Consider the following 57,671-nt stretch of genomic DNA (forward strand, 5'->3'; position numbering starts at 1 on the left):
TCGGATTTGTTAACAAAATGGAACTGCCAGTGATAAAAAGTCCCTGTCCAGTGGATGGATATACCAAACGAGCATACATAAAGGAATTGTTAAAAACATTAAATCAAGAAAATCCAGGGGTGAAGGAAAGAATGTTTACCGCTATTTGCAACGGAAATATGGAAGGTTGGTGTAATAATGGAAAACAGTAAAAATTATCATGATGCGCAAAACAATTTAAATACAATGAAGATGCGGGAGGTTGCAAGTACACTCCCCTCTTTTTGTAAAGATTTTTTCAGAGGAATACAGGAATATACATCATCCCGTACCAGACTTGCATATGCCTATGATCTTCGGGTCTTTTTTGAATTTATCCATACGGAAAACAAGTCCTGTTCCCATATGGAGCTCAAAGACTTCCCACTATCTATCTTAGACCAGATTACCCGGGAGGATATTGAAGAATATCTTGATTACATAACCTACTACATCAAAGATGGAAAAGAATATTCTAATAACGAAAGAGGTAAAAAAAGAAAGCTTTCTGCTTTAAAGAGCTTTTATAATTACTTCTTTTGCGCTGAACTTATCAAAACCAATCCCGCTGCTCTTGTTCCGCTTCCAAAACAGCATGAAAAAGAAATTGTACGTTTGGATGTTGATGAGGTTGCTATCTTATTAGATCAGGTTGAGGATGGCGAGAAATTGACCAAAAACCAACTAAAATATCATAATAAAACCAAAATACGTGATGTGGCATTGCTTACACTTTTGCTTGGAACGGGTATACGTGTTTCCGAATGTGTAGGTCTGGATATTGGTGACATAGATTTTAAGAATAATGGTATCAAAATACGAAGAAAGGGCGGCTATGAAACCGTAATATATTTTAGCGAGGAAGTTGCCGAAGCACTAAGCGATTATCTTGAAAAAAGATATCATATGATCCCATTAGAAGGTCATGAGAACGCGCTGTTTCTTTCTATGCAAAACCGCCGAATTACCGTACGCGCTGTTGAAAATCTGGTAAAAAAATATGCTTCCAATGTCACTGGACTTAAAAAGATAACCCCTCACAAACTGCGTAGTACTTATGGCACTGCCCTCTATCGTGAAACAGGTGATATCTACTTAGTTGCTGATGTCCTTGGTCACAAGGATGTAAATACTACCCGAAAGCACTATGCGGCACTTGAGGATAACAGACGCAGAATGGCCGCTAAAGCTGTGCAGCTTCGTGAAAAATAGCGCTAAAATTATAACGGACTATAATAAGGAAGAATCAGGTGAGCGCCTGCGGTAATCTGATCGTTGCGCAGGGAATTAATTCTTTTAACTTCCCGGATATAATCATTACAATCATCATAATAGCGTTCATCTCCATACTGCTTCGCATAGTGCCAGAGCGTATCTCCTGCTTCTATCGTAATGCTTTTATAATATTTGTATGCTTTTTCTTCATCATTTTCCTGAGCCTTTGTTCCAAAACCAAAAAGGAAGGATGAAAAAGCAACAACCAATAGAATGGTAAGAAAACACATGGCAAGACGATTGCGAAGCTGGCGCTTCCTCCTGATTCTATTTCTTATGGCTCTATGGTTCCTAATATCTTCTGTTCTCATTTCTCTCATCTCCCTGTAGTCAGCTTATTACAATGAATACAGAACAAACGTTGCGAACATTTGTTTTTGTGAGCTAATTATACAGAACAAACATTCTCTTGTCAACAATTTCAGGGAAATGTTCGAACAAATATTTGGAATATATGTTTGCTAATCATATATTTTTATGTTATACTTTATAAAATCAGTATTTTGCAACAGATCATTAGATATATGAAATTTCTTTAAAATATTTGTAGTATAATAGGATATTTGAAATAGCTATATATCGGCAAAGGATTATAATCAAGGAGGATTCTCATGGGATATGGTAAAATCAGCAGCAAACAACAGGAAATTTTAGATTATATTAAGGAAGAAATTTTAAAGCGGGGATATCCTCCGGCTGTCAGAGAGATCTGCGAAGCTGTCAATTTAAAATCAACTTCTTCTGTCCACTCACACTTAGAAACACTTGAAAAAAATGGTTATATTCGAAGGGATCCAACAAAGCCAAGGGCAATAGAGATTTGTGATGACAGTTTTCAGATGATGCGCACCGAGATGGTCAGTCTCCCAATCATCGGCCATGTTGCTGCCGGCACTCCTATTCTCGCTGAGGAAAATATTGAGAGTTATTTTCCTGTTCCTGCCGAATTAGTTCCTCATGGAGAGTCCTTTATTTTAAATGTCAAAGGGGATTCTATGATTAATGCGGGCATTTTGAATGGAGATAGAATTTTTGTAAATGTATGCAGTACGGCAAACAATGGAGATATGGTGGTTGCTCTTATTGACGATTCTGCTACGGTTAAGACTTTTTATAAGGAAGAAGGTCACATTCGTCTTCAACCGGAAAATGATACAATGGATCCGATTATTGTAGATGACTGCCAGATTTTAGGTAAAGTTTTTGGCGTATTCCGCGTTTTTCAGTAATTTCTTAAATGTAACAGAGTGCTAAGGACAGATTTTTATGCCGCCCTTGGCGCTTTAGGAACGAACAAGGCTGTTGCCTTACATTTCGTGCAACAGCCTTTGGTTTTGATTCACACAAACAACGAACCAGATGGATATTATTTAAAGCGTACATTAATATAAGAAATAATCTCCTCCACACACCTGTCATATCCCAGCTTAGAGCTATTGAGACATAAATCATAATTACGTGCATCTGTCCATTCCCTGCCCGTGTAATATTCGTAATACTCAGCCCTATGCTTATCTGTTTTTAAAATGAAACGCTCTAATTCCTTTGACGGCATACTGTGCTTTTTAGCTGCCTGTTCCATACAATACTCATGAGGTGCATGGATAAAGACACTAAGAACATTGTCATAATCTTTCAAGATAAAATCTGCACAACGCCCTGCAATCACGCAGGATTCTTCCTTCGCCAGCTGTTTAATGATTTTGGCCTGATAATTAAACAGATTCTGGGTAGAAACAAAATCATCACTTTCTGGCGGAATCAGTTCACCCCGATATATGCTGTGGGCTACTTTAAAAAGCCTGGTACTTTTCAGCTTTTCATCTGCATTGGCAAAAAGGGCCTCATTGATACCGCTGTCCTCAGAAGCTAATTTCAGGAGCTCCTTATCATAAAAATGAATCCCCATTTTTTCAGCAAGCATATTCCCTATGGTACGGCCGCCGCTGCCATATTGCCTGGCAATTGTAATTACAATTTTGTCCTTCATACTATCCCCCCATTCTTACTTGTTAATTCAGCTTTAGAAGTTCTTCTCATACGAGCTTCCTTGATTCACTATGCAGATTCATAAATCCTGATGAAAAATGCTGTTTTCAAGGCATTCTTCTTGACACTATTCTCCAAGATAAGCCTTTTTGATAGAATCATTGTTAAGAAGCTCACTCGCCTTACCTTCCAGCACTATCTTTCCGGTTTCCAGCACATAAGCCCGGTTTGAAATGGAAAGCGCTTTTTTGGCATTTTGTTCTACCAACAGCACGGTAGTTCCACTGGCGCTTACTTCCTTTATAATATCAAAAATTTCATTCACGAAAATTGGAGAAAGCCCCATAGAAGGCTCATCCATCAAAATAATTCTGGGTTGGGACATAAGGGCCCGGCCCATTGCAAGCATCTGCTGTTCACCGCCGCTTAAAGTACCGGCAAGCTGATTTTGTCTTTCCTCCAGCCTTGGAAATCGTCTGTATACAGTTTCAAGATTCCCTGCTATTTCATCCTTATCCTTTCGGGTATAAGCGCCCATTTTCAGATTTTGTAAAACAGAAAGGTTTGCAAACACGCGCCTGCCTTCCGGCACATGGGCCATTCCCATGGACACAATCTTATGGGCAGGGGTTTTGGTAATATCCTTGTCATCAAACACAACAGAGCCCTTTTTCGCTTCTAAAAGCCCGGTAATTGTGTGGAGAATGGTTGTCTTGCCAGCACCGTTTGCCCCGATCAGAGCAATGACCTCTCCCTCATTGACCTCAAAAGATACTCCTTTTATAGCCTGAATCATTCCATAATATACTTCCAGATCCTTTATTTCAAGCATTGCCATAGCTTATCCTCCATCATGCAAAACATCGTTTTTGCTTATTGTAATCATTTTAGACAAAAACTTGCCTACTCGCCTAAATATGCCGTGATAACCTGCGGATCATTGAGCACTGTGCCGGTTGCCCCCTGAGTCAGTATACGGCCGAAATTAAGCACTGTAAGCTCCTCGCAGATGCCTGAAACCAGCTTCATGTCATGCTCAATTAAGAGAATTGTCATATCAAAGCTGTCTCTCACAAAACGTATGGTATCCATAAGCTCCATTGTTTCATTTGGATTCATACCAGCAGCAGGTTCATCTAACAAAAGCAATTTTGGTTCTGTGGCCAGCGCCCTGGCAATTTCAAGTTTACGCTGCTTTCCGTAGGGAAGGTTAGCTGCCAAATAATCGGCCTCTTTCTCCAGTTCAAATACCTTCAAAAGCTCCATCGCCTTTTCTGTCATGGCCTTTTCCATTTTAAAATAGTTGGGCAGCCGCAAAATTCCTTCAATCGTGGCATATTTATAGTGATTGTGCAGTCCTGCCTTTACATTGTCTATTACACTAAGTTCTTTAAATAATCTGATGTTCTGGAAGGTTCTCGCAATTCCTGCCTTATTAATCTCTATGGTTTTTAATCCTGTAATATTCACGCCATCCAGCGTAATAATCCCTTCGCTTGGTTTATATACACCTGTAAGCAGGTTAAAGACTGTGGTTTTTCCGGCTCCATTTGGTCCAATTAAACCGTAGAGCTGTCCCTTTTTGATTGACACCTCAAAGTCATCCACTGCCCTAAGACCCCCAAAGGAAATGCCCAAATTTTTAACTTCCAATAATGCTGCCATACTTACCGCACCTCCCCGGTTTTCTTAAATAACCGCCTCAAGGAATATTTTTTTCTTAAGTTTATCAGCTTGGGGCTCCAGTTAAATAACATCATAACAATTAATACAATAGAGTAAATCAGCATACGGTAATTACTCAGTCCTCTTAAAAGCTCCGGAAGAAGTGTCAGGATTACCGCTGAAATGATGGAACCCCTTATATTTCCAATTCCACCTAAAACCACAAATACAAGTATCATAATAGACATGTTATAGCCAAAGTTTTTGGGTGTGGCCATCAAGCTGCTTAAGTTATGGGAATACAGAACACCAGCCATACCTGCAAGTGCAGCTGATACCGAAAAGGCCATCAGTTTATATTTGGTAATATTAATGCCAATCGATTCAGCCGCAATCAGATTATCCCTGATTGACATAATGGCACGTCCGTCTCTTGAATGAATCAGGTTTAATACGATAATCAGTGTGAGAATAATCAGTACAATACCAATTGTAAAGGTTGCATCTTTCGGTGTTCCGGTGATGCCCTGGGCGCCGTTAATGATCACATCTCCATCTTCTGCAAGCCCTAAGGACATAGAATCCTTCATAGAAAAATGTAAACCGCTGCTATCCTTTCCAATATACAAAACATTGATGATGCTTTTAATAATTTCCCCAAAAGCAAGGGTGACAATCGCAAGATAATCTCCCCGCAGCCTGAGAACCGGCATTCCAATCAAAAAACCTACAATCCCTGCCGAAACAGCGCCAATGATAATGGCTATCAAAAAACGCAGAAGGCTTACTTCAATTACATTCTGCATATATCTTGAAAAGAAGGCCCCTGCAAAGGCTCCAACACACATAAAGCCAGCATGCCCAAGGCTCAGCTCACCAAGAATGCCTACGGTCAAATTAAGGGATACCGCAAGAATCACATAAACACATAAGGGAACCAAAAGTCCTTGTAAAAGGCTTGAGATATGCCCTGTATTTATCATAATCTGCATAATCACATAGGCAAGAATCACAATACCATAAGTGATAAGATTGTCTTTGGCATTTTTACTTAACTTAAGTCTTTTCATGGTGAATCCCCCTTAAACCTTTTCCTTAATCTTCTTACCCAAAATACCTGTGGGTTTCACAAGAAGGACTACAATCAGCACTAAAAATACAATGGCATCTGCCATTTGGGATGAAATATATGCTTTTCCCAATATCTCAATAATTCCAAGCACAATTCCGCCAATCAGCGCTCCTGGTATTGAACCGATTCCGCCGAAAACCGCCGCAACAAACGCTTTAATACCAGGCATGGAGCCGGTATACGGCGTCAGGGAAGGGTAAGCCGAACAAAGAAGCATTCCCGCAATGGCTGCCAGCGCTGAGCCGATGGCAAAGGTAAGGGAAATGGTCCCATTTACATTAATTCCCATAAGCTGGGCAGCCCCCTTATCCTCAGAAACGGCCAGCATAGCCTGCCCTGCTTTAGTCTTGTTAATAAAAAGTGTTAGCCCAATCATAATAACAATACAGGAAATAATCGTCACAATCGTTTCTCCGGAAATCATAATCTGCCCCTCTGCCAGCTTGATTGCCGGGACTGTAACTACGGAAGTAAATGCCTTTGTATTTGCTCCAAATATAAGCAGCGCCATATTCTGGAGAAAATAGCTGACACCAATTGCCGTAATCAGCACAGCAAGGGAGGAAGCTGCCTGTCGAAGGGGTCTGTAGGCGATATACTCAATCGTTATGCCCAACAGGGTACACAGCACCACTGCTAAAAGAATTCCCACTATCGAAGGAAATCCCTGCATGCTGACTGCAAAAAATATAGTAAAACCGCCCACCATAATAACATCACCATGTGCAAAGTTCAACATTTTAGCGATACCATACACCATGGTATATCCCAAAGCTATGATGGCATATACACTTCCCAAACTGATTCCATTGATTAAATAGGATATAAAGCTCATATAAACCCCCATTCCTGTAAATATTTATTATGAATATTCATATAATTTAGCGTATAATCATTTACTAATTTAGTATAGCAGATAGAACGGTCTGCTGACAAGTATTTCCTCCTGGCCCGATTACAGGCTTTGCCAACAAGTGCAAAGCCCTAGGCTGAACCGATTCAATTATATCTTATATTATGAAGAAAGAGGGTTGACAAACCTGCAACCCTCTTTGTGCATTTCATTACAATAAACTGCCTTACGAAGCGTGACAGCGCTTGTGATTGATTGTTTTGGTGTGCTCTCAGCAGCATCCATAGCTTTTTGCAGCTGTCAGTATCTGTTATCTTACTGAATCAAAGAGTAATTTCCGTTTACAATTTCCATAGCTTTAGGTGCCTTGTTAACTGCGCCGCCAGCTTCCCAGGACATTGCCTCACCTGTAAGGCCATCAACGGAAATTTCTGTCATAGCTGCTTTTAGCTTATCGCAGATATCGGAAACACTGTCAGATGGCGCAGCGCCGCTCTGCTCAATTGCAGCCTTGATGATATATACCGCATCATAGGAATCTGCCGCAAACTGATTGGGTGTGTCACCGTAAGCAGCTTCATAAGCGCTTACAAAGGACTTGGTTGCTTCATCCTCAGCATCTGCTGCGAAAGGTGTAAGTAACATAACGCCTTCTGCCAAAGCCGTATCAAAGTTTTTTACATTAAGAATACCGTCAAGGCCATCGCATCCAAAGAATTTAGGCTCATAGTTCATAGCGTTTGCCTGTGTTAAAATTAAAGAAGCTTCTGTGTAATAAATCGGAAGGAAAATAAGCTCTGCGCCTGCATCCTTTGCCTTCTGAAGCTGTACGGAGAAATCAGTCTTATTGTCAGCGGTAAACGCTTCCGTAGATACAATTTCAAAAGGCTGATTTGCCGCTTCACCTGCAAACTTCTCATAAATACCTGAAGAATATACATCAGAGCTGTCATAAATAACAGCAACCTTTTCGGCTACATTGTTTGAGCCAATGTACTGTGCCGCACCAACACCCTGGTTCGGGTCTGTAAAACATACCTGGAATACATTATCATTTGTAATACAGTCTACGGAAGATCCTGAAGGGGTTAACTGGAACAGATTATCATTTGCGGACTCAGCTGCAACTGCAATACTGCATCCACTGGTGGTGGAACCTACCAGCATCTGCATACCCCAATCCTTTAAGGTATTGTATGCGTTAACAGATTTTTCATTATCGCACTCATCATCCTGGAAGTTGTACTCGATCATACATCCATTGATACCGCCTGCTTCATTGATTTCTTTGATGGCAAGGTCGGCGCCATTTTGAACGGCAATACCATAAACTGCTGCTCCGCCTGTTGCCGGACCAATTGCACCTATCTTATAGGTCTCTCCTGATCCTGCTGCAGGGGCTGCTTCCTCACTTCCTGCATCAGCATCTGATTCTGTCTCTGCCGCATCAGCGTTATCAGCTTCTGCTTCTGTGCCTGCGCTCTCAGAACCTGCATCGTTCACATCCTGGCTGCCGGAATTTCCACAGCCTGCAAGCATAACAGTTACCATAGATGCCGCAAGTAAAAGGCTAACTACTTTTTTCTTCATAATTTGCTCCTCCTCTAAAATATTTTCGCATCAGACATAAAATGAATACCATAAACATTGCCTGCTGCGTATAAAAGACGCCGAACGTCTTTTAACTTTACGAGAAATAATAACGCAAATATGAATTATTGTCAACTTTATAAACATTTTTTTAATTTATAAACAGATATTTCCCTATATTACTCTCATTTTTATACATTTTATACATTTATTGTATAACATATATTTTAAAGGAAGGGAAAGAATAAAATTGTAAGCCTGAATTGTAAGACTTCAAATTTGATGAAAAAGAAGAATGGAGGGTTTGAAATGAATAATAAATGCTTAGACTGTATCGCACTTACCATTGCAATTATTGGTGCGGTTAACTGGGGGTTAATCGGATTCTTTTCTTTTGACCTTGTATCCTTTATTTTCGGCAATATGTCCTGGCTGGCCAGAATCATATATGCAGTAGTGGGAATCTGCGGCCTTTATCTGATCACTTTCTATATGTATACTGGCGGTACGCGTAAAACTGCTGAGCAATAAAAAAACAGATGTTTTTTAAAGCACGCTGTTAAATGCTGAGCAAAACACATTTTTAAGGAATCAGGCTGATCATTTTGACTAACCTTTCAATCGGCCTGATTCCTTTACATATTCATTCAAACTATATAAAATGGTCTTTGAAATGTCTCATTCTTATAAATCTTGTGGTGAAATCGTTTTGCCATCACACCAAATCCGCTCTAGATCATAAAAAAGACGGTTTTCTTTGTCAAAGATATGAACAATAATATCCTTGAAGTCAAGAAGCACCCAATTAGCATTGTCATACCCTTCTATCTGCTTCACAGGATATCCCGCTCGTCCAAGCTTTTCCTCCACTGCATCGCAAAGTGTTTGAATCTGATTCCTGTTATTTCCACTGGCAATGATAAAATAATCTGCAAGCACAGAAATGCGGCTAATATCAATTACCCTGATATCCTCTGCCTTTTTATCTTCCAGCGCTTCTATGGCCATCCTTGCCATTCCTTTTATTCTTTCTCCGGATAAATCTGCCATTTTAATTCCTCCATTCCTGTAAGCAGCAACTAATCCTCTTGTCTTTTTTCTATTTGTATATATGCCTTATAATAATCATAGGTTTTTTGGGTCATAGGATCACTTGTGCCGCCGATTTCCTTAAGATACTCGAGTGTATCTTCCAAAATTTTCAAAAGCGCTTCATCCAAATCCCGGAAAGCCAGCTCTCTAACCTGTGGCAGGTTAGGGGCATGCCTTCTTCCCGGCTCAATATAATCTGCAATATAAATAATTTTCTCAAGCTGGGACATTCCAGGTCTTCCGGTGGTGTGGTATAAAATTGCATTTAAAATATCCCTATCCACAATATGGAACTGCTTCCTGGCAATATAACTTCCTACCTTTGCATGAAGCAAATAAAGATTTTTTCTTTCTATCTCAGAAATTTCCAAGTTATGCTTGTCACAGATTTCCAGCTTTTTTTCATTGGACATACATTTTGCGCAATCATGTAACAGCCCTGCAACAATCGCTTTTTCATAGTCCGCTCCGTAACACATGGCCAGGGAGGACGCTGTATAGGCAACTCCCAAGGTATGCTCATAGCGTTTAGGGTCCAGTGTTTTTTCCATCTTTTTCATAATTTTTCTTGTGTCAGCAATTTTCATGTTTATACCCCCTGCATACCACAGCTATGCTTACGATACTGCCGCCAATTATACCCTCTTGTTACAAAATAAATTATTCTGCTCAATATAGGCAAACACGTTTTCAGGAACCATATAACGAATAGAATGACCTTCCTTTCGCTTTTGCCGGATTTCTGAAGATGAAATATCCACATATCTTGTTGGGAGCATACGGATATCTGCGTGATATTGAAAGACTATCCTTTTAACTTTTTCCATCAGCTGCTTTTCAACGCCTGTTCCACGAACCGCTACAACCATAACACAATTTTTTAAAACCAATGCAGGCTCTTTCCAGCTCTCTAAAGTAAGAAGCGTATCGGCGCCTGCAATGAAATAAAATTCATCTTCTGGATATTGGCTTTTCAACTCAGCCAAAGTATCACAAGTATAAGTGGGGCCCTGTCGTTTTAATTCCATTAAAGACAAACAAAAATAGGGATTTCCTTCAATAGCAAGCTCTACCATATATGCTCGTTCTTCCCCCTTTAAGATAGAAGATGCATTCTTCATATAAGAATTTCCACTGGGCATAAAAATGACTTTATCAAGGCCCAAAATCTCTCTGGCAGTTTCTGCCAAAAGTAAATGTCCATTATGGATTGGATTAAAGGTTCCGCCCATAATACCAATTTTTTTACCCATCTATTTGAATCCTTTCCAGGAGTCATTCCTATCAGCAATGCCCACTATGGCAGTTCAATTTTCTTACGATCCTTACTTTCCTTATATAATACAATCTTTCTGCCAATCACCTGCACAACCTGTGACTGTGTTCTGCCCGCGAGAACATCTGCCATCTGTCTTGGATCCTCCATACAATTTTTTAAAACAGAGATTTTTACCAGCTCTCTGGTGTTAAAAAGTTCATCGACTGCTCCGGTCACTTCTGGTGAGAGTCCTCCTTTTCCGATTTGAAACACTGATTCCAGATTCATAGCCAGACCTTTTAAATATGCACGTTGTTTACTTGTCATCGGCGCCTCCTAATTTGTAATGATATATCTTTCGTAATTATTTATAATAATCAAAGGACAGGCCATACATTCTGACCGTATCACCCTCCTGTATTCCCAGCGCTTCTAGCTGATCCAAAATACCATTTTCCTTTAAAAAGTTTTGGAAGAAGGCAAAACCCTTTTCCGATTCAAGGTTCGTATATCCCAGCATTTTTTCAATCCTTGGGCCTTCTATCACATACTCTTGTGCTGCTTCATCATAAATAACTGTGTAGGGATCCTCCGAAACGGAAAGCATGTATTCCGGAAAAAATTCCTGTTCAAATATAATAGGTTTATCATCAAGCCGGTCAAGCATATTCCTGACATGATATAGCAGTTCCCTGATACCTTTTCCGCTGATGGCAGAAATAGGATATACAGAAACACCTTTAGGTTCAAATTCTTTCTTAAGGCGAATAATAGGATCATCTCCCCCATCTACATAGATCATATCCGTCTTATTAGCTGCAATTACTTGGGGACGCAGGGCAATATCCGGATTATAGGCTTCAAGCTCTTTGTTAATCGCATAAATATCTTCTATAGGGTCACGTCCTTCTGTTCCTGCCGCATCCACCATATGAATTATCACCTTAGTTCTTTCAATATGGCGCAAAAATTCAAAGCCAAGGCCAATTCCCTCCGAAGCCCCCTCTATTAAGCCTGGGATATCAGCGATTACAAAGCCTTTGGCATCCTGTAAATCCACCACACCAAGATGTGGATTAAGCGTAGTAAAATGATAATTGGCCACTTTGGGCCTTGCATTGGAAACCTTTGTAAGGAGCGTTGATTTTCCCACATTGGGAAAGCCTACCAACCCTACATCTGCAATGACTTTCAGCTCCATAAGAAGCTCTAATTCCTTGGAGGGCTGACCAGGCTGCGCATACTTAGGCGCCTGCATGGTGCTGGTGGCATAATGCTGATTGCCATTACCACCACGTCCTCCTGAAAGCAGAACAAAATTTCTGTTTTCACCGGACATGTCTGTGATTACTTTTCCACTCTCTGCTTCCCTGATTACGGTGCCTTCCGGTACTTTTAAAATGATATCGGCTCCATTTTTGCCACGGCAATTGCGCTTTTTGCCATTTTCCCCATCCTGCGCATGGTACTTTTGCACATGACGGTAATCTGTGAGGGTATTAAGGCCGTCATCTACCACAAGGATAACACTTCCGCCGTCTCCTCCATCTCCTCCGTCAGGCCCGCCGTTGGGTACATATTTTTCACGCCGGAAGGACACATGGCCGTCACCGCCCTTGCCGCTTCTGACGTAAATTTTTGCTCTGTCTGCAAACATCTTAGCCCTCCATGATGCCTAAAGCCCAAAAATCGGGTCCGGCACAAATTATTTCTACACCGCTTATTTCGTTAGATGTTGAAAAAGGCTTCAAACAAAAAAATATGTTTGAAGCCTGCCAAAATTCGTACTATTGTTCAACGGGGTATACGGAAGCCTGCTTTTTATCTCTTCCTTTTCTTTCAAATCTAAGTATACCATCCACCTTTGCAAACAAAGTGTCATCACCACCACGTCCTACGTTGATACCAGGATGGATTTTAGTCCCACGCTGTCTGTATAAGATATTTCCTGCTTTCACGAACTGGCCGTCAGCCCTTTTCGCACCTAGCCTTTTTGCTTCGGAATCTCTACCGTTTTTGGTAGAACCAACACCCTTTTTGTGAGCGAAAAATTGAAGGTTCAGCTTTAACATGAATTACACCTCCTCGAATTTAAGTTTTAAATACTTTTTACCGTACTGTGATACCACCATTTCTAATCCCAAAACCATGGAATCAAGAAGTAATCTGCCACTTTCACCCGGATTTTCCAAAAGTATGCAGTCTATAAACCCTTCTTCCTCATCCGAATCTACCTGTAATTTAATGCCTGCCAATACGTCCAGAGAATTAATTGTATTGATAACCAGCATAGAAACCGCACTGCACACCACATCACTTCCAGCTTTTGCAAAGCCTGCATGTCCTTTGCATGTTACTCTTTTATATTCTCCATGTAGGGATTTTATAATCCGAATACTTGTCATACTTTAAGCATTGATCTTGTCGATCTTTACCTGTGTGTATGCTTGCCTATGGCCATTTTTCTTATGATAACCGGATTTTCTCTTATACTTGTAGACAATTACCTTACGTAACTTGCCCTGTTCAACGACAGTTGCTGTTACACTGGCATTTGCTACATCACCGGCAACCTTAAGCCCGTTATCGCTGACAGCGACAACATGGTCAAATGTCACAGTTGTTCCGGGCTCAGCGTCCAGTTTTTCAACTTTAAGCGTATCACCCTCGGAAACTTTATACTGTTTTCCACCCGTTGCAATGATTGCGTACATATGGCACCTCCTATTACTAATCAGCCAAAACTGATTTTACTCGCTAACTTCGGCGGCGCCTTAGCGCACTTTAGCCTCGTTATGCGGCATACACATGAACTATACCATTCACCAAACTGTTTGTCAAGAATTATTTTCTTTCTTTAATGGCCATGACGCCCCATAAATTCTACCACAAGTCCGGTAAGGCAGGTATCTTCATATTTTGTTCCCGGATAAACTTCATCTATTACGAATTCAAAGTGAACATCAACTCCCTCAAACGCTTTGATATCATTGATTGGAAGGGTAAAATATTGTGGGCGTATGGTATCTTCCAGCTCCAGATATGCATAGGGCTGTCCCTCCACATACATAAGCATTCTTTTGACGCGCCCGTTTTCCTCCCATGTTTTTTGACTTTTGGCATAACCATTTACAATGCATATTTGCGTATAGCGCATATAACCGTCAAAAACATCTGGCTCTAAATCGCCTTCATAAAAAAACACTTCCCCATCCCATTTGCCAGAATAACTACAGCTGGATGTAACACGAATGCTTTCACCTATGCCATATCCCGGAACACCCTCCGCCCATGCTGTTTCGCGTCCATAAACCAGATTTCGGGCGGCATATTTATTATTCTGTGAAGCAAGCTCGGAACTGGCCATTATCTCATATCTACCGCCGCTCATGGCACAAAACTCACCACAGGGCACATGCCATTCGGGAAAACCAAAATCTGGAGCATTGTCATCATAAGTAAAGGCGCAAAAAAGTTCATCATCTGCGGATTCTCCGTAGAAAAAATTCTTAACCTCCGCTGTCAGGGTGAGTGGTTCTTTTGGAATATGAACGAAAGGGGCATCGCTGCAATAGGCTGGAATTTCAACAGCTTCCATGCCATTTTCTGCAGCATATAATTCCAGCTGCTTTGAAACATCCTCAGGCCCTGTTTGATAGCTTCTGTAACAAAGATACTGTTTTAGCGCGCATCCTGTAAAAACCTCCCGACCAAAAACAGGCTCCGTATCGCTTAACCATATCCCCCACAGTTCCGGATTGTCTGCAAAGGCCCTATCGCCAACAGAGACTTTTCTTCCTATACTATTTTCTATACTATCTACATCATGATCCTGTGTCATTATATTTTCGCTCAGTTCCGTCCCTTTCAGTTCCATTTTCGTAATGCCACAGTTCTGAAAACTGCCTTCCCCTATTGATATAAGTGCTGGCGAAAGCGAGAGGGCCTTCCAGTAACTGCCTAAATCCACATTTTGGAACGCATTTGGCGCTATTTCTTTTACGATGGCACCTTCTAAAACCTCTGGAAGGGTAAAATAATAATAGTTCTGGGTTAATTTCTTCACTTTCTTAGCAACATCCTCCCCCAAGTCCCCCTTAAATCCTTTGATAATGGAGTATGGCGTACCAGTGTCATCTTCTTTTATTTCATATTCATAAAAATCCTCATAAGAATCTTCCTGTGAAACTTCGCCTGCTTCCTGCTTTGAAGCCTCATTTTCTGCAGACGCTTGCACCGCAGATGCTATCATAAAAGCCATTGTAGGAGCCAATGCAGAAGTCATCACACAAGCCATATAAGAATCACAATTCACTACATACTTCGCTGATTCCTGCCGTTGTGTTTTTTGCATCATACCACATCCGGTACAAAACATTGAAACACCTACTGTTGATAATGCTGTTAATAAAATGCTTCTTCTCATGAAAATCACCACCTCTATTATAGCACAAGTCTCAAACAAATTGTGAGAAAAAGGTTTACACAAGAACACATGTTGTTACGCAAACAATAACGCATGTTTTTGCGTAGTTTTGCATTTTCAAACGTGACAATAAATATAATTTTCTATACTCTGTTTATTTATATTTTATTTTGATAGAAATTTTTAAAAAAATATGTACTTTTTTCATAAGTGCATTTGTTATTTGCGTTAATTATCAGAAAATTGATTGGTTTATGCAGGCGTCAAAATGCAAAAAGAATCATTTTATATCATTTTTTGTCTAAAAAAGGTGTTATCATCTCCAATAGTCTAATTCCGGATAAAGTTCCTTAACCTCATCATACCCATTTTCAATGATATGTTTTCGAACAAAAGTTCCCATTTCATAGTAATATAATAAATCTTTTCCTTCTCCACCCGTATCAATTTGATATTCCAGCTCCTTTGTAAGTTCATATTTTCCGTTTACCACTTCATAAACCATGACGTATTGGTTAAATGCACCAACCTGCCCGCAGGAAAGCTTCCTCCGGAAGAAATTTTACTTCCATACAGTATCCGCTGCTCTCATGGTTATCCCAGTTCCGCTTTAATATGTATGCTACTTTTTCACCGCTGCTTTGATACCAGCCATATCCGGTCCCCAAACTTGTTATGGCCAGTATAGCTAAAATACTATATAAAATTTTAATTTTCACTTAATTCCCCATTCTTGCCAACCCACGCAAATTTGGGCGTAGGCACAAATTTGTTGTGTGAAAAATTTATTTTCACACTAATCCCCATGCATATCGCAAGTCTGCTTGCGATACTGCCTAAATAGAAGATTGATAAAATCAGCCATCAGGATGATTTTTCAATCTAACCTCCATGTTGCTGTTTTGCAGCGCATAAATCCTGACGGCTAATTACCGATACGTCCTTTATATTTTCCTTTACCTTCATTCTCCTCACCAGATCCTGTTACTTTTTCCAGTTTGGAAGTAAAATACTCATCCATAAAAGGGAACGGATTAAACATGCCCGAAAGTTCCCAGCTTATGTTCGGGGCAAGACTCATATTGGAACCGTTGACGGTGAAATTTCCGGAGTCCTTTTCTTGAAAATGTTCTTCGAAAGAGGCTGTTATATAACGTATACAGCCCTGAATATCATAATCCGAAGCAAATCCCACAAATTCCGCCTGTATATGGTCTGTCAGCTTCAGCCCCATGCACACCCGAAAGACCAGGGATGGATAATCAGGGCTTACATGCCAGAGAAAGGAATAGAGATAAACCTCTCCCGTCCCATCCCCCTGATTTTTCATTTTATAATGTTCAAAGCCAAGGTCAGATACCTGCGTGGCATAATTTTCATCAGCATATTTTGTAATTTTTTGTGTGCATTTTTCCCAGTCCTCCACGGTCCTGGAAGTATCCCTTTCCTTATCTTGCACCAGACAGCCAACTACGCCATCTCCGCGCATGACAAAGTTCGCCCAGGCCTCACCCGATTCCATATATCCAACCCTCCATCCATAGGGCATGTCCATAGAATATTCTCCCATCTGTACACCGCCATATTTGGACTGCGTTCTTTCAATATAGCCTGTTCGTGCTGTTTTAAGTTCCATCCCCGGATAAATAAGGTTTGGGCTGGTTAAAATATCCTGATTGGCATCTACGAGGTTCACATAAAGCCGACCCTCACCATATAATTTTCGTGAGATTTCCCAAAGGCTGTCACCTGGAAGGACTGTATAATCTTCCGCTGCCTCCTCAAGTATGATATAAGGCGCATCAGAATCAGGATTTTTCTTATAAGACACCGGATATTCCCTTTCGTCCGCCCGGACAGCCATTTCTGGCAAAACGATCATAAAAAGCGCCATTGAGCATACGCAAAGTAAAGCTTGTTTTAATATTCGTGTTTCCATATACCCGCATCCTCCCCTAACCATATATTTTCCTTTTTATCCTCACAGGGAAGGACTTCCCCTGCTGTCTCTGAGTTATCATACCTTTCCCAAAAATCACTTTCTTTCCGAAATGGCTCTATTTCCTCTGCGGTAAGCTCTGCATAAAAGCTTCTGTTAATGGGTTGATAGGTATAGGCACGTTCCAAAATCGGGTCAAGAGAAACTCCCACTGTAAAATCGCCATCTTCTGTCACATAGAAAAAAGGGCTGCAAACATAATTTACATTTATTTCTTCATTCTCCTGCAAAAACCAGGACAAAATCAGTTCAAGCTCCTCATCATCCCCATAATCTTCATCAAGCTCATCACTGTAAGCCCTATCCCAAAGTTTCATAAACTCTTTATTTATTTCCAAAATATCCGTCAGTTCATAGTTCTCCCCTGTCAGTAAATCTACTGTAAGCGCTCTTTCCGTCCCGTTGGTCATCCAGACAGGATTTCCGGCGGAATAATATTCCCGATAATCCATACTCAAAAGGTATTGACTGTGGTATGTAACATCGCAATTTACATCACTGCAAAACATAGTAAAAAATTCCTCCTGAAAATCCTTTACTTCATCGGACGGGGCAAGATGCCAATAGTTTACTCTGTCCATAGCCGTATCATACATCAAATTATTTAAAGTCTCCTGTACCGTGTCCTTTATTCCATTAAGCTGAGGATATTCTACGGTAATAACGTCCCAATAATCATATTGTTCGGAATATTCCACGTAATACTGTTCTTTTTGAACGGTATAATTTTGATAGCCTTTTGGAGAACTCAAATAAAGAATTGCAGAAAAAATTCCGCCACAAATAAGCACAGCCAAACCAAAGGCTAAAAGCAAAGTACCCTTAGGCCTCTTTTTCTGTTTCGTTATACAATCCACAATTTCCTGGTTGGTTTCCTCCGCAATAATACACTGTGTCGTGATTCCGTCTCTGTTTGTTTTTCCTTGTTCCTGTTCTCTTTCGTCCATATTATTTTCACACCCCTTACCTTTATATAGTTCATGTAAATATTATACTTTTCGCTTGCATCAAAGTTGTATCATATTTGCATCATTTTCACATCATCTTCTATATATAGAATCTTCAGAAAATGCCCCTGCTTAAACCAATACGGTCGTACACGAAACACTTCTGCTTAATCTGACCCAGTCAGTCATATTGTGCAAATATGTTTCCGTAAAGCCTGTTCTTGACTGACTCAATCACGCTTTTTAGTTTCTCTTGCTTTTAAAATTTCATTTATATTTCATTGATCCATCCATGAGAATTAAATAACATCCGCACACTTAATTAGACATTTTTCTATCTGATTTTTAATTTTACGACTTAAAATATTCCTTCTTTTAATCATTTTATGTCATTATAATTAAGGATTAAATTGTAATTTAAGTTTCTAATAAAATAAAAAAGACATTCCAAGATTAACCTGAAATATCTTTCTCAATTTTAACCCTATATATTTTTCAGCCTCCCTGCTTTCAATAGCCCTTAAATTTGGGCACTTTCATCTCGTTGAAAGAAATCTGCAAGGGGCTTCCGTGTCTTTTTTCGGGTAATTTCCACTATTCCCAAAGCTGTCATGTCCACAAGTCTTGTTTTTACCTTATCTTCTCTCAGACATGCATCCAGAGCATCTAGCAATGTCTGATTATCTTCCTTAGACTCCATATTAATAAAGTCCACCATAATCATTCCTGAATAATTTCTGATACGAAGCTGTCTGGCGACCTCCTGCGCCGCTTCCAAATTTACCTTCAAATAGTCATGATCTTTACCATTCGCCTTGCTGCTGGCTTTGCTGCTGGCTTTGCCAGTGTTTACATCAATCACCACCATAGCTTCCGTTGGCTCAATCACCAAATATCCTCCACTCCGAAGCCATACTTTTTTTCCAAGCGCCTCCTGAAGATGCGTTTCAAGGCTGTACAGTTTTGAGAGAGAAATCATATTATCTTGATAAAGCCGAATCTTTGTCTTTTGCGTTTTGGAGAATTCGTTTATTAACAATTGGTATATTTCTATCTCATCCGTTACCATTTCATCATAGGTATTCAGCGGAATATTTTTAATCAAACTAAGAATTTCCAGCTCTCTGTGATAAAGGCATGTATATACAGTTCGATGTTTATAAATTCCAATCATGTCGTTAAAAACTCTAATGAAATTTTTCATCTCATGAAAAAGCGGTTCATAATTTTCCAGATTTTCTACATTCGTACGGATTATAAAGTGGTATTGCCGGCGTCCCTCAATTTCTGCAGTTTGAATTTTTTCCGCAATATTTTTTTTCTTTTTTTCATTCAGCTTTTGAGAATAAGAAATTCCATGTCCAAAAAATTCACAGACACAATATTGTCCTGTCAGAGCCAAATTCCCTGAAGCGGTAGGATGTTTACTTTTTAAAGCATCCCCCACAATTTGCACCACTATCTCATCCCCTTGACGAAGGGGGCTTTCTTGTGTTAATTCTTTGTTGACGCATAAAATTTCCCCACATCTTTCTTTCAGAGGCAGAAAAACATTCTTATTAGCAGAAATAGCCAGAAAGGCACCATGAATGCCAGGAACAATATCCTTTACTTTTGCAATATAAATATTTCCCAGCACAGACTCCATTTCCAGCGAAGGCGCCATTTCTATAAGATAAGGTTTTTTTTCATCAAACAAAGTAAGCAATAATCTGTTATTTTTTTTTGTAATGATTATTTTGCCCATCAGCTTTTCTCCAAACACAAAATTAGCTTTTTTGTAATCCACTTATCCACTCTTTCAGCAGCTTTCACCGGTGAAAGGTCAGTGGTATCAAGGAGTGTAATACATGGGGATGTATCATTTGCATTCTGTTTTAACCAATTGTTAAAATCAATAGAGCTTTTAATCCAGCCCTCATCATCTACCTTTCGACCGATACGCATACGCTTTTCAAGCACTGCATCATCACACACTACCGCAAGATAATAGATATCCGAAAACAGTTCTCTTTCGGGCTGATACTCAAATTGCTTGGGAACAGCGCATCCACATAATACAACCGGCTTCCCGATCTGCGAAATGTTAGCGCACATCCGCATCCACAATCGGCGATAAGCACAATAATCATCTTCAGGTGTATTATACATATCGTTCCACAATAAATCGCTCTCCATCACAATATATTCCGTTTCATTCCTGAATAATTTCTCGCAAAGAGTTGATTTGCCTACGCAGGATGCACCTGTGATGATAAATAACGGCTGTTTATTGGTCGGCCTCATAAAATTTCTTTCCTTTCATTTTGAATTGGACACTGCTTTACAAAAACGCTATCGCGTTTACGCGCTCCCAAACTTTACGCTATAAGCGGCACAAGTTGTCCATCCTCTCTCCTTTTGTAAGTTTCTATCCGGTGAATCCTGAAAGGATACTCCGGAAGCATGACACCTAACTGCCCAAAAAAAGTTTCCATCACAAATTCCGGTTTAATATTGCTGCCGCTTCCTGCATCCACCAGCATATAAACTGTATCTCCACGAACCTCGAGCTGATAAATACTTTCTTTTAAATCAATTTCCTTTTGTCCTTTTTTGGTCTTCTTCACCACTTCGATATGTGTCTGCTGGTAAAAAGAAATAAGCTCCTTATCCCAATTTGCCGGCAAACTTAATTTATCGCTAAAGGCTACCAGATAAGCTGCGGCAGCCACACTTGCCATCGCATTTCCTTCTCCTTTGTCCAAAATACGGACCTGCAGAACGTCAATCCCTTCCACCATTACCTGGCCAAGCTTTTTGAGCATGTCCTCCTCGTCTGTAAAGGATCTTACCTCCATGTCAAAGTATTCGCCTTCGCTGGTATGTCCAACAGATAACGGGGAGGCAAAAGACATAATCTGGTGCGGACTGAACCCTTCGGAATAAGCTATATCAATTCCTGCACGCCGGACAGCTTTTTGAAAATAATGCATGATATCCAAATGTCCCACAAATTTGACCGGGCCGTATTTTGAAAATTTAACTCTCACTTTCATATCATCTCTCCCTTTTTTCCATGCAGACACCGGTCTTAAATCTGGCCGCTCCACAATGATTACACTGCTTCCGGCAATTGGGGGTAACTGCTTCCTCTTTCGCATGATGCCACTCGCGCAGCAAAAACTCCTTTGTCACACCACAGTCGAGGAAATCCCACGGAAAAATTTCATCTTCTCCTCTTTCTCTTGCGCTATAAAAAGCAGGATCCACACCACACTGCTCAAAGGCAGAAAGCCATAAATCATTTTTATAATACTCGCTCCACGCATCATACATACAGCCCATTTCATAGGCCTTAAGGATAACCTGGTTTAAGCGCCTGTCGCCCCTTGCAAAGACGCCTTCCAGCACACTGATATCTGCTTCATGCCAATTATACTTTATGCTCTTTTGATTGAGCTGACTGCTAATATTTGTTCTTGTAAAATAAGCTTTGTCCAGAAATTCTTCTTTTGTGCACTGTGGAGCCCACTGAAAAGGAGTGAAGGGCTTAGGCACAAAGAAGGAAGTACTTGCCACTATCTGTACCCGCCCTGTTCGCTTTTCCTTAGGAACAGTCTCATAAAATACTGCCGCAATTTTGTTGCACAAATCGCCAATTCCCTCAATATCCTCTTTGGTCTCCATGGGAAGCCCCAGCATAAAATAAAGCTTCACCCTCTTCCAGCCCCCTTCAAAGGCAAGGCGGGCGCCTTCCAATATGACTTCTTCGGTCAATCCCTTATTAATCACATTTCGGAGCCGCTGGCTTCCAGCCTCCGGCGCAAAGGTCAGGCTGCTCTTTTTTACGTCCTGCACCTTATTCATCACATCTAATGAAAATGCATCAATTCTTAAAGACGGCAGCGATATGTTCACCTTATCCCTGCCACAGTTTTCTATCAAAAAATCCAGCAGTTCTGGCAGCTGGGAATAATCGCTTGAGCTTAAGGAGCTTAAAGAAATTTCTTCGTGTCCGGTATTTTTCAGCATCTCCACAGCGCAGCTCTTTAGCATTTTTGCATCCCGCTCCCTTACCGGGCGATATAGTTGTCCCGCCTGACAGAAACGACACCCCCTGATGCAACCCCTTTGAATTTCCAAAACTACCCTGTCCTGCGTAACTTTGATAAAAGGAACCACAGGCTTATGGGGATAATAAGTATCTGTCACATCCTCCACCAGCTCTTTTGCAATGGTTTCGGGAATCCCTTCTTCCAAGGGAATTCTTTGCTTTATGGTACCATCTGCATGATAAGCCACATCATAAAAAGAAGGAACATACATGCCGGGAATGTCTGCCGCTTTCTTCAAAAATTCTTTTCGTCCCAGCCCCTGGGCTTTGCATTCCTTATATAAATCAAGCAAGCTTCGATACCTGGTCTCTCCCTCGCCAATATAAAACAGGTCGAAAAAGTCACTTATTGGCTCCGGATTGTACGTGCAGGGACCGCCGCCTATTACAATGGGATCATCCTCCCCTCTCTCCTTTGAAAGCAGGGGAATTCTAGAAAGATCCAGCACCTGCAAAATATTGGTGTAGCACATTTCATATTGAATCGTGATTCCCAGAAAATCAAACTCTTTGATTGGATCCTGTGATTCCAGGGCAAACAATGGAATATTTTCTTTTCGCATCACCTGGTCTAAATCTACCCATGGCGAATAAACCCTCTCGCACCAAACATCCTCAAATTGATTGAGCATATCATACAAAATCTGTATGCCCAAATGGGACATTCCAATCTCATACACATCCGGAAAGCACATAGCAAACCGTACCTGAACCTGCTCCTTTTGTTTCATCACGGCATTCACCTCGCCGCCAATATAGCGTGCGGGCTTTTCCACCTTCATCAGTATTTCATCGCTTAACGCTAGTTTTCTCATGAATCTATCCTTTTCCCAAATAATATTGAGGAATTATATCATAATTTCCCCCTTAAAACAACAGGTAATCAAATGACCATACGGAAATCAATTTTCAAATCTGCTGTGTGCTGGCAAGCAAACAACCAGCTCAGACGACAAAATATTACTTGAACTGACCTTATAAAAACGCTAGCGCTTAGCGAGGTTCTACACGAGCTTAGCGTCTGTTGCGTTTTTATAGAGCAAAAGCGCGTCAGTGAAGGTATTATTTTGCCGTCTGAGCGTGGCTTTATTTAATCTTGCGCACAGCAGATTTGAAAATTGATTTCCGTGAAATGGCCATCATTCCTGCAGCTCCAAAAGTTCTTTTATGTCAAAGCTTTTTGTCACCCTTCCAAAAAAGGTATCTGTATTTTCTCCCTCATAGCTTAAGTGATTGACATCGCACAAAATAAAACAAAACAATAGAATAACCGCTATGGCAAAACGTATCCTGAAGCTCCCAAAGGCATTTTCCTTATCCGGTTCCTGTCCATCTAATTTTTCAGGCATTTCCAGCCCATAAAGCTCCCTATGTCTCATCTCTGGGTTATCTGAATACAAAAAGCCTTCTCTTGACCGGAATAACTGTCTGTCGTACTGATTCTGCATGCGGATTGCTTTTATCAATTCCAATTTTTTATTTGTGTTTACTTTGCTCATAAAATATTTGTCCAGGCATTTGTTAATAAAAAATATGCATCGCACAATCAAATTATGCGATACACATTTCCACTCTTTTATTATTTTCTCCTAATCCTACACAGCAAAGACACACCACGCTCAGACTATCTTTTATCTAATTCCTCTATAATTTCCTCCCAGCTTACCCCCTTTTCCACCATGAGAACCATCATATGGTAAAGGAAATCCGCTATTTCATATTTAATTTCATTGGCGTTGGGATTTTTGGCTGCAATCACAATTTCCGTTGCTTCCTCCCCCAGCTTCTTTAAGATTTTATCAATGCCTTTATCAAAAAGATAATTTGTATAAGAGCCTTCCTTAGGATGTACTTTTCTATCCTTAATCACACCTAAAACTTCCTCAAACACCATAAGTGGATTGGAAGGATCATACTCCTTTTTCACAATTTCATTAAAAAAACAACTGCGACTTCCTGTATGGCATGCTGCGCCCACCTGTGAAACCCTAGCTAAAATCGTATCTTTATCACAGTCTGCCGTCAGTTCCTTCACATACTGGAAATGGCCGCTGGTTTCTCCCTTAATCCATTGCTGCTTGCGGCTTCTGCTGTAATAAGTCATGCGCCCACTTTTTAAGGTATGTAAATAGGCATCCTCATTCATATAAGCAACCATCAATACCTCACGGGATTTGTAATCCTGAACCACCACAGGAACCAGGCCATCAAAGTTCGTGGTAAGCTCCTTCCACTTAATCGCCGGCTCAAATGTTTTAACGCCAACCCCATTATCGGCACACAAATCCTTAATGTCATTTAGCTGCTTTGCATTAGCATTAATGGCAGGCCCTGTCACTCCCACAACACTCATGCAGGATAAAAGCTCAATAATCTTGTCAAGAGATACCTCCGGTAATGTCACCACAAGCGGTACCTTCGCCACCTCAATGGCCTGTTTAATGGTTTTTTCTTTGATTAAGACAATCTCACCTACAAACTCGGAGAGCATGCCTTCGCCTGCTTCTATCTCAGAGGCCTCTGCAATGCAGGCCACAATCTTATCCCTTCCAAATTTAAGGGAAACCTCTTTGGTAAGTTCCACATTATCTTCTTTGGAATAATTAAGCGCTGCTTTAGCACATCCTGCATAGAGAAGCTTTTTGATATCCTCCATCCGTTTAACATTTCCGGCGCCTGTCACCGGAATCTGGGCCTGATTGCATATATTTTTTATCTTGTCAAGCGCTGCTTCATGACTGATATCATCTGTAGATAAATCAAAAACAATCAGTTCATCCGCATTGTTATCCCCATAGAATTTAGCAAGCGCCACCGGATCCTCGCTGACCACAGTATCATCTTTAAAGCCTGCAACTGCCTTTTCATTGAAAAGATAAATACATGGTACAAATTTTTTATAACTATTCATGTCAAAAATCATTCCTTTTTCTTAAGTCTCTCATCAACCCTCGAATCTTACTTTAATCGAATTTGCATGAGCCGTCAATCCTTCTTTTTCCGCAAATAATTCAATGTCTTTATGTGCTCTCCCCAACGCCTCCTTAGAATAAGAAATAATGCTTGTTTTTTTCAAAAAATCATCCACATTGAGCGGAGAGAAAAACCTTGCGGTGCCATTGGTAGGTAAAATGTGATTGGGACCTGCAAAATAATCGCCCAAAGGCTCCGATGAATACTCTCCAAGGAAAATCGCCCCTGCATTTTTAATTTTAGTCATAGTTTCAAAAGGATTTTCGGTCAAAATTTCCAAATGCTCGGAGGCAATTTCGTTTGCCGCCGCTATTGCCTCATCCATATCGGAAGCAACTAAGATATATCCATAAGCTTCCAGTGACTTTTCAATAATCTCTTTTCTGGAAAGCTTCAAAACAAACTCCTCTATCTGCTCAGAAACCTGCCGGGCAAGCTTTCTGCTGGTGGTAATCAATATAGCGCTTGCCATCTCGTCATGCTCTGCCTGAGACAAAAGATCCGCCGCCACATATCTTGGATTCGCTGTCTCATCTGCCAACACTAAGATTTCACTAGGGCCTGCAATAGAATCAATGCTCACATAGCCAAAGCATGCTTTCTTTGCCAGGGCTACAAAAATGTTGCCAGGACCTGTTATTTTATCTACCCTTGGAATGCTTTCCGTGCCAAAAGCCATTGCCGCGATTGCCTGCGCACCTCCTGCCTTGTAAATTTCATCAACACCTGCAATATCTGCCGCAACCAGCGTGCCGGAATTTACTTTTCCTGTGGCATCAGGAGGTGTTGTCATAATAATTTTAGAAACGCCAGCCACCTTGGCAGGTAACACATTCATCAAAACGCTGGAAGGATAAGCTGCTTTTCCTCCCGGCACATAAACACCGGATATTTCAATAGGAGTGATTCTCTGGCCTAAAATCGTCCCGTCACTTTCCGGTGAAATCCAGCTGTTATGTAACTGCTTTTCATGAAATTTCGTTATATTTGCAGCAGATTTTTTCATCACCTCCACCAGAGCCGGATCTGTATTTTCATAGGCCTGTGCAATTTCGTCCTTTGTAACCTTAATATGTTCAGCCGTAATCTCACAGTGGTCAAATTTTAATGTATACTCAAACAGCGCCTCATCCTTTCTTTTGCGAACCTGTTCAATGATTTCATTTACTGTCTGCTCATACTGCCCATAGCTATTGGGGCTTCTTTTCAAAAGATTCTCTAAAAGATTATTTCTGGTTTTACGATTTAATTCGATAATACGCATACCCTTTCTCCTTCCCGTCTACCGTTTCTTCAATCTTTATAAACTAAATGCTTTAACTGTGATATGAGATTCCTGATACGCTCTGTTTCCATCTGCATGCTCACCTGATTTACAATCATTCTGGCGGACAACGGACAAATTTCCTCTAAAACCTCAAGGCCATTTTCCTTAAGTGTAGAACCTGTTTCCACAATATCAACAATCACATCGGAAAGCCCCACAATGGGTCCAAGCTCTACGGAACCATTTAATTTGATGATATCCACCGTCTGATGCTTTTTATTATAAAAATAATCCTTCGCAATAACAGGATATTTACTTGCCACACGGATTCTCTCATGATGGAGCAAAAGCTCTTTGGCAGAGGCTGGTCCACATACGCACATACGGCACGCCCCAAATCCTAAATCAAGCACCTCATAAGCTCTCCTGTTTTCCTCCAATATGGTATCCTTGCCCACTACGCCTATATCTGCCGCACCGTATTCCACGTAGGTTGGAACATCCGGTCCTTTTGATAAGAAGAATCTTAATTTTTTTTCTTCATTGACAAAAATCAATTTTCTGGATTTCTTATCACGCATCTCCTCACACGTAATCCCGATTTGCGCAAGGAGCTCTAAAGTTTTATCTGCAAGTCTGCCCTTTCCAAGGGCAAACGTTAAATATCTATCTTCACTCATTCCCATCCTCCATATTGCCGCTTTGCGGTACCCTAAATACCCGAAAGCCGAAAAAAAATGCCCGCTATTCAGGCCAGGCGCAGCTCGCCTTACGGCTCCGTCATTGGGCGCAAAGCGGTCCTTATCCCTTTTGCCCTTAACGCCTTCGCCTTTGAAAGCTTCTCCTCATAATCAGAAGCATGATAGGTAAGAATCTTTATATCATCTTCCACCCCCACATGCGCTTTTTGTCTCTCCAGTGCAGACATTAAATCATCCACAACTACCACAAACCCAATGGCCGGAGCCTTCTTACCGAAATATCCTAACAGCCTGTCATACCTTCCTCCTTTGACCACAGGCTCCCCCACCCCATAAGTATAAGCTTTAAAAATAATACCTGTATAATAATGATATTTGCTCAGCATCCCAAGGTCAAAAGAGACATATTTTTCAACCCCATAGCTCTTTAAGACATGATAAAGCTTCTCAAGACGCCCAATTGCTTCAAGAGAACGTGAATTGTCCACCAGCTCCTTTGCCTCTCCAAGCACCTCCACAGAGCCGAAATGTTCGGAGACTTTTAACAGCATCCTGCAATAGGATTCTGCAACCCCCCGCCCTGTCAAAAGTTCTTCCGCACCAAAAATATTTTTACCGGAAATCAGTTCCCGCAACTCGTTTTCTGTCTGTTCATCCAAGCCTGCCTGTGTGCAGATGCCTTTAAAATATTCCATTTGGCCAATACTCACCTGAAACTCCTTTAGCCCGGCGCTGAGCAAAGATTCTACCACCAGGGCAATCATTTCCCCATCTGCTTCCACACTGCCATCCCCAATGAGCTCAGCGCCCATCTGTGTAACTTCCTTTAGCTTTCCCTGCAGGTTGCCTGTATTGGTAAAAGTATTTCCAGCATAACAAAACCGGATGGGAACATCCTCATCCATAAAATATTTGGCGGCACACCTTGCCATAGAAGGGGTAAAATCCGGTCTTAACACCAGCGTATTCCCCTCTTTATCAAAAAATTTATACAACTCCCTGGACGGCGTGGCTCCGATTTCTTTGGAAAACACATCAAAAAATTCAAAAGTGGGCGTTTGTATATCCTGGTAACCATACAACCGCAGCTTCCCGTGTATCAGCTCCTCCACCGCCAGCTTTCTGGCGTATTCCTTCCCATAAATATCCCGCACACCCTCCGGTGTATGTAATAATTGCCGATTCATCTATCTCCTCTTTCCTATCCTTAACATGATACCAGTACTGTTTTTAATTCTACTATGATTCCCGCAAGCAGCGAACAAGGCCAACGTATCCGCATGCTTTAGTAATTTAAAGTGCTACTTCGCTACTTTAATAAATTCATACCATTGATAGTATACAAGAAGCATATCTATTTGTCAAATTAACTCCTTTTTACAATGAGGAGCAGCGCCCTCTGGCTACCGTACGAAAAGTAACGAGCAACCTCAAATTTGGGCGTAAGTACAAATTTGTTGATTGAAAAATCGGAGATTTTTCAATCTATTCCCTTTCCTCCAAATCCTTGTTGAGTATATCCAGGTAAGGGACAAATATCCCATGTTTTTTGGGCAAAATATATTCTGGATTCAGTTCTTCATGGAGAAAGCTTTTTCGTCCTCCTTTTTTCGCCCTTTCCCAGAAAAACTGAAAGATTTCAAAGGGCAGATAGTAAAATTCATCCCTGTGGGAAAAGAAAATCAGGAAAAAAGCCACTCCTCCCTGCTTCTCAAACTGCCCCATAAAGGTTACCTGATGTTCATGAATATTTTGAAGGGCAAACCGGTCCACCGCACATTCCTTGGCGTCAAAGCAGACAGGAATTCCCTGCACCACGCCAATATAATCCACCGTACTTTTCTGCTCAAAATATGCCAGCGTAATATGTCTGGTCGTTTTATCTATCTTTACCGGCGTAATAGGAGTTGGTATTTTCTGTATCAGCGCAAGGCCGCTTTCCAAATATTTCTCATTTGTCCTGTTAACCATATCCTCCAGGGTAGATCCCCTCAGTCCTCTGGTACTCCATGTTGCCATCTTATCTACCACCTTCTCTTGACTTTTGCCTTGCTTTCATACCCTGATTTCCATTTAATATAGGGCTCATATTAAGGCTTTCGCATCAACATCTGAAATTCCCTGGGAAGCGGAATTTCAATCACTTTTTTGCTAAGCGCTTCAAAGCCATCTTCCAGCTTTGGAAACGCAAGGCGGCATGCGCACAAAAGCTGGCTGTTAATCTGATATTGGCGCTTATACCTATCATTCCAGCTTCTATCGCCATATTTATAATCCCCAAGCACCGGATGTCCAATACCCGCCATATGAAGCCTTAACTGATGAGGTTTTCCCGTAATCAACTCCGCCTCCACCAATGTCCTGTCTGAAAAGCGCGAAACTGGATAATATCTGGTTTTGATAGGAGAACCTGCCTTACGCTCATCTCCCTTCACCAGATAGCTTCTATTGTTTTCTTCATCCTTCACAAGGAGTCCTTCCAGCAATTCCTCTTGAGCTACCTGCCCTTTCACAAACATGCGGTAAAATTTGCGAACCTTGCGGCTCTTTAACAAGCTGCTCATTTTTTGGCTTCCCGCAAGAGATTTAGCGCCTATCACCAATCCAAAAGTATTTCGGTCTAATCTATTACAAACAGATGGTTTATAGGTGGACAACTGACTCTCATCCATGACACCTGTTTTTAGCAAATACCCAATCAACCACTCATTCACTGATAAATCCTCAGCGGCAGCCTTTTGCGAGAGAACTCCTGCCGGTTTGTTTACAATCACAACATTCCTGTCTTCATAAACAACCTCAATCCCTTTTAGCTTCTTGTAAGCTTCCTCATATTCATCCGTATTTGCCCTGCCGCCCCTAAATTGATTTATAGTTTCATCAGACAAATACAGGCAAAGTACATCCCCCTTTACCAGCTTTTCCTTTCCTTCCGCCTTTTTCCCATTCAGCGTAATATTTTTCTTGCGGAGCATCTTATAAAAAAAAGAAGAAGCCGCCAATGGCATAAACTTATGCAAAAACTTATCTACCCTCTGCCCCGCCTCATTTTCATCTATCTGAATCCTCTGCATATCATTCCTGACCTTCCATTAACCGAATATTTAAATTATCGTTCATTTCGTCACATGAGATTGACATAATATATTTATGTTAACTTCAAGCAATTTATTAACCTTAAATCTTAATTTTAAGTTTACATAATATCATTACGTAAACTTAAAGTTGTCCATAAATTTGAAACTTCGCTTCACAAGTTTACATAATTTATTTATGTAAACCTCTCCATTCCATGAAACAATTCATTTCTCATTCCCAGCGGCCGGGTTTCTAGGGGACGCTTGCTCGTTACTTTTCACACGGTAGCCAGAGGACGCTTGCTCCCATGTCAATTATAGTTCTCAACCTCTTAAAGTGAAATCTCATAAAGCAACACTCTAACCTCATCCTCTTTCTCAGCACTGCCTGCTTGCTCCACCTGATTTAAATTCTTAAGCTGCTGCGCATATTTTTCAATATCATCTGAAAGCTTAATGGTCATATCCTTAAAACCACCCTGTTTTAACATTGTCTGTAAGTGCTCCTGACAGGCTTTAAGGTCGCAATCTTCTTTCTGTCCATAGCCAAGGATTACTTTACCGTCCACCACCATATGGCTGAGGGCGAAATTCTTTTGATAGGAGGTAAAATATAAATCATACATTCCAATCAGCCTTCCCTCTAAAGGGGCAAGAACTCTATGGGCTTCATCACTACATCCTTTTGCACGAATCAGCATAATCAATTGTACCATACTCTTGCAGGCAGGAAGACACCCCAGTACGGCAACCACCGTAAGAAGATTTTTTCTGGTTCCTGTTGTCACATAACCTGTTATAAAAAGCGCCAGGGCAATCCCAAAATACAAAATCGTTCGAAAAAGCACTTGACGTCTTTTTGCTATAAGATATCCAAAATTTCCTTTTATTGCTTTCAAAATAAGTTGCTCCTCACTTTTTTACCTTTTTTTGATGCACATTCCGAATGACTCGGTTCCTCTTTTGACTGACTCGGTCGTTTTTGTTTTTGCATTTCACTTTCTTCTGATTCCCCAACTCTACCGTTTTGCTTCCTGATTGCTTCTTCCTTTGGTTCTGCGGCTTAATCAGGCATTTTTCTCCAAATCCAATCAAATCCTCCCGCCCTGCTTTCAGAAGCGCTTCTTTCACCAGATCGTAATTTTGGGGATTTCTATACTGAATGAGAGCTCTCTGCATATTCTTTTCATGAGGATTTCTGCACACATAAACCTTATTTCCCGTGAAAGGGTCAATTCCCGTACTGTACATAACGGTGGAAATGGTAGATGGTGTGGGGTAAAAATCCTGTACCTGTTCCGGCATATAACCTAGGTCCCTAAGATACTCTGCCAGCGCAACAGCTTCCTTTAATGTGGAGCCAGGATGAGAGGACATAAGATATGGTACCAGAAACTGCTTTTTTCCAAGCTCTTTATTGAGCCTGTTATATTTCTTTACAAATCTGTCATATACGCTTTTCTCCGGCTTCCCCATCCGGTTCAGCACCGGACCAGATATGTGTTCTGGCGCCACCTTAAGCTGACCGCTTACATGATGCTCCACCAGTTCCCTAAAAAACGAATCATCTTTGTCTGCCAGTAGATAGTCAAACCGGATACCGGAACGGATAAATACCTTTTTTACGCCTGGAAGTGCTCGCAGCTTTTGTAGAAGCTTTCGGTAATCCTGATGATCTACGTTTAAATTAGGGCACGGCTTTGGAAATAAGCACTGTCTATTTTGGCAGACACCGCATTTTAATTGCTTTTGGCAGGAGGGATGACGAAAATTGGCCGTTGGACCTCCTACATCATGAATGTAACCCTTAAAATCAGGCTCTTTTATCATCCGCTCTGCTTCCCTTATAATAGACGCATGGCTCCTTGCCTGCACAATTCTGCCCTGGTGGAAGGTTAAGGCACAAAAACTGCACCCCCCAAAACACCCTCTATTGCTGATCAGCGAAAATTTAACCTCCGCCAGGGCCGGTACACCGCCTTTTTCCTCATAAGACGGATGATAGCTGCGCATATAAGGCAAATCATAAATAGCATCCATTTCTTCCATTGCTAAAGGCTTCTGCGGCGGATTTTGCACTACATAAATCCCCTTCGGATATTCCTCCACAAGCGGTCTGGCTGTAAATGGATCTGTATTTTGGTATTGGATCCCAAAGCTTTTGGCATATCTTTCAGGTCTATTTACCATTTCCTCATAAGCAGGTAATAAAATAGCGTTATATTGTTCATCCCTCCCACCAGTGATGCCAGAAATATCTTTCGTTCTATAGACAGTCCCCGGAATAAAGCATATATCCTTTACATCAATACCGCTCTCTAAGGCCTGGGCAATTTCCACAATGGAGCGCTCTCCCATACCATAAGAAATCAGATCCGCCTGACTGTCCAACAAAATGGATCGTTTTAGAGAATTGCTCCAATAATCATAATGGGCCAGGCGCCGCAGACTGGCCTCTATCCCACCAATGATAACCGGAACATCCTTAAACTTTTTCCGTATCAGATTGCCATAGACCACCGTTGCATGATCCGGTCGTTTCCCCATGCTGCCGCCTGGCGTGTAGGCATCTGCGGAACGTCTTTTTTTTGACACATAGTAATGATTCACCATAGAATCCATATTACCGCCGGATATCAGGAAAGCAAGACGCGGCCTCCCCAATATGGCAATGCTATTTTCATCCTTCCAGTCGGGCTGTGAAATGATGCCCACACGATAACCGTAGGCTTCAAGGACACGACTGATGATGGCATGTCCAAAGGACGGATGATCCACATAGGCATCCCCGATTACATAAACAAAATCCAGTTCCTCAATTCCCTGTTCTATCATATCCTGTTTAGAAACAGGCAAAAATCCTTTCTGCAATGAAACCTCCCCTGCGTAAATCTGTCAATTCTGTTGTCAACTACAATCCTTTCATAATATCCAAATAATCTGTGATAAAATAGTCCGACAGTTGCTTTTTCTCCTGTTCCTGATGCCGGGAATATTCGTCTGCTACGGCACAGACCTTCATTCCGGCTGCCTTTCCTGCCATGATTCCCGGAATAATATCCTCAAACACAAGACACCTTTCAGGAATCACTTTGCATTGCCTAGCTGCTTCTAAATAAACATCCGGTGACGGTTTTCCTCTTTCCACATCGCATCCTGTTACAATTGTATCAAAATAATCTAAAATCCCATGGACTCCCATTACATTTTCCACCAAAAGCCTGGAATTACTGGTGGCAATCCCAAGCCGTATTCCATTTTCCCGACAGTATTCCACAAATTCCCTGGCGCCGTCCTTTAACGGAACCTGATGGGTATATTTATCCCAGGCCATATCATTCCAGTCCTTTTTAATCTGCTCCACATCCTCCGGCAAACAGAATTTCTCTTTAAAGTAGCACGCTGTCTCAGAAAAACTCATACCCTCAATTTCCCCTTGAAGCCCCTCCGGCAATGGAATATTGTATCTTCCAAGATAGGCAATGTCAATCTCTTTCCAAATTCCCATAGAGTCTACCAGAGATCCGTCTAAATCAAACAGCACTGCATCTATATCTTTTAACATAAATCTGCAACCTCTTTCTTCGTTAATTCTCTTATCTGTCCTTCCAAAAGTTCTTCGTCCAGAGAAAGGCTCCCCATAGACAGACGTTTTAAATAAATAACCTTGGCGCCTGCTGCCTGAAACATCCGCTTTACCTGATGGTATTTGCCCTCTGTAATGGTAATAAAATATGTATTTTCTTCATCCGCCTCCGAAATCTCTGCGGGCAGTGTTATTTCATGCTCACCTATTCTCACTCCCTGCGTAAGGCGCATTAAGCCTTCCTCCCCAAGAGGAGAATCGGTTTTTACAAGATACCTTTTGGGCACATGCTTTTTGGGAGAAAGAAGCCTGTGGGCTAACGGCCCGTTGTTGGTAAGCAAAAGCAGTCCCACCGTATCCTTATCAAGGCGTCCTACCGGAAAGATATCTTTTACCGGTATTCCGGCTAAATCTCCCTCATACTGCGCCTTGAGCTGTTCCTTGAGCAAATCCAAAACCGTTTTATCCTTTTTGTCAGAAGTAGCCGTAACAATCCCTGAAGGCTTATTCATCATATAATACACATAGGGCCGATAGCTGTACTCCTTCCCGTTACAGCAAATCTGTAAAGCATCTTCCTCCACCTGCATTTCCGGCCGCATAACCTTCACCCCATTAATGAAAATCTGCCCTTTTCTGATATACTCCTTCACCTGGCTTCTGGAACCTATATTCATTTCGCATAATAATTTGTCAATTCTCATAAACATTATCATAACACAAAAAAGAAAAAGAACCTATTATGAAAGCTAAAATCTATGGAATTTATTTAAATACCTTTTTGGCGCTAACGCTTACCGCCATTATCCTGGCTTTTCCGGCTCAGTGCCTTTCCCTTGCCCTAAACGGTCTGAATCTGTGGTTTGAAAGGATGATTCCCACCCTTTTTCCCTTTATGGTGCTTTCCGGTATCATCATCCGCATGAACCTGACCGACTCCTTTGTGAAAATCTTAAATCCGATTCTTGGAGGGCTGTTCCATTTAAGACCTCCCTGTATTTACGGAATGGTGATCGGCTTTTTATGCGGCTTTCCAATGGGGGCACATGTAACGGCACAGCTTTACGAAAAAAAACAGATTTCAAAAGCAGAAGCCTCGCTTTTACTGGCTTTTTGCAATAACATAGGCCCTGTATACTTTTTGAGCTTTGTGCTTCCAACTTTATCCCTGAAACAGGCGGCTCCTTTCCTGTTTGGTATGTACGCCCTGCCCTTTCTCTACGGACTCTTTCTGCGTTACGCGGTCTATCAAAACAGCATAAAGGAAAGCGCCGCCTGCCATTATACCAAAGAACCGGCAGCGGCCCTTCTTACAGCCCTGGACGAGTCCATCTTTCACTCCCTTTTCAGTATCGCAAAACTTGGGGGGTATATGGTTTTTTTTAACCTTCTGTTTGTTGTTCCGGGTCTTATCGCAAATTTCTTTCATTTGCCGGAGAACCTGTCTCATCTGTTGATTGGAAGTATAGGATGCCTGCTGGAAATAACAGGCGGCATTGGGATTGTCCAGGATGGTGCCCCATATCTGGTTTTGTGTATTCTTCCCTTTGGAGGCTTATCCTGCATTGCCCAAACCTACAGCATGATAAAAAATACCGACCTTTCTATCATCGAATATATCATGCACAAAATGATTCTCACCGCTATCACTGTTTTTTATTACCTTTTCATCGTGAAGTTATCATTTTTGCCATAAAAAATGACAGCAGGATGATGCAAATCATGATACCGGCAATCACATTGTACACCAACATGGCATTCACCCTGCTTTCCCTATCACGATTATCCTCTTCACTGTTGATGAAAGCTCCATCCGTTAAGTTTTCATCCGGTGGCTCCTCATTGTCATTACTTCTATGTGTTAATTGTCCGCTCCATGGAAACTTTTCAGGCATTTCTTTCTGTAATACAGCAAGTGCTTTCTCATATGCAATTTTTTGCGCTTCAAGCTCTTTGTTTATTACAGGCTCTATGGTTACAATATTGCTCTCTGTTAACAAGTCAAATCCATTATAAACCGCAACCCGCAGTTCTGTTTCCTCATCAAGGGGAACTGTAATCTGGAAATCATGATTTTTAGAAGACTGGTTCCACCCTTCGGGCCTGGGCCATTCCTCCAAAGGGAAATAGGTATTTCCCCCATCTGTACTGTAACAATAATATAAGATATAACTGTCCTTATCTTCCGCTTCTATGTGGACATCCACCTGACCGGTACTTTTATCCACCGCCCCTGCCTCAATCTCACATAAATCGGGTTCTGTTTTATCCGGCCTTACGATATCTTTTGGAATATTCGTCTCCGGTACCGGGTAATCACCATAATCTATCCCTAAAATCTCTGATTTCAGCCTAAAATACTTGGCTGCTGCGGTGGCATCTAACCTCCCCAATTCCTCTAATTGTCCGCGCCCTTGCTGATAGAATTTTTTATCCTTCTCATTGTCTAAATGACAATGTTCAATCAATACGGAGGGAACCTTCTCATAAGTGCAATATCTCAAAATACCATAATAATTTTCTCCTCTATCGTTAAGCCTTGTCTTGATGCCCCTGGAATATAGCCCAATCCCCACAAGCTCCTGCAATTCTATCTGCGCAAAAGAATACCCCTTTGCATAGTATGCCCCCTCAGCCGGCACCCACGCCTCCGTTCCAAACAAGGAATGATGAACCGATGAATTAAAATGAAGACAAAACAAAAAATCTGCATTTTTTTCCCCGGCAAAAGCCGCCCTGTCTTTAATACTCACATCTTCATCTCCCTGACGCGTTAAGTAGACCTCCACCCCGTCATATTTTTCCAGTTCCTCCTTCATAGCCCTGGCAACCACCATGGTCATTTCTTTTTCCATATAACCATCATACTTAGCCCCTTCATTTTCTCCGCCGTGCCCAGGGTCAATCACAATCACCAAGGGCCTCTGCGGCTGCGCCGCAGCCGTTATATGGAAAAAGCCAAATCCCATGCACAAAACAAGCGCAGCTCCAATCAAGCATATTATTTTCTTTCTGCTTTTCTTCTTCAAATTTCCAATACCTCACTACAAAAAGTCAAACATTATCACGCTTCACGCATCAGTTGATTCATACGAAAAACCCGGTTTACTTTTCTGAGGTAACCCGGGTTTGTTCCATTCAATCATCTGATACGCAGAACTAAATGTTATCAAATCAAGTCTAAATTCAAATTTTCACCACTGCCATTTCCGCCATCTACAGTATTTCCTATATCTTCTCCCAAATATTCATCGACCTCAGGCGGATTTAATTCCACCCGATTAGCGTTCACCACATCACTATAATGATTCAGCGTTCCGATAAAACTGTCATAATGCTCCTTGGTGGTCCGCATGGTCTGGCTCATAAGCGTCTCAATATTGGCAAGAATATCATCCGTATACTGCATGGCGGCCATACGCATACTATTTGCTTCCATGGTTGCATTGTCCAAAATCTCCTGGGCCTGCTGCGTAGCCATCTTCACGACCTCGTTGGCCTGGGCATAAGCCTGCTGCATAATCTCATGCTCGTTGATCAGCTCATTGGTGTGGATAGTTGCCTCATTCACTAACGCCTCCGCCTTGGCGCGGGCATCGTTTAATATGGCCTCCTTGTTGCTGATTATCTTCTGGTATCTCTTTATCTCGTCAGGTGTCTTCATACGCAGCTCTCTTAAGAGTTCGTCGATCTCCTCCTTATTTACAATAATCTTGCTGTTGGAGAGCGGCTGGTATTTACAGCCGTCAATGTATTCTTCGATTTCATCAATTAACTGTTCGATTCTGCTGCTCATACGCTTTCCTCGCTTTATTTATTATCAAACCCAAATTTCTGGTATACGAGATTTGCTACAAAGTCAGGCACACACATGGAAATATCTCCGTTAAAGCTTGCAATTTCCTTCACGCTTGATGAACTTAAATACGCATATTCCAGACTGGTCGTTAAGAAAACCGTATCTAATGATCCCTTTGAGAGCTTTACATTGGTCTGGGCATTTTGAAGCTCATATTCAAAATCGGTGATAGCGCGCAGTCCTCTAATCACCACATGAATGTCTCTTGACTTGGCATAATCCACCAAAAGTCCGCTGAATGATTCCACCTTTACATTCGGAATATCCTTAACTACTTCCTGTAATATCTTAACACGTTCCTCCACGGAAAACAATGGAGTCTTTAGCTTATTGTTCAAAACACTGACCGTTAATTCATCGAATATTTTCGCAGCTCTTTTAATCACATCCAAATGTCCATAAGTAACCGGATCAAAACTTCCCGGATAAATTGCTGATTTCATAATCCTCTCCCATATTATGCATTATCTTCAAGTAAAGCCTAAGCTTTCCTTACAAAAACATGCTTGTTTGTCTTATATACCTTTTCCTTCACAATCTCGTAGCCCTGATCTGCCAGAAAATCCAGTTTTTTATCTTTTTCCGCTTCCAATATCAACAGCGTATGTTCTGTCACATAAGGCTGCCCGAAAAGCAATTCGAAAATCCTCTCCTCATAGTCCGCCTGATAGGGCGGATCTATGAACACAAAATCCACTTCCTTTTCATGTATCATAGACAAAGCCGTAAACACATCCTGTTTCAGAAGTGTAGCATTATCGGCAAATTTTGTAAAGGTAAGATTTTCCTGAATACAGGAAATTGCCTCCCTGCCGTTTTCAACAAAGTAAGCATGGGACGCCCCCCTGCTTAAAGCCTCAATACCGATTCCGCCGCTTCCTGCAAACAAATCCACAAAAATGCACCCGGAAATATCCCATTGTATCATATTAAACAGAGTTTCCTTGATCCGGTCTGTTGTAGGCCTTGTACCCGACCCCTCTGGTGTTCTAAGCTGCAGGCTTCTTGCCCTTCCGGCTATCACGCGCATTTCTTTTATCCTTTCCGGCTCTTATGCCGCATTTTACTGTTCCAAAGCTTCTATCCTTTAAACTCTTACCTTAACGCCCCTGCCATCTCTTTTCGCGGTCTTTAGCTTATTTAAGTCCATCATCTTCTCTTTATATGCAATGACGCCATCTGTACCATTTTCGGTGTAATATACCTGCTGCACATAATCTTTTCCGGTGAGCTTCATACCCCGGACGCCAATTGCATTTTTCTTTTTTTCCGGTATTTCCGTTACATCGAACTTAAGGAAATACCCTTCCGCGCTCTGCAGAACAATCTGTTTCTGACCATCTAAAACGGCAGCGCTTACCACTTCGTCCCCTTCCGTCAGCTTGGTTGCTGCTACCGTTCTTTTTGCCACATCGAACTCGCCCCCATCCACAATCTTCATCATGGCAAGCTTCGTTACAAATATCATACGATAAAGATTTAAGCTGGTCTGGCTTGCCGCTGCTACCACAAACTCCTTTTCCCCGTTAAAATTACTGATATTGTCAATGGGTACCCCCTTGTCCCTGAACCTGCCGTGGGGAATATCCATGACCTTCACGGTATGAAGCTGGCCTGTGTTGGTGAAAATGCATACTTTACCTGTGTTTTTACAGGAAAAAACATATTTATTTTCCCCATCCGCCGCTTCTTTATTTCTCTCATAGACAGCTAAATCTATGGTTTTTGTATATCCAAAACGGTCCATCAGGAAGATGACCTCCATCTCCTCCACTTTCTTTTCCACATAGACAGCTTCCGCTACATTTTCAATTTTTGTTTTTCTGGGCGATGCGTACGCCTTTTTTATCTGGTCCAGTTCGTTGATGATGACCTGGGCCATGGAATCCCGTCTGTCCAGGATATCTTCATAACGATAAATATTGGCCATGGTCTCCTCATGCTCATTGATAAGGGCCTGCAGCTCCAAACCAATCAATTTATAGAGCCGCATTTCAAGTATGGCGTTTGCCTGTTTTTCCGTAAACTGGAGCTGGGCCGCCATCACCTTAGACTCCTTAGAGCGGAACCGGATGCCATCTGTTTTGCCTTCCACCAAACAGGCCTTTGCCATGTTCCTGTCTTTAGATCCCCGAAGGATTTCAATGACCAGGTCTATCACATTGCAGGCCTTGATAAGCCCCTCCTGTATCTCCTTCCGCTCTCTTTCCCTTGCAAGAAGATTGGTATATTTTCTGGTAGCGGACTGAAACTGAAAATCAACGTTGTGCCGGATGATCTGCTTAAGCCCCATAACCTCCGGCCTGCCGTCCGCTATGGCAAGCATGTTTACGCCAAAGGTATCCTCCAGCCTGGTTTTTTTGTAAAGCAGATTGATAAAATTATCAACGTCCGCATCCCTCTTTAGCTCAATCACAATCCGAATCCCCTCTTTGGAGGACTGGTTGGAGATATCAACGATATCCTGTGTCTTTTTGGTCTCGGCAAGAGTTGCTACATCCATCAAAAACTTGGAAATATTGGCGCCGATCATAGGATAGGGAATTTCACGGATGACTACATTGACCCTTCCTGCCTTCCCCTTTTCAATATCCACCTTTCCGCGGACTTTGATTTTTCCGGATCCTGTCTTATAAATTTCCAAAAGCTCGTCCTTGTTGGTCACAATACCGCCCGTAGGGAAATCCGGCCCCTTCACATACCGCATAAGCCCTTCTGTGCTGATGCCCTCATCCAGCATATATGCCTTCACGGCCTCCGCCACTTCCCCTAAATTGTGAGGCGGAATGCTGGTCGCCATACCTACTGCAATTCCCTCGGAGCCATTTACAAGAAGGTTGGGGAATTTTACGGGAAGAACCGAAGGCTCTTTTTCCGTTTCATCAAAATTTGGAATAAAATCCACCACATCTTTATCCAAATCCGATAAAAAAGCCTCCTGGGTAATCCGCTCAAGCCGTGCCTCTGTGTAACGCATAGCGGCGGCGCCATCTCCCTCGATATTGCCGAAATTGCCATGTCCGTCTATCAGCGGAAGCCCCTTCTTAAAGTCCTGGGTCATCACAACCAATGCTTCATAAATGGAGCTGTCACCATGGGGGTGATATTTGCCCATGGTATCCCCCACAATACGGGCGCTTTTTCTGTAAGGTCTGTCATACCTGATGCCAAGCTCATGCATGTCATACAGAACTCTCCTCTGCACCGGCTTTAATCCATCCCGCGCATCCGGCAGGGCCCTTGCAATAATAACGCTCATGGCATAATCTATATAAGATTTCTGCATTACCTCAGAATACTCGGTTTTAATAATCTTTTCTTCCATACCTATCCCCCTGCATATCGCAAGCATAGCTTACGATACTGCACCTGACAAATCCTGATAGCAAATATTTAATCTATTTCATATCAAACATCCAACTCCGCATCGGTAGCATGTTCATATATAAAAGCTTTTCTTGGCGGTACATCCGACCCCATCAGCATTTCCGTCACCTCAGAGGCCATACGGGCGTCTTCTATCTCAACCAGCTTTAAAATTCTGGTTTCCGGATTTAAGGTGGTCTCCCACAGCTGGGAGGCATCCATCTCCCCAAGACCTTTATACCGCTGCAGGGTAAAGGGGCCTTTATGGCGTTTCCTGTACCGTTCAAGCGCATTGTCGTCATAAAGGTATTCTTCCTTTCCCCTTGCGGGCATAGCCTTATAAAGGGGCGGCATGGCAATGTACACATGCCCCTCATAAATCAACTCCGGCATGAATCGGTAAAACAAAGTGAGCAACAAGGTGGAAATATGAGCGCCGTCCACATCCGCATCCGCCATGATGATTATTTTGTCATAACGCAGCTTTGAAATGTCAAAATCGTTTCCATACCCTTCGGAAAATCCGCAGCCAAAGGCATTGATCATGGTTTTGATTTCCGCATTGGCAAGCACCTTGTCAATGCTTGCCTTCTCCACATTCAAAATTTTACCACGGATAGGCAGTATGGCCTGGAAAGCGCGGTTCCTTGCGCTTTTGGCGCTTCCCCCCGCCGAATCTCCCTCCACGATAAATATTTCGCATTTGGAGGCGTCCTTTGACTCGCAATTGGCAAGCTTTCCGTTGGAATCAAAGGAAAATTTCTGCTTGGACAGCATGTTGGTTTTGGCTTTTTCCTCTGTTTTCCTGATTTTTGCCGCCTTTTCCGCACAGCCTATGATATTTTTGAGGGTTTCCAGATTCCGGTCAAAATAACGCACCAGCTCATCGCTGGTCACCTTGGAAACCACCTTGGACGCGTCCTGATTGTCCAGCTTGGTTTTCGTCTGGCCCTCAAACCTGGGATCCGGATGCTTGATGGAAATCACCGCCGTCATGCCGTTGCGTACATCCGCTCCGGTAAAATTGGTATCCTTTTCCTTTAAGATATTTAACTCTCTTGCATAACTGTTGATAATATTGGTAAAAGCAGCCTTAAAGCCGGTCAGGTGGGTACCGCCCTCCGAATTATAGATATTGTTGCAGAATCCCAATACATTTTCATGAAATTCATTCATGTACTGGAAGGCGCCCTCCACAGAAATGCCTTCGTTTTCCCCTTTAAAATAAATCACATCGCAGACAGTTTCCGTGGATTTGTTCATATCCCTGATAAAACCTATGATGCCGTCCGGCTCATGGTATGTAACCTGCTCTGCTTCTTCTTTCCTTTTATCTTCAAAAATAATGGTAAGAGCGGGATTTAAGTAAGCAGTCTCGTGCATCCTGCTTTTGATTTCGTCCTCCTTGAACCGGATTTTGTCAAAAATCGTATCATCTGGAAGAAAATTAATTTTGGTTCCGGTTCCTTTTGCCTTTCCAACAACAGGCAAAAGGCCGTCCTTTAGCTCCACCATGGGATTGCCCCGCTCATATCTGTCCTCATAGATAAATCCGCCGTTTTTCACCTGGACCGTCAGATAAGTGGAAAGGGCGTTCACAACGGAAGATCCGACTCCGTGCAGTCCTCCGCTGGTTTTGTAGGCGGAATCGTCAAACTTGCCTCCCGCATGTAAAGTGGTAAAAACAAGCCGTTCCGCACTGACTCCTTTTTCGTGCATACCTACGGGAATACCACGTCCATTGTCCTGTATGGTTGCGGATCCATCCGCTTCTAACGTTACATGTATGGTATCACAGAATCCCGCCAGATGTTCGTCCACCGCATTGTCCACAATCTCATAAATCAGATGATTCAGACCTCTGGTGGAGACACTGCCGATATACATTCCCGGCCTTCTCCTGACCGCCTCAAGTCCTTCCAGCACAGTGATACTGGATGCATCATAAACTGTTTTTGCCATTTGTTGCTAACCTCTTTCTATCAGTCTTACATAGAGCATTACAAAATAAGCTATGTGCATATATTGTCAAAATATTCTCACAGCCCGCTATTTTGTAATGAGGAACAGAAAGGCAGCCCGCAAAGCGTGCTGACCATGGTTACGATATTTTTTTGCAGCATGCAATTGCCAGTGAACCCGGTCCTATATGGCAGGCTACGCTTAAGGATAAAGGCGATATTGCAATGTCAAAGCCCGGAAACTCCTTAAGCAGTTCTTCCTTAAGTATATTTGCTGCCTCCTGGTTTTTGGAATGGGCAATTTGCAGCCAGATATTATCTGCCTTAGCGCCTCCAAACCGGTTTTCCATATCTGCCCTGACCGCATTGATCATAATCGTTTTACCTTGATTGGTGGTCCTTGCCTTTGCAAATGCATCTAACTTCTCCCCCTGAATCTGCAGCACGGGCTTAAGTCTTAACATGGTTCCAATGGCTGCGGCAGCAGGTGTGATCCTGCCTCCCTTTTTCAGATAATACAAGGTATCTAACATAATATATATGCTGGAATTAAATTTATCCTTTTCAAGAAACTCCTTGATTTCTGCCGCATTCATTCCCCGGTCGGCAAGGAGCATTGCATCTAAAACCGACTGCCGCTGGGTAACGGAAATCCTCTGGTTATTCACCACCTGTACCTTCCCATCAAAATCCTCTGAAAGCATAAGCGCGCTCTGGCAGGAGCCTGATAAGCCGCTGCTCATGGGAATATATACGATTTCATCATATTCTTTTAAAATATCTTTCCAAAAATCCATCACCGACTCAGGGGACGGCTGACTGGTCACCACATTAGCCCCGCCTTTTAATTTTTCATAAAATTCTTCCTGGGTAAGGGTGATATCCTCAAAAAAGGTCTCCTCATCAATCATAAAAGGCATTGGAAGCACCCGGGCGCCAAGCTCCTTAGCCTCCATTTGGGTAATACCGCTGTTTGAATCCGTAGCAACTGCAACTCTGGTACTCAATTTGTCCACCAATCCTTCCTTCATAATTTTAGATGATATAATACATATTTTAAATAACACATATTATAAAACGTTAAACAATTTACTTTAAAAAACACACAGCTATATCATACTTTCAGATTGCTCTAAAGTCAATATAATTTCTGGCATTTTCATTCAGATACCGTTTCAGCGCTCCATACTTTTCAGTCTCTAATCGTCCTTCAAAAAGCAGACGATCTACCGTCATACTGATTTTTTTCAATAACTCCGCATCCTGATAAATATCCGCTATCCTAAATTCCATAGCGCCGCTTTGGCGGATTCCAAATAAATCCCCTGGGCCTCTTAGCTTCAAATCCTCCTGTGCAATATAAAATCCATCATTGGACTTATTTAAAATCTGCAGCCTTTCCATAGATTCTTCTTTGTCAGAACCACTCATAAAGATACAGTAGGACTGGTCCTTCCCTCTGCCAATGCGTCCCCTGAGCTGGTGAAGCTGAGCTAAGCCAAACCGCTCCGCATTTTCAATCATCATCACCGTTGCATTGGGCACATTGATGCCCACTTCTATGACGGTGGTGGATACAAGCACATGGATATCTCCGGCCCCAAAGGCTTCCATAACCCGTTTTTTATCTCCGGGCTTCATTTTGCCATGAAGCATTTCCACATGGATATCGGCAGGTAATCTGCTCCTTAGCTTTTCACTATAATCCACCACATTTTCCAGTCCCTCCGCCCCTTCTTCACCGGCCTCAACCATAGGGCAAATCACATATACCTGCTTTCCCATATGCACTTGCTTTATGATAAATTCGTAGGCTTTTTCCCGGTAGGAGACGCCTACTACACAATTTTTCACCGAAAGTCTGTTAGCGGGCAGCTCGTCCACCACTGATAAATGCATATCTCCATACAAAATAATAGCCAGGGTTCTTGGAATGGGCGTTGCACTCATTACAAGCACGTGGGCCCTCCCGCCCTTTTCACTTAATATTTCCCTTTGCTTCACCCCAAAGCGGTGCTGCTCATCTGTGATAACAAGCGCCAGCTTTTGATAAGTCAACTTTTCCTGAATCAGTGCATGGGTGCCTATAATGACATTTACTTCCCCTTCTTCTATCTTCTGATAAATTTTCCGCTTAGATGCCGCCCCCACAGAGCCTGTCAGCAGCACAGGCTTAAAGGGAAGTCCATATTTTTCGGTCATACGGCAAAGCTGCTCAAAATGCTGGGAAGCCAACAGCTCCGTAGGCGCCATTAACGCTCCCTGATAACCATTACTCACGGTAAGCAAAAGACAGAGAAAAGCAAGAATGGTTTTGCCGGAACCCACATCTCCCTGCACCAGCCGGTTCATACATGTGCCGCTTACAAGATCCGCCTCAAGCTCTTTCCATACCCGCAGTTGGGCGCCTGTCAATCTATAAGGTATAGACTCTAAAAGCCGCCCTGTCCATGCTGTTTCCAGCATAGGATAGTCTGTGGTAAATTCTTCGTTATATTCCTTCATTTTTCGGACAGCCAAAAGAAACAGGAAAAATTCGTCAAATACCAGCCGCTTTCTTGCCTCTATAAGACTGTCCCAGTCTTTTGGAAAATGTATTTGCCAAATCGCTTCCGCCCTTCCAATCAATCCATATTCCTGCCGGATATCTTCCGGCAAATATTCTTCCTCCTCAAAGGCCGATAATGCCTGTGTAACTGCTTTGGCAACAGTTCTGTCCGTAAGGCCGGCTGTCAGACTATAACAGGGCTGAAGCCGTCCCATCCTCTCATCATATTCCTTCCATGTGAAGATTTGGGGCTGCTCCATGTGGTATCTTCCCTGCGCTGCTTTTATCTTCCCTCTAAACAAATAAGAACTGTCTGCCGTCAGTTTATTTTTAAGGTATGGGGTGTTAAAAAAGGTCATGGAAACATTGTCCCTGCCATCGCTGCCCACGCCCGTACCGATAACCAGATTGCGCACTTTCTTCCATTTAAAAGAAGCAGGCAAAAAGAGTTCTAATGTGACAAGCTCCTCCCCTAAGCCCTCCGCTATCTTCACAGGAGCTTTAAAAGCCTGGTAGCCTCTGGGATAATGGTTCAGCAGATCTTCCGTAGTATAGATTCCCAATTTATAAAAAAGCTTTGCTGTTTTTTCCCCAATTCCCTTTAATTGAATAATGTTATCTGAATGTTTCATCCGAAATTCCTCATAACGATAGGTGATAGCAATGATTACTAATACTAACTTACACAGGTGAAATGTTTCATGCAATGCTTTTCATTACGCAAAAAGGACGGTTGTTCCGTCCTTTTCATCTATAAAACAGCTTACAAGATTTCCATACACTGTATCCTTTGTGCTATTACTATTCAGCAGATATTATATAGTAATAAATAGGCTGCCCGCCATACTGCAATTCAATATCACAGGAAGGATACGCCTGTTCAAGGCGTGCCTTAAGGCTTTCAGCTGCTTCTACCTTCACATCCTCACCATAGTAAACACTGATTAATTCCAGTCCGTCTTCCATCATTTCCTGAACCATGCAGGCGGTCACATCAGAAACCTCACTACCAACAGAAAGGATCCCATCATCGCCAATGCCCATGTAATCTCCCTGATTGATTTCTTTATCATCAATTACAGTGTCTCTGACTGCATAGGTAACCTGACCGGTCTTCACATTGCCGATCTCGCGCTTCATGGTTTCTTCATTTTCTTCCGCCGTCAAATCGGGAACATAATTGATAATTGCCGTGATTCCCTGCGGCACCGTCTTGGTAGGAATTACAATAATTTTCTTATGCTCCACCATGGCCTGAGCCTGATTGGCAGCCAAAATAATATTTTTATTATTAGGCAGGATGAAAATTGTGTCCGCATTCACCTTGTCGATTGCATTTAACATATCCTCAGTACTGGGATTCATCGTCTGGCCGCCCTCAATCATGTAATCCACACCCAGACCCTTAAAAATTTCATTCATTCCCTCACCCACAGAAACAGCAATGAATCCAACCTCCTTATGGGGCATGGTCTCCTCTAGGGCAGCTTCTTTGGATGCCTGGCTTTCCTGAAACAGCTTTTCCTGATGCTCTAAGCGCATATTATCAATCTTAAGATTTGATAAAGCGCCATACTTAAGCGCCTTTTGAATGGCAAGTCCGGGGTCATTGGTATGTACATGTACCTTGACCACGTCATCGTCTGCCACTACTACAATAGAATCTCCGATTGACTCAAGATATTCCTTAAAATCCATCTCCTGTTTAATATTAAAGTTTTTCGTCAGCATGATGATAAATTCCGTGCAATACCCAAATTTGATATCAACGTCAGAATTTGCCTCCGGGGCGGTTTTCTTTCCAGTGCTTTTGGGAGCTTCTTCTATAGAAAAATCAATTTCCTTACCCAGATAAGCGTCATAAGCGCCCTTTAACACCTGCATAAGGCCCTGACCGCCGGAATCCACCACGCCTGCCTGCTTTAATACCGGCAGCATCTCCGGTGTACGCTCTAAAACCTCATCCGCATATCGAATGATTTCATCAAAAAATATCCCCAAATCCTCGCAGCCCTCATTCACAAGCTCCCTTGCCCTCGTGGAAGCTCCCTTGGCTACTGTCAAAATAGTGCCTTCCTTAGGCTTCATTACCGCTTTATAGGCAGTCTCCACCGCCTTTTCAAAAGCATCTGCAAACACAGGAATATCCAGCTTTTCTTTTTCTTTAATAGACTTCGTAAAACCACGGAAAAGCTGGGATAAAATGACACCTGAATTTCCTCTTGCCCCCCTTAAGGAGCCGGATGAAATTGCCTTGCACAATGCTTTCATATCCGGTTTTTCCATAGCCGCAACGTCTTTAGCCGCTGACATGATCGTGAGCGTCATGTTGGTTCCTGTATCACCGTCCGGTACAGGGAAAACATTTAAGTCATTAATCCATTCCTTTTTGGATTCCAGATTTTTGGCGCCAGCTAAGAACATCTTTGCAAGTACCTTAGCATCGATTATATTAGTCACAGCAAATCCTCCTCATTAATCAATCACTCTAACACCTTCCACAAAGATGTTGATTTTTTCAACTTCAATTCCTGTGAATTCCTCTACCTTGTATTTTACATTACTAATCAGGTTGTCCGAAACCGCGAGTATGCCCACGCCATAAGCAACGATTACATGAAAATTCAGCGTAAGCTTATTTTTTTGGATGATAACATTGATTCCTCTGGTCATGCTGTCCCTTTTAAGCAGCTTCACAAGTCCATCCTTGACGTTAATGCCTGCCATACCCACAATGCCAAAACATTCCATGGCCACACTGCCTGCATAACGGGCGATCACTTCACTATCAATTGTAATATTTCCCATATGCGTATTCATAGAAGTTTCTTTCATGGAATAATTTTTCATAGGCTGCCTCCTTATATTTTGAACATATATTAGATATTATAACCGTTAAATGGAAAAAAAGAAACAAAAATTTACAATAATATAATCCCCCGGAAAACATTTCTTATTTTCTGCTTGCAATTCGACTTATTTTCTGCTATTATACAACTGTTGTGTATGTTTATTATGAATTGTCAGGAGGTGCGGTGATGGCTAAATGTGATATTTGTGGTAAAAGCGTTCAGTTTGGGAACAATGTGAGCCATTCAAATAGACGAACTAACAGAATTTGGAAACCCAATATCAAGCGTGTTAAATGTAAAGTAAACGGAGCTCCCAGAAGATTGCATGTTTGTACAAATTGTCTGAAGTCTGGCAAAGTTGAAAGAGCTTAGATTGAAAATGAATGAGATTTAAAGAGAACTGTCATAGATGACTCTTGTCATACATGACAGTTTTTTATTACAATAAGCTGGCTTAGCAAGCGTAAGCGACAGCCTTTGTCCGTACCTGCTCTATGTTGCCGCTTTGCGGCAGATCTATGCCCGCATTTCCAATTCAAATTCCTGACGCAGTTCTTCGTAGGCCTCATTAATCATCAATACCATTTCATTATCCCCTGCCACATTATCCGGATGATACATTTTAATCAAATCCTTATACCGCTTTTTTAAAGCCAGCTGACTATTGACCCCCTGAAACAGCATTCTAGCCAGCTTTGCACTATTTTCTTTGGATGCCAAACCACTCCTGGTGCTTTTTTCCGCTTCAAATAAAAGCTTTTCTTTTTCCAGCTTTTCCTGATCCGTATTAAGCTGAATAAATCCATCTCTTAATATGGCCATCTTTTTATCAAAAAAAGCCTGATCCTGCTTAAAAATTCTCTGTTCCACATCAAGCTGACGGGTTGCCTGATCCATATCTGTCTCAAACTGCTTTCTTTCCGCTAAAAGCTTGTCCTTTTTGCGTTTCAACTCCTTTTTTTCTGTTTGGATCCGCTGATTTTCCTGGCGCAGCCAGTCTTTTAGCTCCCTGAGTCCTTCTTCCCCGCCCTCTGCCAGTATTTTATCAAACTCCTTTTGCTCTATGGTTTTCATATTAATCCTCTCCGTGCTTCCAATAGCCCGCAAATGGTACCCGCCTTGTCAAACTATAAGTAACAATTATATCCAATTAGCAACAATAAAGCAATGATGAACAGCGCTGTCAAATAATGATGTGCAAGAAAAAGCATAAGCAACATCCCTACTGCAATCCAAAATGCAATAAAACCAATCAGTCTCTTCATGCGTAATCACTCACTTATGCTTCTTGCTTTATCCTATGCGCTTCTTATCAAAATATTGCCTGTCCATTGTTCAGCCAGGCATCGCCAGCCTATTCTATTCATCTTCCGGAAATGCAATATCAACTGCCTTTTCATCATTTATCATTTCTTCCTTGGGAGCTGTAAATTTATCCACAATATCAGGAACCAAATCAAGCACCTTTGTTATGGTATCCTGATTTTTAATATTCACAAGCTTGGTGCTTCCATTTTTAATGACCAGCACCGCACTGGGCGTAAGCTTGCCAAAGAAGCCCCCTGCGCCGCCATTTTTCTTCTCCATCGTACTGGCGCCTGCTCCTACACCAAAAGATACATCCACAAGCGGTAAAATAATGGTATCATCAATTTTCGTTGCCTCTCCAACCACTGTCTTGGTGGATAAAACCGTATTCATCCCCTTCATTAAGGATTCGATTACCCCAGTAAAATTATTTTCTGACATTTACACTGCCTCCCTTTTAAATAATTTGATTAATGCGCGTATATCTTTATGAAAATAAATAATCCATGCACATTTTAGCAATCCAAATATTGTAATTCTGCCTTTTACCAAAAGAGCCCCCTCCAGAATCTGCCGTTCAAAATCAGGTACCACCTCAATATGATTTCCCAGCAGGGGATATAAAATACCATACGCCGCCATAACCTGTCCTGTACTGGCAGGATCTCCTGTGCCAATCAACAGCTCTCCTGTCATCTTTCGTGGCCGCAACATCTTAAACAGGGCATGAAGCTGCTCCCTGCACACCTTCCATCCACGATCAAACCTGTCACTTTGTAAAATTTCCACATAGTATCTAATATTATTTACAATATCTTTTATCTTATCACATATCCTGCCGATTGTGTACTGTATATTTTTCAGAACAGACCCTATTTTACTGAAAAATTTGAGGATTTTATTTTTTCCTTTTTCAGACTTATCGTTTTCCTCTTTTTCAAATTTATCTTCCGCATCTTCTCTATTTGCGGAATCCCCCTTTCTATCATCTTCCTGCCGGGATTCTATTAGAGATGAATCCGCCTCCTCCAAAGAATCTTCCGTCATCTTCTCTTTATTCTTATCCTGCATTCCTTCTTTTTCTTTTCCTTTTTCATTTTCAGAAGACGATTTCCGGGTATGACCTTTTGGTTTATCAGACCGGAAAACCGTAAAACAAAATACCCGTACCCGTAAATATGCCGCCGCCGGATAAGAAAATGCGGCATTTACTATATGCGCAAGATACGTCACCCTTACCTCTGCAGCAATCGGCGTCTCATCCTCCGTCTTCCTGTGAACCTGAATCCTATATCGAATCGGCGCAAACAGGATAAGCAAAGCCACCGTCAATATGATTCCAAGCACAACAAGCAGAATCATGCCCAGAATTTTTAAAATAGTTAGCAGCACTGCAACCATGCCCTTACTCCATATCACTGTTTTTCTTTACTTTTTGTTTTAAGAATTCCTTCAGATTACAATTCCCCAAGGTTTCTACACATTCCTGTGTCATCTTAACAACAATTTCTACCGCCTCCTCATGGCTTGCCGCAATCCCTACCACAATCGGAGGATGATACCTATAATATTTCTGTTTCAAATAAGCGCTGTGAAAAATCTCCAGCTGATCCGGAGAAGGCGCCAGCACAATCACATACACCTGCACTCCGGCATGATGTCTTAATTTCCACTTTACCTTCCACAAATTCCTGACTGTATCACCAACATAAAGATACCTATAAAACCTCATCCTCCAAGGCCTCCAATAAATCCCACCCAATTGATTGCATACATCATACCACACTTCCAAATAATTCCATAGTAAAATTATTATAAATTAAGCAAATACAAAGATACCTCAATTTAGGGCCGTCCAAGACCAGCTTGAAGAAGCAAATATTCCAAGCCTGCACAGTCCAATATAAATCTTATCAGGTTCCAAAATAAGCATCAAAAATCCTCTTGGCAATCGGCACCGCATAATCTCCTCCTGCTCCCGCCCCTTCAATAATAACCGTCACACACACTTCCGGATCTTCGGCAGGTGCAAAGCCCGTAAACCACGCATGGCTCTCCCCTTTCACCGTTCCATATTCCGCCGACCCTGTTTTTCCGGCTGCCGTATAAGAAAGCCCTTTTAACTTAGAGGCCGTCCCTTCCTCCACAACATCTATCATAAGCCCCTTAAGCGCTTCGGCCTCATTTTCCTCCATCAGCTTCCCATAACGATCCGGCTCAAAAGTTTTTACCTTATTCTCTGCACTGTTTTGCACATAATCTATCAAATAAGGCTTCATTAAAATGCCTTGATTGGCGATAGCACAGGTAATCATATTCAGGAGCAGCGGCGTGATAGAAGTAGTCCCCTGCCCTATGGAAACCTGCATCATATCCGAATCAATTGTCTCATCGGAAACCTCCACCCTGCTTATATTAGACTGAAAGGCAACCGGAAGCTTCTCATTAAATAAAAGAGCATTTAAAGTTTTCCCAAACTCATCCCGATTAAGAGAAAGACCAATATTCGCAAAGGAGGTATTACAGGACTTTGCAAAGGACCGTTGAAAGTCTACCGCCCCATGCACGCTTCCATGATAGCACTGAATCCGGCTTTCCTCCCTTGTAATAGAACCATTACAGGTATAATGATAATTCTGATAGGTATCCGGATTTTCCCTGATATATTCTAACGCCATCACAATCTTAAAGGTAGAGCCCGGTGGGTACAGTCCCTGAGATGCCCTGTTTAGCAGGATACTGCTTTCATCATCCTGTATCAAATCATCCCAAATATCCGCAATTTGCTCCGGGTTAAAATCCGGCTTGGATACCATAGCCAATACCTTTCCCGTATCTGGCTCTGTTACCACCACCGCCCCCTGATAAACACCCAGCGCTTTCGATGCCACCTCTTGAAGATTCACGTCCAGGGTAGTGTACACATCATCTCCCGGATACTTTTCCCCACTTACATCCAAAGCCGCCTTTTGGGAAAGAGGCGCATTTGAATGAATCAGATAATAATTTGCCTGAGCCTCCACTCCCATTCTGCCATTTGTAGCGTACCCAACCACATGGGAAAATAAATTCTGATAAGGATATTCTCTCTTTTCATTTCCCTCGCTGTCCAAAATAGTCTGGGCCAAAACACTGCCATCCGCAGCCAGAATCCTTCCCCGTGTGTTCTTGGCAATTAAAATCTGCTGTCGCCCATTGTAACTATTGCTCATCAGCTCCTGCTGGTGGGTTACGGAATAATAGGTAATATATCCTGCCAGACCCAAAAAAAGCAAGGTGAACATCCAGGTAATTAACATAATCTCTCTGTTTTTTTTGGTTATTTTTTTATTCTTCGTCTTCAATCATATCTCCTGCCGGATACTCTGTGTCCGTGCCCTCATTCTCCTCCCAAGCAGCTTCACTTATCCGCTGCAGCCTGCGCTTTGGGGCGGACCGTTTCTTTTTCTTCTTAGCCTTTTCCACCCTTGCCAGCCGCATCTGTTCTTTCTCATCCAGCCGAATCATATAAAGCCCCTCAATAACAGCAAACATAACAAGGGTTGTAAGAACAGAACTGCCTCCATAGCTGATAAAAGGCAATGTGACTCCTGTCAACGGAATGAATTTTGTGCCGCCTCCTATTGTAAGAAACACCTGAAAAATATAAGTAACTCCCAGTCCAAAAGCGGTCAGCTGATAAAATTTATCGTTTAGCCTGACTGAAATATTCATAAACATGATAAAACAACTGACGCAAATTAAAATCAGGCACACTGCAAACAAAATTCCAAATTCTTCTGCAATAGCGGAAAAGATGAAATCTGCCTCCACAAAGGGAATTGCCTCCGGCGTCCCCTTACAAAGTCCAAGACCAAACCAACCGCCACTGGAAATAGCAAATAGGGATTGGGTGATTTGGTACCCTGCCGAATCGATTACGCTCCAAGGATCCCTCCATGCCTGCACCCTGACCTGCACATGGGTGAATACCCGATAAGCAATATAAGCCGCCCCGGAACCTCCCAAAATACCGGCCAGCAGATAAAAATAGTTTTTTGTAGCCACAAACACCATCAGCACATATACAATAAAAAAAATTAGTGCACTTCCCAAATCCTTTGAAATCACCAGTACAATCACATGAGCCCCGGCAGCCACTGCCGTAGTAAAAACCTCAAAAAATCCGCTGCTTTCATACAAAGCGCTTGCTACATAAAATACAAACAAAATCTTTACAAATTCTGAAGGCTGAAAGGTAATTCCTGCTATAGAATAAGAAAGCTTACTGCCATAGGTGGTTTGTCCTAAAATCATTACCACAGACAACGCCGCAATCCCCACAAGCACATATACCCACTTTAGTTTTTTCAAAAATTTGAATTTATGAATAAAAAATGGAATCACAAGGGCAATCACAAGCGATCCTGAGGCAATAATAAACTGCTTTATTGCCTTATTCATATCCAATCTGGTAAGAATGCAAAATCCAATGGCCAGCAGCATGCACATATTGTTAACCACCAGCCGGTTCGAACCGGGATACAGCATTCGGTACAGTACAATAACTGCATAAAGCACAATCTGCTGAAAGGCATAAAAAAACAGATATGTAATATCCCCGGTTTCAAAGCAAATGACCAGAAAGCAGCTAAAATGAAGGGCAAACATCAACAGATTTTGCCTGGTATAAATACCGTTTCTTTGCTCCTCCTCGTCATAACGAAACACCGCAAAACATTCATAAGTATATAAAGTAATCAGCAGCGCAATCACATACTTGGAAAATTCGCTGACATATAACTCCATTAATCCACTCCTCTTTTATAGTGTCCTGTGGTATATTCCTTATAAAAAGGTTCTTTTTCTTTCAGGAAAAGTCCTTTAAAATACTGTATCACCCGCAAAGTCTCCTGCTTTTCCTCCGTGGTAAAATCCAGTCGGAAGCTGTCTGCAAGGTTCGCTGCTTTTGAACATAGCATGCTATGAAGGGATAAAGGCACACTGTTATAAATTATGTTATAACAGCAAAGGCAATCCGTATAAACAGGAAACTGCTTATGGTATCTATCCTTTAACATTGTAATTCCGGCATTTTTATGACAGCCTCCCGCCGTTTTTTTAACACAGTTTGCCGTAACCATCATAGGCAGCCTGCCATAAACAATAGCGGATGCCTTCATGCTGTTTCCCGGACAGCTCTCCAGTATTTCTCTCCATTCATGCGCATTGCACTCAACAGGAAGATAAAATTCCTCTGCCCGTCCTTCCCAAAAGGCAGCAGCTTCCCTGTTCCAGATATAAAGATTGGCATCTAACACCATTTGTTTTGGATGAAGCAGCTCTCTCATAAAAAGAAAGCTTTCAAGGTTTCTTATCAGTATACCCGCAAATAGACCTGATGCAAGTGCATTTTCGATTTTTTTTAAATATTTTATATTTTTTTCCCTTACAATATAGGGCGTTGCAAGATAAATTATGCTCTCCCGGTTCTCTGCCTCTGTTCTGCAGGGCCCATTTTTCCTGACAGTCAGCTTATCAATCAGTCCGCTGCCTTTATCATCCTGTGTTTCTAAAAGGCTGTAATCCAAATAAATGCGCCGGATTCCTTCTTCCAAAGCCACCTCTAACTGCCGAAAGGTTCTTACAAAAGCATGGAGCTTCTCTTTTCTTTCTTCAGTCTTTGTATCTTTTACGTCATCTTTATACCCTCCGCATACTGCAAGCTCTGCTTGCGGTACTGCCACCAATAAAGAGTTTGGAAGTTTGCTTCCGGACGTCTCACCGATTGAATTGACAGAATTCTGCTTAAGAGATTTCTGAAAAGGGAAGGCTTTTCTTTCTTTGTATGCAAGGCCATATTGACAGATGAACGCATCCTCCATGGCAAATAAGGCCTTTCTCCTTAGCTCATTTAAGGCGCCCACCGGCAAAAAGACAAAAGCGTCCATCTCCACTTCCACCTGCCCAGCCCTTAAGGGACCCTTCCCGCTTTTTTTCATCTGCCGTTCTACTTTCTCTATTGTAAGAGGCTGCTTACAAGCACTTTGAACAGCATCGCCAGTTACAGTAACCTGTAAATCTGCTTCTCCAGGCGCTTTTAAAGTCAGCCTTGCCAGTTTTCCGGGACTTAAACTAACCTTCGCTTTCACTGTTTTGCAAAGCTCACCCTTCACATATTGATTTTCGATCTCCCTGAGAAGTTCTTCGTCCGTTTCACAATAAGCCGGTGAATCAAAGCTTATCATTTCCCTGCCATTATGTCGTCTGTAATACCCCTCTCCCATTTTACTTCTAATATACAGAGACTTTAATACATCCATATCCTCCCTGCTGACCTTATAAGCAATCTGGGTTCCTTCGCAGCCAGACAGCTCTTGATATGCTCTGTTTTGATAGTATAAATCAATGTATTTTCGGTAAATTGCAGTTACTCCGGCAGCAAAGGCAGGCTTTTTCATCCTCCCTTCTATTTTTAAAGAATCAACACCGGCGTCAATCAGTTCCGGAAGCAGTTCTATGGTGCACATATCCCTCATGCTCAAAGGATATCCCTTTTTACCCTCTGCTTCGTAGGGAAGACGGCAGGGCTGGGCACATCTTCCCCGATTACCACTTCTTCCACCTAAGATACTGCTGAGCAGGCATTGTCCGGAGTAACAATAACACATGGCCCCATGAACAAAGGCCTCTATCTCAAGTCCTGTTTCTTCTTTCATTTTCTTTATTTCCTCAAGAGATAATTCTCTGGCAGGCACAACTCTGCTGATGCCCTCAGCCTTTACCAAAGCGGCTCCTCTACTGCCTGTAATCGTCATCTGGGTGCTTGCGTGGAGTGGCAAATCAGGAAAATAAGTCCTTAAAAAACGCAGAACGCCTAAATCCTGTACAATCACCCCATCTATCCCGTTCTCATAAAGGGGCAGCATGTACTGATATAGGGCATCTAACTCCCTTTCCTTAACCAGCGTATTTACAGTAAGATACACCCTTCGCCCAAATACATGCGCAAGATGTATTCCCTCACAAATTTCTTCCTGTGTAAAATTATCTGCAAAGGCCCTGGCACTATAAAGTGTACCACCCAAATAAACAGCATCCGCTCCTGCCTTTATAACACCCTTAAGGGCATCAAAATTTCCGGCCGGAGCCAGCAATTCAACTTTTTTCATATTCATCCTTATATTAATACCACGTTATCAACAGCTGCAAATTTTAGAATTGCTCTTTGCGCGAACCTTTTTTCGTAGAAAAAGCTGTCCGGATAGACAGCTTCTTAATCATATCTCATTATAGCAATTCAGGCCAAACCATCACACCTTATTTTTTAGCTCAGTTTCAAGCTTTACAATCTTCTTAGCGCTCTCATTAACTTCTGTCTGGAGAGATTTAACATTTTTTTCCATATTTTCAAGCTTAATCTGGGCGGCAATCAACTCATGCTTCAAATTATACAATTCCTTTTCCTTGCCCTGAATTTCTTCCTCTATCAATCCTATTTGCTTTTTCGCCTTAAAATAATCGTCCGCTATATTTAATTGCAGCAAGACATTCTGTGTATCCAGAGGCTGTCGTTTAAAGGAATCCACCTTGGCATATTCTGCCATCTTATTGTTAATGTAAGAGGCCACCTTCTGTAAATATTCTTCGCTTTCATATCCACTCAACGTAAAAACTTTACCGCCGATGATTACTTCCGTATCCGTTTTAACCGACATCAGGCTCACCCCTCTATATACAAAATATATAGTTCATCTTTCGTCCACTATACAATATCTATTATAATCAGATTATACAGGAATTTCAAGCCCTAAATGCTGATAGGCAAAATCTGTTACCACCCTTCCACGGGGC

General features: G+C 41.9%; 60 protein-coding genes (2 of these 60 cut by a window edge). 6 read left to right on the forward strand and 54 right to left on the reverse strand.

From position 1 onward, the window contains the following. A protein-coding gene (locus D5281_RS02280) for a tRNA lysidine(34) synthetase (RefSeq protein WP_160558529.1) crosses the window boundary here: on the forward strand, nucleotides 1–191 show its end. 538 nt of this gene lie to the left of the window's left edge; only the last 191 of its 729 coding nucleotides appear in the window; the start codon falls outside the window, past its left edge; its stop codon occupies nucleotides 189–191. Between the two features lie 34 nt (nucleotides 192–225). Next, nucleotides 226–1,230 (forward strand): tyrosine-type recombinase/integrase, encoded by a 1,005-nt coding sequence (locus tag D5281_RS02285; RefSeq protein WP_408637258.1) that lies wholly within the window; start codon nucleotides 226–228, stop codon nucleotides 1,228–1,230. An 8-nt stretch (nucleotides 1,231–1,238) separates the two neighbouring features. Here D5281_RS02285 and D5281_RS02290 read toward each other — a convergent pair whose 3' ends face one another. Then, nucleotides 1,239–1,604: a hypothetical protein gene (locus D5281_RS02290; RefSeq protein WP_160558531.1), complete on the reverse strand. Its 366-nt coding sequence runs from the start codon at nucleotides 1,602–1,604 to the stop codon at nucleotides 1,239–1,241. Between the two features lie 300 nt (nucleotides 1,605–1,904). Between D5281_RS02290 and lexA the strand changes: the two genes are divergently transcribed. Beyond that, nucleotides 1,905–2,522 (forward strand): transcriptional repressor LexA, encoded by a 618-nt coding sequence (lexA, locus tag D5281_RS02295; protein WP_160558532.1) that lies wholly within the window; start codon nucleotides 1,905–1,907, stop codon nucleotides 2,520–2,522. 137 nt (nucleotides 2,523–2,659) lie between these two features. Here the strand turns inward: lexA and D5281_RS02300 are convergent, their stop codons facing one another. The 6 genes from D5281_RS02300 to D5281_RS02325 all read right to left on the reverse strand — a co-directional run bounded on the left by D5281_RS02300 (nucleotide 2,660) and on the right by D5281_RS02325 (nucleotide 8,522). Further along, complete coding sequence (locus tag D5281_RS02300) at nucleotides 2,660–3,283, reverse strand: cytidylate kinase-like family protein (RefSeq protein WP_160558533.1); 624 nt, start codon at nucleotides 3,281–3,283, stop codon at nucleotides 2,660–2,662. 126 nt (nucleotides 3,284–3,409) lie between these two features. Continuing rightward, nucleotides 3,410–4,120, reverse strand: a complete 711-nt coding sequence (locus D5281_RS02305; RefSeq protein WP_160558534.1) for an ABC transporter ATP-binding protein — start codon at nucleotides 4,118–4,120, stop codon at nucleotides 3,410–3,412. A 65-nt stretch (nucleotides 4,121–4,185) separates the two neighbouring features. After that, the gene (locus D5281_RS02310; RefSeq protein ID WP_160558535.1) at nucleotides 4,186–4,947 is read right to left on the reverse strand and encodes an ABC transporter ATP-binding protein; all 762 of its coding nucleotides are present in this window, start codon (nucleotides 4,945–4,947) and stop codon (nucleotides 4,186–4,188) included. A 2-nt stretch (nucleotides 4,948–4,949) separates the two neighbouring features. After that, entirely contained in the window at nucleotides 4,950–6,017 is a 1,068-nt protein-coding gene (locus D5281_RS02315; RefSeq protein ID WP_160558536.1) for a branched-chain amino acid ABC transporter permease, read from the reverse strand. Between the two features lie 12 nt (nucleotides 6,018–6,029). Continuing rightward, on the reverse strand, nucleotides 6,030–6,914 hold the full coding sequence (locus D5281_RS02320) for a branched-chain amino acid ABC transporter permease (RefSeq protein ID WP_160558537.1): 885 nt from the start codon (nucleotides 6,912–6,914) through the stop codon (nucleotides 6,030–6,032). A gap of 333 nt (nucleotides 6,915–7,247) precedes the next feature. Continuing rightward, nucleotides 7,248–8,522: an ABC transporter substrate-binding protein gene (locus D5281_RS02325; RefSeq protein ID WP_160558538.1), complete on the reverse strand. Its 1,275-nt coding sequence runs from the start codon at nucleotides 8,520–8,522 to the stop codon at nucleotides 7,248–7,250. Between the two features lie 309 nt (nucleotides 8,523–8,831). On the opposite strand from D5281_RS02325, the gene D5281_RS02330 reads away from it, so the two are divergent. Then, nucleotides 8,832–9,053: a DUF378 domain-containing protein gene (locus D5281_RS02330; protein WP_160558539.1), complete on the forward strand. Its 222-nt coding sequence runs from the start codon at nucleotides 8,832–8,834 to the stop codon at nucleotides 9,051–9,053. 153 nt (nucleotides 9,054–9,206) lie between these two features. On the opposite strand, the gene rsfS is transcribed toward D5281_RS02330, so the two are convergent. The 28 genes from rsfS to D5281_RS02470 all read right to left on the reverse strand — a co-directional run bounded on the left by rsfS (nucleotide 9,207) and on the right by D5281_RS02470 (nucleotide 34,648). Then, on the reverse strand, nucleotides 9,207–9,572 hold the full coding sequence (gene rsfS / locus D5281_RS02335; protein ID WP_160558540.1) for a ribosome silencing factor: 366 nt from the start codon (nucleotides 9,570–9,572) through the stop codon (nucleotides 9,207–9,209). Nucleotides 9,573–9,601: 29 nt separating this feature from the next. Then, complete coding sequence (gene yqeK / locus D5281_RS02340; RefSeq protein ID WP_160558541.1) at nucleotides 9,602–10,201, reverse strand: bis(5'-nucleosyl)-tetraphosphatase (symmetrical) YqeK; 600 nt, start codon at nucleotides 10,199–10,201, stop codon at nucleotides 9,602–9,604. A gap of 48 nt (nucleotides 10,202–10,249) precedes the next feature. Next, a complete protein-coding gene (gene nadD, locus D5281_RS02345; RefSeq protein ID WP_160558542.1) occupies nucleotides 10,250–10,867 on the reverse strand; it encodes a nicotinate-nucleotide adenylyltransferase in 618 nt (205 codons plus the stop codon). 44 nt (nucleotides 10,868–10,911) lie between these two features. Then, complete coding sequence (yhbY, locus tag D5281_RS02350) at nucleotides 10,912–11,199, reverse strand: ribosome assembly RNA-binding protein YhbY (protein WP_160558543.1); 288 nt, start codon at nucleotides 11,197–11,199, stop codon at nucleotides 10,912–10,914. A gap of 37 nt (nucleotides 11,200–11,236) precedes the next feature. Next, nucleotides 11,237–12,529 carry a GTPase ObgE gene (obgE, locus tag D5281_RS02355; protein ID WP_160558544.1) on the reverse strand — a complete coding sequence of 431 codons (1,293 nt, stop codon included), beginning with the start codon at nucleotides 12,527–12,529 and terminating at the stop codon, nucleotides 11,237–11,239. A 130-nt stretch (nucleotides 12,530–12,659) separates the two neighbouring features. Beyond that, nucleotides 12,660–12,944, reverse strand: coding sequence for a 50S ribosomal protein L27 (rpmA, locus tag D5281_RS02360; RefSeq protein ID WP_120467600.1), 285 nt, complete (start codon nucleotides 12,942–12,944; stop codon nucleotides 12,660–12,662). Nucleotides 12,945–12,947: 3 nt separating this feature from the next. Beyond that, entirely contained in the window at nucleotides 12,948–13,277 is a 330-nt protein-coding gene (locus D5281_RS02365) for a ribosomal-processing cysteine protease Prp (RefSeq protein WP_160558545.1), read from the reverse strand. Between the two features lie 3 nt (nucleotides 13,278–13,280). Continuing rightward, nucleotides 13,281–13,586 (reverse strand): 50S ribosomal protein L21, encoded by a 306-nt coding sequence (gene rplU / locus D5281_RS02370; RefSeq protein WP_160558546.1) that lies wholly within the window; start codon nucleotides 13,584–13,586, stop codon nucleotides 13,281–13,283. A gap of 143 nt (nucleotides 13,587–13,729) precedes the next feature. Beyond that, nucleotides 13,730–15,298: an NADase-type glycan-binding domain-containing protein gene (locus D5281_RS02375; protein WP_160558547.1), complete on the reverse strand. Its 1,569-nt coding sequence runs from the start codon at nucleotides 15,296–15,298 to the stop codon at nucleotides 13,730–13,732. Between the two features lie 316 nt (nucleotides 15,299–15,614). Next, entirely contained in the window at nucleotides 15,615–15,803 is a 189-nt protein-coding gene (locus D5281_RS02380; RefSeq protein WP_160558548.1) for a hypothetical protein, read from the reverse strand. A 10-nt stretch (nucleotides 15,804–15,813) separates the two neighbouring features. Next, on the reverse strand, nucleotides 15,814–16,017 hold the full coding sequence (locus D5281_RS02385) for a hypothetical protein (protein ID WP_160558549.1): 204 nt from the start codon (nucleotides 16,015–16,017) through the stop codon (nucleotides 15,814–15,816). Between the two features lie 206 nt (nucleotides 16,018–16,223). Then, nucleotides 16,224–17,237 carry a LysM peptidoglycan-binding domain-containing protein gene (locus tag D5281_RS02390; RefSeq protein ID WP_277935131.1) on the reverse strand — a complete coding sequence of 338 codons (1,014 nt, stop codon included), beginning with the start codon at nucleotides 17,235–17,237 and terminating at the stop codon, nucleotides 16,224–16,226. Continuing rightward, a complete protein-coding gene (locus D5281_RS02395; protein ID WP_160558551.1) occupies nucleotides 17,219–18,244 on the reverse strand; it encodes a hypothetical protein in 1,026 nt (341 codons plus the stop codon). Before D5281_RS02395 ends, D5281_RS02390 begins: the two co-directional genes overlap by 19 nt. A 520-nt stretch (nucleotides 18,245–18,764) precedes the next feature. Then, complete coding sequence (locus D5281_RS02400; protein WP_160558552.1) at nucleotides 18,765–19,991, reverse strand: ribonuclease E/G; 1,227 nt, start codon at nucleotides 19,989–19,991, stop codon at nucleotides 18,765–18,767. After that, nucleotides 19,991–20,530, reverse strand: a complete 540-nt coding sequence (locus tag D5281_RS02405) for an AAA family ATPase (RefSeq protein ID WP_160558553.1) — start codon at nucleotides 20,528–20,530, stop codon at nucleotides 19,991–19,993. The genes D5281_RS02400 and D5281_RS02405 overlap by 1 nt, the downstream gene beginning before the upstream one ends. Before the next feature lie 74 nt (nucleotides 20,531–20,604). Next, nucleotides 20,605–21,282, reverse strand: a complete 678-nt coding sequence (locus D5281_RS02410) for a TIGR03936 family radical SAM-associated protein (RefSeq protein WP_160558554.1) — start codon at nucleotides 21,280–21,282, stop codon at nucleotides 20,605–20,607. Between the two features lies 1 nt (nucleotide 21,283). Continuing rightward, nucleotides 21,284–23,155, reverse strand: a complete 1,872-nt coding sequence (locus D5281_RS02415; protein ID WP_160558555.1) for a TIGR03960 family B12-binding radical SAM protein — start codon at nucleotides 23,153–23,155, stop codon at nucleotides 21,284–21,286. A gap of 324 nt (nucleotides 23,156–23,479) precedes the next feature. Further along, nucleotides 23,480–23,839 (reverse strand): hypothetical protein, encoded by a 360-nt coding sequence (locus D5281_RS02420; protein WP_160558556.1) that lies wholly within the window; start codon nucleotides 23,837–23,839, stop codon nucleotides 23,480–23,482. A gap of 125 nt (nucleotides 23,840–23,964) precedes the next feature. Next, entirely contained in the window at nucleotides 23,965–25,251 is a 1,287-nt protein-coding gene (gene hisIE / locus D5281_RS02425) for a bifunctional phosphoribosyl-AMP cyclohydrolase/phosphoribosyl-ATP diphosphatase HisIE (RefSeq protein WP_160558557.1), read from the reverse strand. Between the two features lie 33 nt (nucleotides 25,252–25,284). Beyond that, complete coding sequence (gene hisD / locus D5281_RS02430) at nucleotides 25,285–26,577, reverse strand: histidinol dehydrogenase (RefSeq protein WP_160558558.1); 1,293 nt, start codon at nucleotides 26,575–26,577, stop codon at nucleotides 25,285–25,287. Between the two features lie 29 nt (nucleotides 26,578–26,606). After that, the gene (hisG, locus tag D5281_RS02435) at nucleotides 26,607–27,260 is read right to left on the reverse strand and encodes an ATP phosphoribosyltransferase (RefSeq protein WP_160558559.1); all 654 of its coding nucleotides are present in this window, start codon (nucleotides 27,258–27,260) and stop codon (nucleotides 26,607–26,609) included. 89 nt (nucleotides 27,261–27,349) lie between these two features. Beyond that, nucleotides 27,350–28,468 (reverse strand): ATP phosphoribosyltransferase regulatory subunit, encoded by a 1,119-nt coding sequence (gene hisZ / locus D5281_RS02440; protein ID WP_160558560.1) that lies wholly within the window; start codon nucleotides 28,466–28,468, stop codon nucleotides 27,350–27,352. Between the two features lie 298 nt (nucleotides 28,469–28,766). Beyond that, entirely contained in the window at nucleotides 28,767–29,300 is a 534-nt protein-coding gene (locus D5281_RS02445; protein WP_160558561.1) for a Holliday junction resolvase RecU, read from the reverse strand. A 71-nt stretch (nucleotides 29,301–29,371) separates the two neighbouring features. Then, nucleotides 29,372–30,355: an RluA family pseudouridine synthase gene (locus tag D5281_RS02450; protein ID WP_160558562.1), complete on the reverse strand. Its 984-nt coding sequence runs from the start codon at nucleotides 30,353–30,355 to the stop codon at nucleotides 29,372–29,374. Nucleotides 30,356–30,690: 335 nt separating this feature from the next. Next, on the reverse strand, nucleotides 30,691–31,257 hold the full coding sequence (locus D5281_RS02455; RefSeq protein WP_160558563.1) for a hypothetical protein: 567 nt from the start codon (nucleotides 31,255–31,257) through the stop codon (nucleotides 30,691–30,693). Nucleotides 31,258–31,270: 13 nt separating this feature from the next. Beyond that, the gene (locus D5281_RS02460) at nucleotides 31,271–33,229 is read right to left on the reverse strand and encodes a YgiQ family radical SAM protein (protein ID WP_160558564.1); all 1,959 of its coding nucleotides are present in this window, start codon (nucleotides 33,227–33,229) and stop codon (nucleotides 31,271–31,273) included. Between the two features lie 40 nt (nucleotides 33,230–33,269). Continuing rightward, nucleotides 33,270–33,923, reverse strand: coding sequence for an HAD family hydrolase (locus tag D5281_RS02465; RefSeq protein ID WP_160558565.1), 654 nt, complete (start codon nucleotides 33,921–33,923; stop codon nucleotides 33,270–33,272). Continuing rightward, the gene (locus D5281_RS02470) at nucleotides 33,917–34,648 is read right to left on the reverse strand and encodes a pseudouridine synthase (protein WP_160558566.1); all 732 of its coding nucleotides are present in this window, start codon (nucleotides 34,646–34,648) and stop codon (nucleotides 33,917–33,919) included. Before D5281_RS02470 ends, D5281_RS02465 begins: the two co-directional genes overlap by 7 nt. Nucleotides 34,649–34,686: 38 nt before the next feature. On the opposite strand from D5281_RS02470, the gene D5281_RS02475 reads away from it, so the two are divergent. Continuing rightward, nucleotides 34,687–35,640 (forward strand): nucleoside recognition domain-containing protein, encoded by a 954-nt coding sequence (locus D5281_RS02475; RefSeq protein WP_160558567.1) that lies wholly within the window; start codon nucleotides 34,687–34,689, stop codon nucleotides 35,638–35,640. On the opposite strand, the gene D5281_RS02480 is transcribed toward D5281_RS02475, so the two are convergent. The 10 genes from D5281_RS02480 to D5281_RS02525 all read right to left on the reverse strand — a co-directional run bounded on the left by D5281_RS02480 (nucleotide 35,612) and on the right by D5281_RS02525 (nucleotide 48,513). After that, a complete protein-coding gene (locus D5281_RS02480; RefSeq protein WP_160558568.1) occupies nucleotides 35,612–36,973 on the reverse strand; it encodes an N-acetylmuramoyl-L-alanine amidase family protein in 1,362 nt (453 codons plus the stop codon). The two genes, D5281_RS02475 and D5281_RS02480, sit on opposite strands and share 29 nt — an antisense overlap. Nucleotides 36,974–37,113: 140 nt before the next feature. Continuing rightward, nucleotides 37,114–37,740, reverse strand: a complete 627-nt coding sequence (locus tag D5281_RS02485; RefSeq protein ID WP_160558569.1) for a vacuolar family H+-ATPase subunit H — start codon at nucleotides 37,738–37,740, stop codon at nucleotides 37,114–37,116. A 14-nt stretch (nucleotides 37,741–37,754) separates the two neighbouring features. Beyond that, the gene (coaD, locus tag D5281_RS02490) at nucleotides 37,755–38,246 is read right to left on the reverse strand and encodes a pantetheine-phosphate adenylyltransferase (protein ID WP_160558570.1); all 492 of its coding nucleotides are present in this window, start codon (nucleotides 38,244–38,246) and stop codon (nucleotides 37,755–37,757) included. Between the two features lie 38 nt (nucleotides 38,247–38,284). Further along, nucleotides 38,285–38,833 carry a 16S rRNA (guanine(966)-N(2))-methyltransferase RsmD gene (gene rsmD / locus D5281_RS02495; protein WP_160558571.1) on the reverse strand — a complete coding sequence of 183 codons (549 nt, stop codon included), beginning with the start codon at nucleotides 38,831–38,833 and terminating at the stop codon, nucleotides 38,285–38,287. 57 nt (nucleotides 38,834–38,890) lie between these two features. Next, nucleotides 38,891–41,128 carry a DNA gyrase/topoisomerase IV subunit A gene (locus tag D5281_RS02500; RefSeq protein WP_160558572.1) on the reverse strand — a complete coding sequence of 746 codons (2,238 nt, stop codon included), beginning with the start codon at nucleotides 41,126–41,128 and terminating at the stop codon, nucleotides 38,891–38,893. Nucleotides 41,129–41,211: 83 nt separating this feature from the next. Next, nucleotides 41,212–43,131: a DNA gyrase/topoisomerase IV subunit B gene (locus D5281_RS02505; protein WP_160558573.1), complete on the reverse strand. Its 1,920-nt coding sequence runs from the start codon at nucleotides 43,129–43,131 to the stop codon at nucleotides 41,212–41,214. A gap of 139 nt (nucleotides 43,132–43,270) precedes the next feature. Next, complete coding sequence (locus D5281_RS02510) at nucleotides 43,271–44,146, reverse strand: DegV family protein (protein ID WP_330584766.1); 876 nt, start codon at nucleotides 44,144–44,146, stop codon at nucleotides 43,271–43,273. A gap of 106 nt (nucleotides 44,147–44,252) precedes the next feature. Further along, a complete protein-coding gene (gene recG / locus D5281_RS02515; protein ID WP_160558575.1) occupies nucleotides 44,253–46,310 on the reverse strand; it encodes an ATP-dependent DNA helicase RecG in 2,058 nt (685 codons plus the stop codon). A 169-nt stretch (nucleotides 46,311–46,479) separates the two neighbouring features. Next, nucleotides 46,480–48,102: a DAK2 domain-containing protein gene (locus tag D5281_RS02520; protein WP_160558693.1), complete on the reverse strand. Its 1,623-nt coding sequence runs from the start codon at nucleotides 48,100–48,102 to the stop codon at nucleotides 46,480–46,482. 51 nt (nucleotides 48,103–48,153) lie between these two features. Further along, nucleotides 48,154–48,513, reverse strand: coding sequence for an Asp23/Gls24 family envelope stress response protein (locus tag D5281_RS02525; RefSeq protein WP_160558694.1), 360 nt, complete (start codon nucleotides 48,511–48,513; stop codon nucleotides 48,154–48,156). A 203-nt stretch (nucleotides 48,514–48,716) separates the two neighbouring features. Between D5281_RS02525 and rpmB the strand changes: the two genes are divergently transcribed. Then, on the forward strand, nucleotides 48,717–48,902 hold the full coding sequence (gene rpmB, locus D5281_RS02530; RefSeq protein ID WP_160558576.1) for a 50S ribosomal protein L28: 186 nt from the start codon (nucleotides 48,717–48,719) through the stop codon (nucleotides 48,900–48,902). 144 nt (nucleotides 48,903–49,046) lie between these two features. Here rpmB and D5281_RS02535 read toward each other — a convergent pair whose 3' ends face one another. From D5281_RS02535 to ruvB, 9 genes are all read right to left on the reverse strand, one after another. Continuing rightward, a complete protein-coding gene (locus D5281_RS02535) occupies nucleotides 49,047–49,604 on the reverse strand; it encodes a J domain-containing protein (protein ID WP_160558577.1) in 558 nt (185 codons plus the stop codon). A 285-nt stretch (nucleotides 49,605–49,889) separates the two neighbouring features. Continuing rightward, complete coding sequence (locus tag D5281_RS02540; RefSeq protein WP_160558578.1) at nucleotides 49,890–50,279, reverse strand: GerW family sporulation protein; 390 nt, start codon at nucleotides 50,277–50,279, stop codon at nucleotides 49,890–49,892. Continuing rightward, nucleotides 50,280–51,239 carry a DUF2953 domain-containing protein gene (locus D5281_RS02545; protein WP_160558579.1) on the reverse strand — a complete coding sequence of 320 codons (960 nt, stop codon included), beginning with the start codon at nucleotides 51,237–51,239 and terminating at the stop codon, nucleotides 50,280–50,282. 4 nt (nucleotides 51,240–51,243) lie between these two features. Beyond that, a complete protein-coding gene (locus D5281_RS02550; protein WP_160558580.1) occupies nucleotides 51,244–51,570 on the reverse strand; it encodes a hypothetical protein in 327 nt (108 codons plus the stop codon). 181 nt (nucleotides 51,571–51,751) lie between these two features. Continuing rightward, nucleotides 51,752–53,182 carry a peptidoglycan D,D-transpeptidase FtsI family protein gene (locus tag D5281_RS02555; protein ID WP_277935132.1) on the reverse strand — a complete coding sequence of 477 codons (1,431 nt, stop codon included), beginning with the start codon at nucleotides 53,180–53,182 and terminating at the stop codon, nucleotides 51,752–51,754. Then, nucleotides 53,166–54,626, reverse strand: a complete 1,461-nt coding sequence (locus tag D5281_RS02560) for an FtsW/RodA/SpoVE family cell cycle protein (protein WP_160558581.1) — start codon at nucleotides 54,624–54,626, stop codon at nucleotides 53,166–53,168. Before D5281_RS02560 ends, D5281_RS02555 begins: the two co-directional genes overlap by 17 nt. After that, nucleotides 54,626–56,989 (reverse strand): peptidase U32 family protein, encoded by a 2,364-nt coding sequence (locus D5281_RS02565; protein WP_160558582.1) that lies wholly within the window; start codon nucleotides 56,987–56,989, stop codon nucleotides 54,626–54,628. Before D5281_RS02565 ends, D5281_RS02560 begins: the two co-directional genes overlap by 1 nt. 141 nt (nucleotides 56,990–57,130) lie before the next feature. Further along, nucleotides 57,131–57,538 carry a cell division protein ZapA gene (zapA, locus tag D5281_RS02570; protein ID WP_408637259.1) on the reverse strand — a complete coding sequence of 136 codons (408 nt, stop codon included), beginning with the start codon at nucleotides 57,536–57,538 and terminating at the stop codon, nucleotides 57,131–57,133. A 69-nt stretch (nucleotides 57,539–57,607) separates the two neighbouring features. Then, nucleotides 57,608–57,671, reverse strand: partial view of a Holliday junction branch migration DNA helicase RuvB gene (ruvB, locus tag D5281_RS02575; RefSeq protein ID WP_160558584.1) — the 3' end only. The gene runs 935 nt beyond the window's last position; 64 of the gene's 999 nt are visible here — the last part of the coding sequence; the start codon falls outside the window, past its right edge; its stop codon occupies nucleotides 57,608–57,610.

This window comes from Parablautia muri (genome assembly GCF_009917485.1).
GTDB lineage: Bacteria > Bacillota > Clostridia > Lachnospirales > Lachnospiraceae > Suilimivivens > Suilimivivens muri.

Excerpts from the sequence above, each read along its gene's own strand:
- obgE (WP_160558544.1), bottom strand. The coding sequence starts at position 12,529 with ATGTTTGCAGACAGAGCAAAAATTTACGTCAGAAGCGGCAAGGGCGGT.
- D5281_RS02315 (WP_160558536.1), bottom strand. The coding sequence starts at position 6,017 with ATGAAAAGACTTAAGTTAAGTAAAAATGCCAAAGACAATCTTATCACT.
- D5281_RS02470 (WP_160558566.1), bottom strand. The coding sequence starts at position 34,648 with ATGAGAATTGACAAATTATTATGCGAAATGAATATAGGTTCCAGAAGC.
- D5281_RS02565 (WP_160558582.1), bottom strand. The coding sequence starts at position 56,989 with ATGAAAAAAGTTGAATTGCTGGCTCCGGCCGGAAATTTTGATGCCCTT.
- D5281_RS02520 (WP_160558693.1), bottom strand. The coding sequence starts at position 48,102 with ATGTTCTTAGCTGGCGCCAAAAATCTGGAATCCAAAAAGGAATGGATT.
- D5281_RS02450 (WP_160558562.1), bottom strand. The coding sequence starts at position 30,355 with ATGCAGAGGATTCAGATAGATGAAAATGAGGCGGGGCAGAGGGTAGAT.
- D5281_RS02390 (WP_277935131.1), bottom strand. The coding sequence starts at position 17,237 with ATGGAAACACGAATATTAAAACAAGCTTTACTTTGCGTATGCTCAATG.
- hisD (WP_160558558.1), bottom strand. The coding sequence starts at position 26,577 with ATGCGTATTATCGAATTAAATCGTAAAACCAGAAATAATCTTTTAGAG.
- D5281_RS02400 (WP_160558552.1), bottom strand. The coding sequence starts at position 19,991 with ATGGGCAAAATAATCATTACAAAAAAAAATAACAGATTATTGCTTACT.
- D5281_RS02560 (WP_160558581.1), bottom strand. The coding sequence starts at position 54,626 with ATGGAGTTATATGTCAGCGAATTTTCCAAGTATGTGATTGCGCTGCTG.
- D5281_RS02545 (WP_160558579.1), bottom strand. The coding sequence starts at position 51,239 with ATGGTTGCAGTGCTGCTAACTATTTTAAAAATTCTGGGCATGATTCTG.
- hisIE (WP_160558557.1), bottom strand. The coding sequence starts at position 25,251 with ATGAATAGTTATAAAAAATTTGTACCATGTATTTATCTTTTCAATGAA.
- rpmB (WP_160558576.1), top strand. The coding sequence starts at position 48,717 with ATGGCTAAATGTGATATTTGTGGTAAAAGCGTTCAGTTTGGGAACAAT.
- D5281_RS02550 (WP_160558580.1), bottom strand. The coding sequence starts at position 51,570 with ATGAGGTTTTATAGGTATCTTTATGTTGGTGATACAGTCAGGAATTTG.
- D5281_RS02380 (WP_160558548.1), bottom strand. The coding sequence starts at position 15,803 with ATGGTTTATGAAGTGGTAAACGGAAAATATGAACTTACAAAGGAGCTG.
- D5281_RS02415 (WP_160558555.1), bottom strand. The coding sequence starts at position 23,155 with ATGAGAAAACTAGCGTTAAGCGATGAAATACTGATGAAGGTGGAAAAG.
- D5281_RS02420 (WP_160558556.1), bottom strand. The coding sequence starts at position 23,839 with ATGAGCAAAGTAAACACAAATAAAAAATTGGAATTGATAAAAGCAATC.
- D5281_RS02365 (WP_160558545.1), bottom strand. The coding sequence starts at position 13,277 with ATGACAAGTATTCGGATTATAAAATCCCTACATGGAGAATATAAAAGA.
- D5281_RS02305 (WP_160558534.1), bottom strand. The coding sequence starts at position 4,120 with ATGGCAATGCTTGAAATAAAGGATCTGGAAGTATATTATGGAATGATT.
- D5281_RS02405 (WP_160558553.1), bottom strand. The coding sequence starts at position 20,530 with ATGAGGCCGACCAATAAACAGCCGTTATTTATCATCACAGGTGCATCC.
- D5281_RS02330 (WP_160558539.1), top strand. The coding sequence starts at position 8,832 with ATGAATAATAAATGCTTAGACTGTATCGCACTTACCATTGCAATTATT.
- rplU (WP_160558546.1), bottom strand. The coding sequence starts at position 13,586 with ATGTACGCAATCATTGCAACGGGTGGAAAACAGTATAAAGTTTCCGAG.
- D5281_RS02375 (WP_160558547.1), bottom strand. The coding sequence starts at position 15,298 with ATGAGAAGAAGCATTTTATTAACAGCATTATCAACAGTAGGTGTTTCA.
- D5281_RS02465 (WP_160558565.1), bottom strand. The coding sequence starts at position 33,923 with ATGTTAAAAGATATAGATGCAGTGCTGTTTGATTTAGACGGATCTCTG.
- D5281_RS02285 (WP_408637258.1), top strand. The coding sequence starts at position 226 with ATGAAGATGCGGGAGGTTGCAAGTACACTCCCCTCTTTTTGTAAAGAT.
- D5281_RS02540 (WP_160558578.1), bottom strand. The coding sequence starts at position 50,279 with ATGTCAGAAAATAATTTTACTGGGGTAATCGAATCCTTAATGAAGGGG.
- D5281_RS02410 (WP_160558554.1), bottom strand. The coding sequence starts at position 21,282 with ATGAAAGTGAGAGTTAAATTTTCAAAATACGGCCCGGTCAAATTTGTG.
- D5281_RS02485 (WP_160558569.1), bottom strand. The coding sequence starts at position 37,740 with ATGAGCAGCAGAATCGAACAGTTAATTGATGAAATCGAAGAATACATT.
- rsmD (WP_160558571.1), bottom strand. The coding sequence starts at position 38,833 with ATGCGCGTGATAGCCGGAAGGGCAAGAAGCCTGCAGCTTAGAACACCA.
- hisZ (WP_160558560.1), bottom strand. The coding sequence starts at position 28,468 with ATGAATCGGCAATTATTACATACACCGGAGGGTGTGCGGGATATTTAT.
- D5281_RS02300 (WP_160558533.1), bottom strand. The coding sequence starts at position 3,283 with ATGAAGGACAAAATTGTAATTACAATTGCCAGGCAATATGGCAGCGGC.
- D5281_RS02525 (WP_160558694.1), bottom strand. The coding sequence starts at position 48,513 with ATGAAAGAAACTTCTATGAATACGCATATGGGAAATATTACAATTGAT.
- rpmA (WP_120467600.1), bottom strand. The coding sequence starts at position 12,944 with ATGTTAAAGCTGAACCTTCAATTTTTCGCTCACAAAAAGGGTGTTGGT.
- coaD (WP_160558570.1), bottom strand. The coding sequence starts at position 38,246 with ATGAAATCAGCAATTTATCCGGGAAGTTTTGATCCGGTTACTTATGGA.
- hisG (WP_160558559.1), bottom strand. The coding sequence starts at position 27,260 with ATGAGTGAAGATAGATATTTAACGTTTGCCCTTGGAAAGGGCAGACTT.
- D5281_RS02500 (WP_160558572.1), bottom strand. The coding sequence starts at position 41,128 with ATGGAAGAAAAGATTATTAAAACCGAGTATTCTGAGGTAATGCAGAAA.
- D5281_RS02475 (WP_160558567.1), top strand. The coding sequence starts at position 34,687 with ATGAAAGCTAAAATCTATGGAATTTATTTAAATACCTTTTTGGCGCTA.
- lexA (WP_160558532.1), top strand. The coding sequence starts at position 1,905 with ATGGGATATGGTAAAATCAGCAGCAAACAACAGGAAATTTTAGATTAT.
- D5281_RS02320 (WP_160558537.1), bottom strand. The coding sequence starts at position 6,914 with ATGAGCTTTATATCCTATTTAATCAATGGAATCAGTTTGGGAAGTGTA.
- D5281_RS02310 (WP_160558535.1), bottom strand. The coding sequence starts at position 4,947 with ATGGCAGCATTATTGGAAGTTAAAAATTTGGGCATTTCCTTTGGGGGT.
- D5281_RS02445 (WP_160558561.1), bottom strand. The coding sequence starts at position 29,300 with ATGGCAACATGGAGTACCAGAGGACTGAGGGGATCTACCCTGGAGGAT.
- yhbY (WP_160558543.1), bottom strand. The coding sequence starts at position 11,199 with ATGACAAGTAAACAACGTGCATATTTAAAAGGTCTGGCTATGAATCTG.
- nadD (WP_160558542.1), bottom strand. The coding sequence starts at position 10,867 with ATGGGTAAAAAAATTGGTATTATGGGCGGAACCTTTAATCCAATCCAT.
- D5281_RS02535 (WP_160558577.1), bottom strand. The coding sequence starts at position 49,604 with ATGAAAACCATAGAGCAAAAGGAGTTTGATAAAATACTGGCAGAGGGC.
- D5281_RS02325 (WP_160558538.1), bottom strand. The coding sequence starts at position 8,522 with ATGAAGAAAAAAGTAGTTAGCCTTTTACTTGCGGCATCTATGGTAACT.
- D5281_RS02395 (WP_160558551.1), bottom strand. The coding sequence starts at position 18,244 with ATGGACGAAAGAGAACAGGAACAAGGAAAAACAAACAGAGACGGAATC.
- rsfS (WP_160558540.1), bottom strand. The coding sequence starts at position 9,572 with ATGGCAGATTTATCCGGAGAAAGAATAAAAGGAATGGCAAGGATGGCC.
- D5281_RS02290 (WP_160558531.1), bottom strand. The coding sequence starts at position 1,604 with ATGAGAACAGAAGATATTAGGAACCATAGAGCCATAAGAAATAGAATC.
- recG (WP_160558575.1), bottom strand. The coding sequence starts at position 46,310 with ATGAAACATTCAGATAACATTATTCAATTAAAGGGAATTGGGGAAAAA.
- D5281_RS02505 (WP_160558573.1), bottom strand. The coding sequence starts at position 43,131 with ATGGCAAAAACAGTTTATGATGCATCCAGTATCACTGTGCTGGAAGGA.
- yqeK (WP_160558541.1), bottom strand. The coding sequence starts at position 10,201 with ATGAAAATTGCTGACACAAGAAAAATTATGAAAAAGATGGAAAAAACA.